General features: G+C 71.4%; 49 protein-coding genes and 1 riboswitch (2 of these 50 running past the window's edge). Of the genes, 25 read left to right on the top strand and 24 right to left on the bottom strand.

Annotated elements, in window-relative coordinates; genetic code table 11:
* The 5 genes from rhaS to IF29_RS0111055 all read left to right on the top strand — a co-directional run.
* Window positions 1–634: the 3' portion of a rhamnose ABC transporter substrate-binding protein gene (rhaS, locus tag IF29_RS0111075; protein WP_030252877.1), read on the top strand. It extends 464 nt beyond the left edge of the window; 634 of the gene's 1,098 nt are visible here — the last part of the coding sequence; the start codon falls outside the window, past its left edge; its stop codon occupies window positions 632–634.
* A gap of 137 nt (window positions 635–771) precedes the next feature.
* A complete protein-coding gene (locus tag IF29_RS0111070) occupies window positions 772–1,800 on the top strand; it encodes a LacI family DNA-binding transcriptional regulator (protein ID WP_030252876.1) in 1,029 nt (342 codons plus the stop codon).
* A gap of 130 nt (window positions 1,801–1,930) precedes the next feature.
* Window positions 1,931–4,714: an alpha-L-rhamnosidase-related protein gene (locus tag IF29_RS0111065; RefSeq protein WP_051725172.1), complete on the top strand. Its 2,784-nt coding sequence runs from the start codon at window positions 1,931–1,933 to the stop codon at window positions 4,712–4,714.
* 127 nt (window positions 4,715–4,841) lie between these two features.
* Window positions 4,842–7,436, top strand: a complete 2,595-nt coding sequence (locus IF29_RS0111060) for an alpha-L-rhamnosidase-related protein (RefSeq protein WP_051725171.1) — start codon at window positions 4,842–4,844, stop codon at window positions 7,434–7,436.
* Window positions 7,437–7,493: 57 nt separating this feature from the next.
* The gene (locus IF29_RS0111055; RefSeq protein WP_030252870.1) at window positions 7,494–11,483 is read left to right on the top strand and encodes a family 78 glycoside hydrolase catalytic domain; all 3,990 of its coding nucleotides are present in this window, start codon (window positions 7,494–7,496) and stop codon (window positions 11,481–11,483) included.
* A 14-nt stretch (window positions 11,484–11,497) separates the two neighbouring features.
* On the opposite strand, the gene IF29_RS0111050 is transcribed toward IF29_RS0111055, so the two are convergent.
* A complete protein-coding gene (locus tag IF29_RS0111050) occupies window positions 11,498–12,403 on the bottom strand; it encodes a LysR family transcriptional regulator (protein ID WP_030252868.1) in 906 nt (301 codons plus the stop codon).
* A 96-nt stretch (window positions 12,404–12,499) separates the two neighbouring features.
* Between IF29_RS0111050 and IF29_RS0111045 the strand changes: the two genes are divergently transcribed.
* From IF29_RS0111045 to IF29_RS0111030, 5 genes are all read left to right on the top strand, one after another.
* Entirely contained in the window at window positions 12,500–13,324 is an 825-nt protein-coding gene (locus IF29_RS0111045) for an oxidoreductase (protein WP_030252866.1), read from the top strand.
* Between the two features lie 91 nt (window positions 13,325–13,415).
* Complete coding sequence (locus tag IF29_RS48785; RefSeq protein WP_332262530.1) at window positions 13,416–13,820, top strand: SAM-dependent methyltransferase; 405 nt, start codon at window positions 13,416–13,418, stop codon at window positions 13,818–13,820.
* Window positions 13,739–14,275 carry an SAM-dependent methyltransferase gene (locus tag IF29_RS48780; protein ID WP_332262529.1) on the top strand — a complete coding sequence of 179 codons (537 nt, stop codon included), beginning with the start codon at window positions 13,739–13,741 and terminating at the stop codon, window positions 14,273–14,275. The genes IF29_RS48785 and IF29_RS48780 overlap by 82 nt, the downstream gene beginning before the upstream one ends.
* Window positions 14,276–14,352: 77 nt before the next feature.
* Window positions 14,353–15,495 carry a PP2C family protein-serine/threonine phosphatase gene (locus IF29_RS0111035; RefSeq protein ID WP_051725170.1) on the top strand — a complete coding sequence of 381 codons (1,143 nt, stop codon included), beginning with the start codon at window positions 14,353–14,355 and terminating at the stop codon, window positions 15,493–15,495.
* 84 nt (window positions 15,496–15,579) lie between these two features.
* Complete coding sequence (locus IF29_RS0111030; protein WP_157623686.1) at window positions 15,580–17,670, top strand: DUF7507 domain-containing protein; 2,091 nt, start codon at window positions 15,580–15,582, stop codon at window positions 17,668–17,670.
* A 55-nt stretch (window positions 17,671–17,725) separates the two neighbouring features.
* Here IF29_RS0111030 and IF29_RS0111025 read toward each other — a convergent pair whose 3' ends face one another.
* Window positions 17,726–18,487, bottom strand: coding sequence for a mechanosensitive ion channel family protein (locus IF29_RS0111025; protein ID WP_157623685.1), 762 nt, complete (start codon window positions 18,485–18,487; stop codon window positions 17,726–17,728).
* A gap of 67 nt (window positions 18,488–18,554) precedes the next feature.
* The gene (locus IF29_RS43405; protein WP_198037384.1) at window positions 18,555–18,860 is read right to left on the bottom strand and encodes an STAS domain-containing protein; all 306 of its coding nucleotides are present in this window, start codon (window positions 18,858–18,860) and stop codon (window positions 18,555–18,557) included.
* A 210-nt stretch (window positions 18,861–19,070) separates the two neighbouring features.
* Between IF29_RS43405 and IF29_RS0111015 the strand changes: the two genes are divergently transcribed.
* Complete coding sequence (locus tag IF29_RS0111015; RefSeq protein ID WP_030252859.1) at window positions 19,071–19,940, top strand: aldo/keto reductase; 870 nt, start codon at window positions 19,071–19,073, stop codon at window positions 19,938–19,940.
* A gap of 92 nt (window positions 19,941–20,032) precedes the next feature.
* Here the strand turns inward: IF29_RS0111015 and msrA are convergent, their stop codons facing one another.
* Complete coding sequence (gene msrA, locus IF29_RS0111010; RefSeq protein WP_030252858.1) at window positions 20,033–20,536, bottom strand: peptide-methionine (S)-S-oxide reductase MsrA; 504 nt, start codon at window positions 20,534–20,536, stop codon at window positions 20,033–20,035.
* A 218-nt stretch (window positions 20,537–20,754) separates the two neighbouring features.
* Here msrA and IF29_RS0111005 point away from each other — a divergent pair, with 218 nt between their 5' ends.
* On the top strand, window positions 20,755–21,576 hold the full coding sequence (locus tag IF29_RS0111005) for an SAM-dependent methyltransferase (protein ID WP_030252856.1): 822 nt from the start codon (window positions 20,755–20,757) through the stop codon (window positions 21,574–21,576).
* A gap of 114 nt (window positions 21,577–21,690) precedes the next feature.
* Window positions 21,691–21,881: riboswitch (M-box (ykoK) riboswitch) on the top strand.
* Window positions 21,882–22,165: 284 nt separating this feature from the next.
* Window positions 22,166–23,797, top strand: a complete 1,632-nt coding sequence (locus IF29_RS0111000; protein ID WP_030252854.1) for an NRAMP family divalent metal transporter — start codon at window positions 22,166–22,168, stop codon at window positions 23,795–23,797.
* Window positions 23,798–23,809: 12 nt separating this feature from the next.
* Here IF29_RS0111000 and IF29_RS0110995 read toward each other — a convergent pair whose 3' ends face one another.
* From IF29_RS0110995 to IF29_RS0110980, 4 genes are all read right to left on the bottom strand, one after another.
* Window positions 23,810–25,690 carry a transglycosylase domain-containing protein gene (locus tag IF29_RS0110995; protein WP_051725167.1) on the bottom strand — a complete coding sequence of 627 codons (1,881 nt, stop codon included), beginning with the start codon at window positions 25,688–25,690 and terminating at the stop codon, window positions 23,810–23,812.
* An 89-nt stretch (window positions 25,691–25,779) separates the two neighbouring features.
* Window positions 25,780–27,315, bottom strand: a complete 1,536-nt coding sequence (locus IF29_RS0110990; protein WP_051725166.1) for an MFS transporter — start codon at window positions 27,313–27,315, stop codon at window positions 25,780–25,782.
* Between the two features lie 172 nt (window positions 27,316–27,487).
* Entirely contained in the window at window positions 27,488–28,708 is a 1,221-nt protein-coding gene (locus IF29_RS0110985; RefSeq protein ID WP_030252849.1) for an RNA polymerase sigma factor, read from the bottom strand.
* 62 nt (window positions 28,709–28,770) lie between these two features.
* Window positions 28,771–29,112, bottom strand: a complete 342-nt coding sequence (locus IF29_RS0110980; RefSeq protein ID WP_030252847.1) for a YciI family protein — start codon at window positions 29,110–29,112, stop codon at window positions 28,771–28,773.
* Between the two features lie 271 nt (window positions 29,113–29,383).
* Between IF29_RS0110980 and IF29_RS0110975 the strand changes: the two genes are divergently transcribed.
* Window positions 29,384–30,631: an alpha/beta hydrolase family protein gene (locus IF29_RS0110975; RefSeq protein WP_030252845.1), complete on the top strand. Its 1,248-nt coding sequence runs from the start codon at window positions 29,384–29,386 to the stop codon at window positions 30,629–30,631.
* Between the two features lie 71 nt (window positions 30,632–30,702).
* On the top strand, window positions 30,703–31,476 hold the full coding sequence (locus IF29_RS0110970) for a class I SAM-dependent methyltransferase (RefSeq protein WP_030252843.1): 774 nt from the start codon (window positions 30,703–30,705) through the stop codon (window positions 31,474–31,476).
* A gap of 74 nt (window positions 31,477–31,550) precedes the next feature.
* On the opposite strand, the gene IF29_RS0110965 is transcribed toward IF29_RS0110970, so the two are convergent.
* Window positions 31,551–32,324 carry a maleylpyruvate isomerase family mycothiol-dependent enzyme gene (locus IF29_RS0110965; protein ID WP_030252837.1) on the bottom strand — a complete coding sequence of 258 codons (774 nt, stop codon included), beginning with the start codon at window positions 32,322–32,324 and terminating at the stop codon, window positions 31,551–31,553.
* A 192-nt stretch (window positions 32,325–32,516) separates the two neighbouring features.
* Here IF29_RS0110965 and IF29_RS0110960 point away from each other — a divergent pair, with 192 nt between their 5' ends.
* Together IF29_RS0110960 and IF29_RS0110955 are read left to right on the top strand one after the other, a co-directional pair.
* Window positions 32,517–32,966 (top strand): GNAT family N-acetyltransferase, encoded by a 450-nt coding sequence (locus tag IF29_RS0110960; protein WP_030252836.1) that lies wholly within the window; start codon window positions 32,517–32,519, stop codon window positions 32,964–32,966.
* Between the two features lie 116 nt (window positions 32,967–33,082).
* On the top strand, window positions 33,083–33,793 hold the full coding sequence (locus tag IF29_RS0110955; protein WP_030252834.1) for a M15 family metallopeptidase: 711 nt from the start codon (window positions 33,083–33,085) through the stop codon (window positions 33,791–33,793).
* Between the two features lie 367 nt (window positions 33,794–34,160).
* On the opposite strand, the gene IF29_RS47495 is transcribed toward IF29_RS0110955, so the two are convergent.
* The 8 genes from IF29_RS47495 to IF29_RS0110915 all read right to left on the bottom strand — a co-directional run bounded on the left by IF29_RS47495 (window position 34,161) and on the right by IF29_RS0110915 (window position 41,416).
* On the bottom strand, window positions 34,161–34,433 hold the full coding sequence (locus IF29_RS47495; RefSeq protein ID WP_232242101.1) for an HIT family protein: 273 nt from the start codon (window positions 34,431–34,433) through the stop codon (window positions 34,161–34,163).
* 130 nt (window positions 34,434–34,563) lie between these two features.
* The gene (locus tag IF29_RS0110945; protein WP_030252833.1) at window positions 34,564–35,259 is read right to left on the bottom strand and encodes a cytidylate kinase family protein; all 696 of its coding nucleotides are present in this window, start codon (window positions 35,257–35,259) and stop codon (window positions 34,564–34,566) included.
* A gap of 98 nt (window positions 35,260–35,357) precedes the next feature.
* The gene (locus IF29_RS0110940; RefSeq protein WP_157623683.1) at window positions 35,358–36,107 is read right to left on the bottom strand and encodes a methyltransferase domain-containing protein; all 750 of its coding nucleotides are present in this window, start codon (window positions 36,105–36,107) and stop codon (window positions 35,358–35,360) included.
* 568 nt (window positions 36,108–36,675) lie between these two features.
* A complete protein-coding gene (locus tag IF29_RS0110935) occupies window positions 36,676–37,473 on the bottom strand; it encodes an MIP/aquaporin family protein (protein ID WP_084713909.1) in 798 nt (265 codons plus the stop codon).
* The gene (locus tag IF29_RS0110930; protein ID WP_030252827.1) at window positions 37,470–38,204 is read right to left on the bottom strand and encodes a YoaK family protein; all 735 of its coding nucleotides are present in this window, start codon (window positions 38,202–38,204) and stop codon (window positions 37,470–37,472) included. Before IF29_RS0110930 ends, IF29_RS0110935 begins: the two co-directional genes overlap by 4 nt.
* A 106-nt stretch (window positions 38,205–38,310) precedes the next feature.
* Complete coding sequence (locus tag IF29_RS0110925) at window positions 38,311–39,225, bottom strand: LysR family transcriptional regulator (protein WP_030252825.1); 915 nt, start codon at window positions 39,223–39,225, stop codon at window positions 38,311–38,313.
* A gap of 211 nt (window positions 39,226–39,436) precedes the next feature.
* A complete protein-coding gene (locus IF29_RS0110920) occupies window positions 39,437–40,297 on the bottom strand; it encodes an NAD(+)/NADH kinase (protein ID WP_030252823.1) in 861 nt (286 codons plus the stop codon).
* A gap of 81 nt (window positions 40,298–40,378) precedes the next feature.
* Window positions 40,379–41,416, bottom strand: coding sequence for a LysR family transcriptional regulator (locus tag IF29_RS0110915; protein ID WP_051725165.1), 1,038 nt, complete (start codon window positions 41,414–41,416; stop codon window positions 40,379–40,381).
* Window positions 41,417–41,636: 220 nt separating this feature from the next.
* On the opposite strand from IF29_RS0110915, the gene IF29_RS0110910 reads away from it, so the two are divergent.
* Entirely contained in the window at window positions 41,637–42,335 is a 699-nt protein-coding gene (locus IF29_RS0110910; protein ID WP_157623682.1) for a hypothetical protein, read from the top strand.
* Between the two features lie 15 nt (window positions 42,336–42,350).
* On the opposite strand, the gene IF29_RS0110905 is transcribed toward IF29_RS0110910, so the two are convergent.
* The gene (locus IF29_RS0110905; RefSeq protein WP_037594841.1) at window positions 42,351–44,342 is read right to left on the bottom strand and encodes a glycoside hydrolase family 30 beta sandwich domain-containing protein; all 1,992 of its coding nucleotides are present in this window, start codon (window positions 44,340–44,342) and stop codon (window positions 42,351–42,353) included.
* Between the two features lie 179 nt (window positions 44,343–44,521).
* Between IF29_RS0110905 and IF29_RS0110900 the strand changes: the two genes are divergently transcribed.
* Window positions 44,522–45,529 (top strand): LacI family DNA-binding transcriptional regulator, encoded by a 1,008-nt coding sequence (locus tag IF29_RS0110900; RefSeq protein WP_030252815.1) that lies wholly within the window; start codon window positions 44,522–44,524, stop codon window positions 45,527–45,529.
* 16 nt (window positions 45,530–45,545) lie between these two features.
* Here the strand turns inward: IF29_RS0110900 and IF29_RS0110895 are convergent, their stop codons facing one another.
* From IF29_RS0110895 to map, 3 genes are all read right to left on the bottom strand, one after another.
* A complete protein-coding gene (locus IF29_RS0110895) occupies window positions 45,546–46,712 on the bottom strand; it encodes a GDSL-type esterase/lipase family protein (RefSeq protein WP_030252814.1) in 1,167 nt (388 codons plus the stop codon).
* A gap of 60 nt (window positions 46,713–46,772) precedes the next feature.
* Window positions 46,773–47,342 carry a TetR/AcrR family transcriptional regulator gene (locus tag IF29_RS0110890; protein WP_030252812.1) on the bottom strand — a complete coding sequence of 190 codons (570 nt, stop codon included), beginning with the start codon at window positions 47,340–47,342 and terminating at the stop codon, window positions 46,773–46,775.
* 85 nt (window positions 47,343–47,427) lie between these two features.
* Window positions 47,428–48,195: a type I methionyl aminopeptidase gene (gene map, locus IF29_RS0110885; RefSeq protein WP_030252810.1), complete on the bottom strand. Its 768-nt coding sequence runs from the start codon at window positions 48,193–48,195 to the stop codon at window positions 47,428–47,430.
* Between the two features lie 63 nt (window positions 48,196–48,258).
* On the opposite strand from map, the gene IF29_RS0110880 reads away from it, so the two are divergent.
* Window positions 48,259–48,534 (top strand): helix-turn-helix domain-containing protein, encoded by a 276-nt coding sequence (locus IF29_RS0110880; protein WP_030252808.1) that lies wholly within the window; start codon window positions 48,259–48,261, stop codon window positions 48,532–48,534.
* Window positions 48,535–48,566: 32 nt separating this feature from the next.
* Here IF29_RS0110880 and IF29_RS0110875 read toward each other — a convergent pair whose 3' ends face one another.
* Together IF29_RS0110875 and IF29_RS0110870 are read right to left on the bottom strand one after the other, a co-directional pair.
* A complete protein-coding gene (locus IF29_RS0110875; protein WP_030252806.1) occupies window positions 48,567–48,815 on the bottom strand; it encodes an SCO4226 family nickel-binding protein in 249 nt (82 codons plus the stop codon).
* A gap of 110 nt (window positions 48,816–48,925) precedes the next feature.
* Entirely contained in the window at window positions 48,926–50,188 is a 1,263-nt protein-coding gene (locus IF29_RS0110870; protein ID WP_198037382.1) for an ROK family transcriptional regulator, read from the bottom strand.
* Window positions 50,189–50,340: 152 nt separating this feature from the next.
* Between IF29_RS0110870 and IF29_RS0110865 the strand changes: the two genes are divergently transcribed.
* The 5 genes from IF29_RS0110865 to IF29_RS0110845 all read left to right on the top strand — a co-directional run bounded on the left by IF29_RS0110865 (window position 50,341) and on the right by IF29_RS0110845 (window position 57,404).
* Window positions 50,341–51,660 carry an ABC transporter substrate-binding protein gene (locus tag IF29_RS0110865; protein ID WP_232242100.1) on the top strand — a complete coding sequence of 440 codons (1,320 nt, stop codon included), beginning with the start codon at window positions 50,341–50,343 and terminating at the stop codon, window positions 51,658–51,660.
* Window positions 51,657–52,583 (top strand): carbohydrate ABC transporter permease, encoded by a 927-nt coding sequence (locus tag IF29_RS0110860; RefSeq protein ID WP_037594839.1) that lies wholly within the window; start codon window positions 51,657–51,659, stop codon window positions 52,581–52,583. The genes IF29_RS0110865 and IF29_RS0110860 overlap by 4 nt, the downstream gene beginning before the upstream one ends.
* Window positions 52,580–53,485 carry a carbohydrate ABC transporter permease gene (locus IF29_RS0110855; RefSeq protein ID WP_030252799.1) on the top strand — a complete coding sequence of 302 codons (906 nt, stop codon included), beginning with the start codon at window positions 52,580–52,582 and terminating at the stop codon, window positions 53,483–53,485. Before IF29_RS0110860 ends, IF29_RS0110855 begins: the two co-directional genes overlap by 4 nt.
* Before the next feature lie 11 nt (window positions 53,486–53,496).
* A complete protein-coding gene (locus IF29_RS0110850; RefSeq protein ID WP_030252797.1) occupies window positions 53,497–55,500 on the top strand; it encodes a hypothetical protein in 2,004 nt (667 codons plus the stop codon).
* 77 nt (window positions 55,501–55,577) lie between these two features.
* Entirely contained in the window at window positions 55,578–57,404 is a 1,827-nt protein-coding gene (locus IF29_RS0110845; protein WP_051725164.1) for an RICIN domain-containing protein, read from the top strand.
* A 19-nt stretch (window positions 57,405–57,423) separates the two neighbouring features.
* Here IF29_RS0110845 and IF29_RS0110840 read toward each other — a convergent pair whose 3' ends face one another.
* Window positions 57,424–57,671: the 3' portion of an NADP-dependent oxidoreductase gene (locus IF29_RS0110840; RefSeq protein ID WP_030252794.1), read on the bottom strand. 685 nt of this gene lie beyond the right edge of the window; only the last 248 of its 933 coding nucleotides appear in the window; the start codon falls outside the window, past its right edge; its stop codon occupies window positions 57,424–57,426.

Below are 57,671 nucleotides of genomic sequence, written 5' to 3'. Positions count from 1 at the left end.
CCCGGACTGCCGGCAGCTGTTCATCTCCCAGGCCAGTTCCGAGGCGCTGGGCCGCAGCGAGGTCGACCTGCTCGGCAAGCAGCTCAACTACACCGGCGACATCGCGATCCTGTCGGCCGCGCAGACCGCGACCAACCAGAACACCTGGATCGGCTTCATGAAGGACGAACTGAAGAAGCCGCAGTTCGCCAAGATGAAGCTGGTCAAGATCGCGTACGGCAACGACGACGCGCAGACCTCGTTCCAGCAGACCCAGGGCCTGCTGCAGCAGTACCCGAACCTGAAGGGGATCATCTCCCCGACCACGGTGGGCATCAAGGCCGCCGCCCAGTACCTGTCCGGCTCCCAGTACAAGGGCAAGGTCACCCTGACCGGCCTGGGCACCCCCAACGACATGCGCGCCTACGTCAAGAACGGCACGGTCCAGGGCTTCGAGCTGTGGGACCCGGCCAAGCTGGGCAGCCTGGCCGCCTACGCGGCCACCGCCCTGGCCTCCGGCCAGATCACCGGCGCGACCGGGCAGACCTTCAAGGCCGGCGACCTGGGCAGCTTCACCATCGGCGCCCAGGGTGTGGTGGTGCTCGGCGCGCCGACCGTCTTCACCGCGGCCAACATCGACCAGTTCCACTTCTGACCGGACCCGCCCGCGGCTCGGGCGCCGCCGCTCCACCGGGGCGGCGGCACCCGGGCCACGGGTGCGACCCCATACGATGAGCAGTCACCGGAGGTCGGAATCCCTCCGGTGTCGGCGTGAGGCGGCAGGACGGGCGCGTGGCACAGATGGTCGGTATCAAGGACGTGGCCCGGCAGGCCGGGGTCTCGGTGGGCACGGTGTCCAACGTGATCAACCGGCCGGACATGGTCTCCGAGGAGACCCGGTTCCGGGTCCAGGCCGTGATCGAACGCCTGGGCTACGTGCGCAGCGAGTCCGCCCGGCAGCTGCGGGCCGGCCGCAGCCGGATCATGGCGCTGCTGGTCCTGGACATGGGCAACCCCTTCTTCGTGGACGTGGCGCGCGGCGCCGAGCGGGCCGCCCGCGCGGCCGGGCTCGGAGTGATGGTCTGCAACAGCGGCCAGAGCGCCGCCGAGGAGGCCGAGTACCTCTCGCTCTTCGCCGAGCAGCGGGTGCGCGGCGTGCTGCTGACGCCCGCGGACGCCAGCGGACGCAACCTGGAGTCCTTCCGCCGCCACCACATCCCCTTCGTGCTGGTGGACCGGGTGGCGGCCGGCTCGGCAGAGTGCTCGGTCTCGGTGGACGACGTGGCCGGCGGGACCCTGGCGGTCCGTCATCTGCTGGCCGAGGGGCACCGCTCCATCGCCTACGTCAGCGGCCCCGGCCATCTGCAGCAGATCAAGGACCGCCGGCTGGGCGCGCTGGCCGCGCTGGCCGAGGCGGGCCTGCCCCCCGAGGCGCTGCAGGACCTGCCGACCGAGGGGCTGAACGTGGCGGCGGGACGGGACGCCGGTGCCAGGCTGCTCGGGCTCACCAGCCGCCCCACTGCGGTGTTCTGCGCCAACGACCTGCTGGCCCTGGGCATGCTGCAGGCGCTCTACGCGGCGGGCGTCAGCGTGCCGGGGGAGCTGGCCATCGTCGGCTACGACGACATCGAGTTCGCCGCCGCGGCGGCGGTCCCGCTCACCTCGGTCCGGCAGCCGGCCCTCACCATGGGCGCGATGGCAGCCGAACTGCTGCTGGAGGAGACCGACGACGAGGCCGGCAAGCACCGGCACCAGCGGGTGGTGCTGCAGCCTGAGCTGGTGGTGCGCAGCTCCTCGCTGAGCCAGCGGCGACCGTCCTGACCCTCGCGCGCCACGGGTCGCGTCCGATCTATTGACGCCTCACAGGGCGCTCTCATAGATTCCCTTCGTGTCATATGAATGAAACGTTTCACTCATTCTTCGTCAGTGCGCCCAGTCTGGAGAAGCACGTATGACGACGCCTCAGCGCGTTCTCCGCCGTCCGAATCGCAGACACCGCATCGCCCTCGCCGTCGCCCTGGCCGGGCTGGCCGCGGCGGCGCTGCCGACGGCCGGGGCCAGTGCCAGTGCCGCGGCCGCACCGGCCGTCCGTCCGTGGGACGCCTACAACCTCGCGCCCGCCAGCCGCACCGTCACCCCGGTGCGGGTGACCCGCACCACGGGCACCCTGAGCGGCGCCTCCGCCGTGCTGCGCGGCCGACCGGTGACGCTCACCGGGGCCGGGTCCTCGATCACGCTGGACTTCGGCAAGGAGGTCGGCGGACTGGTGAGCCTGCACTTCACCGGCGCCGCGGCCGGACAGCGGCTGGGCCTCGCCTTCAGCGAGTCCTCGCAGTACATCGGCCCCGACAGCGACGCCAGCAACGGCGGCTCCGGCAGTGACGGCGCGATCTACGCGGATGCCACGCCCGGATCGGACTGGACGGCGCCGCAGGCCTCGTTGCGCGGCGGGTTCCGCTATCTGACGCTCTTCGCCGCCACCGACGGCCCGATCTCCCTGGACCAGGTCTCACTCGCCGTCAGCTTCGCGCCCACCATGGCGAACCTGCGCGACTACGACAACTACTTCTACTCCAGCGACCCGCTGCTCAACCGTATCTGGTACGCGGGTGCCTACACCGTGCAGACCAACACCATCGCCCCCGGCACCGGCCGGGTCTGGGGCCCGCCGGCCCAGGGTTGGAACAACACCGGAACCGTCGGCACCGGAGACACCGTGCTGGTCGACGGCGCCAAGCGGGACCGCACGGTCTGGCCGGGCGACCTGGGCGTGTCCGTGCCCACCGAGTACGCCTCGCTGGGCGACCTCACTCCCACCCGCAACGCGCTGACCACGCTGTACCAGTACCAGGCAGCCTCCGGTGAACTCCCCTTCGCCGGACCGCAGGTGAACTTCTACGGCTCGGACACCTACCACCTGTGGACCCTGATCGGCACGGCCAACTACTACCAGTACTCGCACGACGGGACCTGGCTGGACAGCGAGTGGGCGAACTACCGGCGGGCGCTGGCCTTCTCGCTCGCCAAGGTGCAGCCGGACGGGCTGATGTCGGTCACCGGCACCGCCGACTGGGCCCGCAGCGACCAGGGCGGGGAGAACATCGAGGCCAACGCGCTGCTCTACCAGGCCCTCACCACCGGTGCCGCGCTCGCCGGCGCCGAAGGGGACCAGGCCGACGCCTCCGCCTGGAAGACCGCCGCCGACACCGTCAAGTCGGCCGTCAACTCACTGCTGTGGGACGACGCCGCGGGGGAGTACCGCGACAACCCGAGCAGCGCCCTGCACCCGCAGGACGGCAACTCGGCCGCCGTCTGGTTCGGGCTGGCGCCGGGCGACCGCGCCAAGCGCGTCAGCGCCTCGCTCACCACCGACTGGAACGCCTACGGCGCGACCACCCCGGAGAAGGGGTCGGAGATCGCCACCTTCCCCGGCTCCATGGAGATCCAGGCCCACCTGCAGGCCGGCGACGCCACCCGGGCCCTGGACCTGATCCGCCGCGAGTGGGGCTACATGCTCGACTCCCCGCTCGGCACCGGCAGCACCTTCTGGGAGGGCTACCTGGCGAACGGTCAGTTCGGCTACGGCGGCGCCTACATGAGCGCCTCGCACGGCTGGGCCACCGGACCCACCTCGGCGCTGACCTTCGACGTCCTGGGCATCAGCCCCCGGTCGGTCACCGGCGGCTACGCCCTGAAACCCCAGCCCGGCGACCTCGCCGACGCCCAGGGCTCCCTGAAGACCCCGCTGGGGGACATCAGGCTCGCCTGGCAGCACGACGTCGCCCGGCGCAGCTTCACCGAGCAGATCGACGCGCCGACCGCGGCGGTCGACGAGGTCGACGTGCCCACCTTCGGCGCCCCGACGCAGGTGACCGTGGACGGCAAGCGGGTCTGGAACGGCCGGACGGCACTCGGCTACGGGGCGCACCTGGAAGGCGACTACGTGGTCCTGCACGGCCTCCCCGCCCGGGCGAGCGTCCGCAGCCAGGCGGTGGCCCCGGTGCCCACCGCGATCAGCGTGGCCGCGACGTCCACGCCGACGGCCCCGCTGCGGGCCGGCCAGGCCCTGACGCTTCCGGTCACCGTCAGCGCCCAGGGCGACAGCGTCCTGCACGGACAGGTCACCGCGAAGCTGCCGACCGGGTGGACCGCCGACCCGGCGAGCTTCACCCTGGACACCCGCGACGGACCCACCGACACGGTGGTCCAACTGACCGTGCACGCACCGGACGACGCCGCCGGCGGACGGCGGTCCATCGACGTCACCGCCGCGGCCGGCCGCACCAGTGCGCAGGTCAGCACCTCGGTCCTGGTGTTCGGCAACTGGCCGCGGGGCACCACCGCCGAGGCGTCCAGCGCGCACGCCCCCAATGTCTTCAACGGACAGCAGCGCAGCTACGACGCGGCCAACGCCATCGACGGCGACCCCGCGACCTTCTGGAACGACGACACCGCCGGGCAGTTCCCGGACACGCTCACCGTCACCGCCCCCTCGCCGGTCACGCTGCACGGGGTCGGCTTCTCCTCCATCGTCGACGGCGTGCCCACCGACTTCGCCGTGCAGACCTGGGACGGCAGCTCCTGGACCACGCAGGCGCAGGTGAACGGCAACACCGAGCTGGACCGGTGGATCGCGTTCGACGCCCCGGTCACCGCTTCCCAGGTCCGACTGGTCGTCACTGCTTCGCAGACGCAGAACGGCAATTACACCCGGGTCGCCGAACTCACCCCGTAGCCCCGGAACGCCGCCGGGGCATCGGAATCCACCGAAATTCCCGCCTCTGATTTGAATCGTTATATCCCCACCACCACCCCACCCAGTCGTTCGCGACCCGCGGCCGACCGAGCTCCCGGGAGCCACCATGCCCACCCTGCGCCTCCCCGCACATGCAGCCCGCACCGCCCAGGCGATCGCCGTCGTGGCCGCCCTCACCGCCACCTTCGCCGTCTCCGGACCGGCCTCCGCGAACACCGTCGGGGGCGGCGCGCGGCCCTCGTCGTCGCCGGACTGGCAGAAGTACGTCCAGGCGCCCGGCAGCCGCTCGGTGCAGCCGGTCTCCATCGTCAGCACCACCGGGAACGTCACCCACCCGAGCGGCGCGCTCGGCAGGGGCACCGCCGTATTGACCCGCCCGGCCCCGGCGGCCAAACCCGCCTGGCCCAGCGGAACCACGGCCACCGCATCCTCGTACCACGACGGCAACCAGGGCAACGACGGCAAGCCGCGGACCTACGTCCCCGGCAACGCGGTCGACGGGAACACCGACACCTTCTGGAACGACGCCGACGCCGCCACCTACCCGGCCTGGCTCCAGATCACCAGCCCCACCGCGGTCACCCTGCCCGGCATCACCGTGCTGTCCAACAGCGACGGCGTCCCGCAGGACTTCACCGTCCAGACCTGGGACGGCTCGACCTGGACCACTCAGGCCACCGTCACCGGCAACACCGAGGTCCAACGGGCCGTCAGCTTCACCACGCCGGTCACCACCACGCAGGTGCGCATCAATGTCAGCAAGGACCAGGCCAGCTCCAAGGGCGAGTACACCCGGATCAACGAGGTCTGGCCCGGTGTGGTGGCCGACCCGCCGGCGCCGAGCATCACCCTGGACTTCGGCAAGGTCGTCGTCGGCTACCCCAGGATCAGCTTCGCCGGCGCGTCCGGCAACAACCCCGGGGTCCGGCTCGCCTTCTCGGAGACCCTGCAGTACCTGAGCGACCGCTCCGACTTCACCCGCTCCGACGTCAGCGGCGGACCGGGCACCGACCAGTACGCCGTGCCCCAGCAGGGCGGCGTCTGGACCGACAGCAAGACCTGCCTGACCGGCAGTCAGGTGTGCTCCGACGGCCTGCACGGCTTCCGTTACCTGAAGATCACCCTGGACGCCCTGCCCGCCGACGCGCCCTACACCCAGGCCAACGGCACTGTGAAGATCAACGGGGTGTCGCTGGACTTCACCCCGTTCCTGGGCACGCCCTCCAGCTACACCGGCTGGTTCGAGTCCTCCGACCAGCAGCTCAACCAGTACTGGTACGACGCCTCCTACACCAACGAGCTGGTCACCGACACCTTCCGGCCCGGCGACGTGGACCCGCGCGGGGCCGACAGCACCGGCCTGGACGGCAAGCTGGTGCTGCAGGACGGCGCCAAGCGCGACCGCGACCCCTACGTCGGCGACATCGCCGTCTCCGGCCGCACCACCTACCTCACCCACGACACCGCGGTCGCGGCCCGCAACGTGCTCGCCGACCTGGCCGACCACCAGCGCTCCGACGGCTGGATCCCGCCGGCCTCCATCAACAACTACACCCTGCCGCTGTTCGACTATCCGATGTGGTGGGTCACCAGCAGCTGGGACTACATCCTCTACACCGGGGACACCGCCTACGCGCAGACCTACTACCCCAACCTGGTCAAGGTGCTGGACAGCTGGTACCCCAGCGTCACCGACGCCAACGGCCTGCTCTCCAAGGGGCTCAACGGCACCGGCGGCTACGGCGACTACGCCTTCCTGCCGCGCACCGGCGAGGTCACCTACTACAACACCCTGTACGTCCAGGCCCTCAAGGACGCCGCCGCGCTGGCCACCTCGCTGGGCCGCACCGCCGACGCCGACCGCTGGACGCAGCGCGCACAGACCGTCAGCACCGCCGTGAACGCGCACCTGTGGGACAGCAGCACCGGCGCCTACCTGGACTCCGCCACCGGCCCGGCCCGGCACGCCCAGGACGGCAACGGACTGGCCGTGCTGGCCGGGGTCGCCGACCAGGCCCAGGCCACCTCCGCCCTGGACTACCTGGCCCGGAACACCGCGCTGCCCTACGGCAACTCCTTCATGGACAACGACACCCTGGTCCCCGACGGCACCCAGCGGGTCTACGCGTTCACCTCCTACCCCGACATCCAGGCCCGCTTCCTCAGCGGCCAGGCCGACTCCGCGATCGACGAGATCAAGCGGCTCTACGGCTGGATGGCCGGCCACGGCCCCGGCACCACCGACTGGGAGGGCATCGGCGCCGGCGGATCCCTCTACGAGGGCGCCTACACCTCGGCCGCCCACGGCTGGTCCACCGGTGTCGTCCCGGCGCTCACCAACGACCTGCTCGGCGCCACCCCCACCGGCCCCGGCTTCGGCACCTGGAGCGTCCAGCCGCACCCCGGCACCGTCACCTGGGCCCGCGGCCAGCTGCCCACCCCGCACGGCCCGCTGCAGGTCAGCTGGGTCCGCGGCAGCGGAGCCCAGCAGTTCTCGCTCACCCTCACCGCCCCCAAGGGGACCTCGGGCGACGTCGCGGTGCCGGTCACCGGGAGCGCCGTGGTCCGGATCGACGGCCGCACCGTCTGGAACGGCACCGGGGCCACCGGTACGGACGCCACGCTCCAGAACGGCTACCTCACCCTGCACGGAGTGCAGCCCGGCACCCACACCGTCACCGTCACCCGCACCGGCAAGTAGCCGCGCGACCCGAACGGACGTGCCGTCAGACAGCCGAGGACAAGGAGAACCACCTCCGTGACATGGCCCGCAATCCGCAGCGGCCGGCGTCCGCGCCGGACCACGACCGCCGCGATCGTCACCACGATCATCGCCGCGGTGCTGTCCGTACCCACCGCGATGCCCGCACTCGCCTCCGCCGCCACCCAGCACCCGCCGGGCGCCACCGGCAGCGCCCAGGCCCCGACCGACCTCAAGGTCGACGGCCAGGGCCCCGGACTGCCGGTCGGTGAGGCCCGGCCGACCCTCTCCTGGGTCCTGCACGACAGCGCACGGGCGCAGAGCCAGACCGGCTACCAGATCCGCGTGGGCACCGGCTCGACGCGCCTGTGGGACTCGGGCCGGACCGCCTCGCAGAACTCCACCGACGTCGCCTACGCAGGACCCGCCCTGGCCGCCGACCGCAGCTACACCTGGTCGGTGCGGACCTGGAACCGCCAGGGCCAGGCCTCGCCCTGGTCGGCGCCGGCAGCCTTCGACACCGGGCTGCTCGACGCCGCGGACTGGTCGGCCTGGTGGCTGCAGGCCGGCGACGGAGCCCTGGTCCGCGGCGACTTCACGGTCACCGCGCCGGTCGCCCGGGCCCGCCTGTACTTCGCCGCCCAGGGGCTGGTGGAGCCGCACCTGAACGGCGCGCGGGTCGAACCGTCCGAGGTCCTCGACTCCTCCGTCACCGACTACTCCTCCAGGGTCCTGTACCGGGACCTCGACGTCACCTCCCTGCTGCACCAGGGAGCCAACGCGCTGGCCTTCATGGCGGGCAAGGGACAGTTCAGCGGCCAACCCACCTTCGTGGCCCAACTGGACCTGACCTACAGCGACGGAACCAAGGCCACCTTCGGCACCGGACCCGGCTGGCGGACCACCGCAGGACCGGTGACCGGGGACGACTTCTACTACGGGGAGACCTACGACGCCCGCAAGGCCGTCACCGGCTGGGACACCGCGGGACTGGACGACAGCGCCTGGCCCCTGGCGCACGCGGTCGCACCGGCCTCGCACCCGCTGAGCCTGGCCCAGGGCAGGCCGGTCACCGCACTGGACACCACCAGCTGCTGCGGCTGGTCGCCGGCCGCACTCACCGACGGCGTCGACGGCTCCACCGACACCTCCCAGGGCTACCACTCGGCCATCGAGTCCACCGCCGACACCACCAAGTGGGTGCAGACGGACCTCGGCACGGACCAGGACGTCCGGCAGATCCGGCTGTTCCCCGCCCGGCCGACCAACGACCCGGCAGGCGACTTCCCCGCCGCCGGATTCCCGGTGCGCTACCTGGTCCAGGTCAGCGACGACCCGACCTTCGCCACCGCGACCACGGTCGCCGACCGCACCGGCGCCGACCAGCCGTCGCCCGGTACCGCACCGGTGGTCCTCGACACCCGGGCCACCGGCCGCTACGTCCGGGTCACCGCCACCAGGCTGCGCTGCATCGGCAGCAGCTGCACCTTCCGGCTGGCCGAACTCGGCGTCTACGGCGCCCGTCCGGCGGTCGGCTACTCCGCGCTCACCCGGCTGCAGGCCGACACCACCCCGCCCACCGAGATCGTCAAGACCCTCACCCCGGTGCAGGAGACCCGGCCCGCGGCAGGCCAACGGGTGTACGACTTCGGCCAGAACATCACCGGCTGGGTGACCGTCACCGCGACCCAGCCCGCCGGAACCACGGTGGACATCAAGAAGGGCGAGATCCTCGACCCGACCGGCCAGGTGACCACCTCCAACATCAGCTTCTCCGCGGGCGACCCGCCACGGCAGACCGACCACTACACCTTCGCCGGTTCCGGCGCCGAGACCTACGCACCGCGGTTCAACTACTCCGGGTTCCGCTACGCCGAACTGACCGGCCTCCCGGACGGTGCCGCCGTCACCGTCACCGCCCAGGAAGTGCACACCGACGTGGCCACCACCGGCACCTTCACCTCGTCCGACGCGCTGCTGAACTCCATCCAGGGCGCGGTGGCCCAGACCCAGCTCAACGACCTGCAGTCGATCCCGCTGGACTGCCCCACCCGCGAGAAGCACGGCTGGCTCGGCGACGCCGCGGACTCCGACGTGGAGGCCATGGCCAACTACGACATGCAGTCCTTCTACGCCAAGTGGCTGGGCGACGTGGTCACCAGCCTCAACCCCGACGGCAGCATCCCCTCGGTCGCCCCCACCAACGGCAGCACCGGCTGGGCCACCGACCCGGCCTGGGGCACGGCCTACCCGCAGATCATCTGGGACACGTACACCCAGTACGGCAGCAAGCAGCCCATCACCGCCAACTACCAGCACGTGAAGGCGTGGGTCGACTACCTGGGCACCATCAGCGACGCCGACCACATCGTGGTCAACGCGCCGACCTCCTGGGGCGACGACTGGGTCGCCACCGTCAGCACCCCGCACGACTACTTCCAGACCGGCTTCTACTACCTGGACGCACAACTGCTCGCCAGGATGGCGGCCGTCGTCGGCAACCGGGCCGACGCGGCCGAGTACGGCGCCCTGGCCACCCGGATCGCCGCCGGCTTCACCAAGCGCTTCTTCGACCCCGCCACCGGCGTGTACGGCACCGGCACCCAGCTCTCCTACGCGATGCCGCTGGTGCTGGGCATCGTCCCGGCCGGCCGCGAGCAGGCCACCGCGGACCGCCTGGTGCAGGACATCGCCGCCCACGACGACCACCTCACCACCGGGTTCGTCGGCACCACCCTGGTGTTCCAGGCCCTCGGCGCCTACGGGCGCAACGACGTCGCGCTGGCGGTGGCCGAGCGCACCGACTACCCCAGCTTCGGCTACATGCTCAGCCAGGGCCCGGGCACGATCTGGGAGAAGTGGGTCGACTCCTCCGCGCCGGACGGGACCTCCTCCAAGGACCACATCGGACTGGGCGGCTCCATCGGCCAGTGGTTCTACCAGCAGCTGGCCGGGATCCAGCCCGGCAGCACCGGATCGGGGTACAGCAGCCTCACCCTCGCCCCCGGCGTCGTCGGTGACCTGACCTCCGCCTCGGCCCAGCAGCGGACGGCACGCGGAACCGTCGTCAGTTCCTGGCAGCGCGAGGGCTCCACGCTGACCTACCACGCGGTGGTACCCGTCGGCAGCACGGCGACCATCCGGCTGCCGCTGCTCGGCGGCGCGCAGTCCACGGTCAGCGAGGGCGACCGGACCGTGTACGCGGCTGGGCACCGCGCCCAGGCCGATCCCGGTCTGGCCGTCGGCCGGGCGGACGACCAGCAGCTCACCCTCACCGCGGGCTCCGGCGACTACACCTTCACGGTGACCCCGCCGCGGACCACCGTCACCCGCCTGGCGGTCACGGCGAGCCAGCCGGCGCCGATCACCGCGGGTACCGGCGGCGACGTCACCGCCGTGGTCGAGGGCCGCTCCACCGGCACCGGCCCGGTATCGGTCAGCGCCACCGTGCCCGCCGGCTGGACGGCCACGGCGACACCGGCGCAGATTCCGCTCACCCCGGCCACCACCGAGGTCCGCAGCACGCTGCGGATCACCGTCCCAGCCGACGTCGCCGGCGGGGTCTACCCGGTGACGGTGAAGGTCCGTACGCCCGACGGGACCGTCGCGACGGCCCCGGTGCACCTGCAGGTCTTCGGCCGCTGGCCGGCCGGAACCAGCGCGAGCGCGTCCAGTGAGCACGCACCCAACGTCGTCAACGGCGCGACCCGCACCTACCTCGCCTCCAACGCGATCGACGGCGACCTGACGACCTTCTGGAACGACGACACCCAGGGCCAGTTCCCCGACACCCTGACGGTCACCGCTCCCACCCCCGTGCCGTTGCACGGAGTGGGGTTCGCCTCGAACCCGGACGGCGTCCCGACCGCCTTCACCGTCCAGACCTGGGACGGCTCGCAGTGGGTGACCCAGGCCGACGTGTCCGGCAACACGGCCCTGTACCGCTGGATCCCCTTCGCCGGGGAGGTGACGACCACTCAGGTACGCGTCGTGGTGACCTCCGACCAGGACGGTGCCTTCACCCGGGTCGCCGAGCTGACTCCCTGATCGGTCGGCGAGGTTCAGGCGGCGGGCGGGCGGCAGCCCGCCGCCTGGGCGGCCCGGGCGAAGGCGTGCACCAGCGGACGGGTGTCGTCGGCGCGCCAGGCCAGCGCGAACCGCGACGGCGACAGCCCGCGGACCGGACGGGTGACCACACCGCCCCGGGTCAGCAGCGGGGCGTTCCCGGCGCCCAGCAGGCACACGCCCTGCCCGCCCACCAGCGCCTCGTAGGTCTCGTCGACCCCGCTGATCTCGGCGCCGACCAGCGGCTCCCGGCCGCCGCGCTGGTCCACGGCCAGCCAGTAGTCGCGCAGCACCCCGGCACTGCCCGGCAGCGCCAGGAACGGCTCGTCCAGCAGCTCGGCGAACTCCACCACCTCGCACCCGGCCAGCCGGTGCGTCTCCGGCAGCGCCACCAGCCGCGGCTCCTCGGCCACCACCAGCCAGCGCAGCCGCCGCGCCTCGGGCTGCGGCAGCCACAGGAACGCCACGTCGCTGGAGCCGTCGACCAGCCCCGCGCTGGGGTCGGCCCAGTCGACCTGACGGAGCACCAGCTGCGCGTCCGGGTACTCGGCGGTGAGGCGGGAGCGGATCGCCGGCAGCATCCCGCCGCGCCCCGGGCCGGTGCTCATCCCGACCACCAGCCGGCCGTCCAGGGCGGCCCGGGCCGCAGCCACCGCGTGCACGGCCTGCTCCCACTGCTCCAGCACCCGCCGGGCGTGCGGCAGCAGCGCCGCGCCGACGGCGGTCAGCCGCACCTCGCGACGGTCCCGCTCGAACAGCGGCGCGCCCAGGGTCCGCTCCAGCATCCGGATCTGCTTGCTCAGCGCCGGCTGCGAGACGAACAGCGCCTCGGCCGCCCGGGTGAAGTGCAACTCCTGTGCCACCGCGACGAAGTAGCGGAGATCCCGGCTGTGCACATCCATAGCCCATGGTTATCACGGAAGGTCTTGGACGCGCGAGACCCGACCGGAGCAGGCTGGGGACCAACAGAGCGAACACCACGGACCCACGGAGTAGCGATGAGCAAGGTATGGCTGATCACCGGCGCCAACAGCGGCTTCGGCCGGGCGCTCACCGAGGCGGCGGTGGCGGCGGGCGATGTCGTGGTCGCCGCGGCCCGGCGCACCGAGACGCTGGCCGACCTGGTGGCGGCGCACCCCGACCAGGTCGAGGCGGTCCGGCTGGACGTCACCGACCTGGCCGCCGTCGACGCGGTGGTCGCGGATGTGACCGCCCGTCACGGCCGGATCGACGTGCTCGTCAACAACGCGGGCCGGACCCATGTCGGGGCGGCCGAGGAGACCACCGACGCGGAACTGCGCGCGCTGTTCGAGGTGCACGTGTTCGGCCCCGCGGCCCTGGTGCGGGCGGTGCTCCCGTCCATGCGGCAGCGCCGCTCCGGGGCGATCGTGCAGCTCAGCAGCATGGGCGGGCAGATGTCCTTCGCCGGGTTCTCCGCCTACAGCGCCACCAAGTTCGCCCTGGAGGGCTTCTCCGAGGCGCTGCTGGACGAGGTCGCACCGCTGGGCATCAAGGTGCTGGTGGTCGAGCCCGGGGCGTTCCGCACCGGCCTGATGGGCAACCGCAGCGTCAGCGCGGAGATCGACGACTACGCCGCCACCGTCGGCCCGACCCGCGCCATGGCCGCGGCCGGGGACGGCGCCCAGCCCGGCGACCCGGCCAAGGCGGCCGCCGCGATCCTGACGGCCCTCGCCGCCGAGAACACCCCGCTGCACCTGCCGCTGGGCAACGACGGCGTCGACGCGGTCCTCGGCCACCTCGACGCCGTCCGCGCCGAGGTGACGGCCTGGGAGAAGACCGCCCGGGACACCGCCTTCGACTGAGCGGGCGCGGCGTCAACTCTGAGCTGCGGCTTGGCGGATGCGGTATCGTCGCGGACGCCGGGGCGGGTGCGTACAGCAGCAGGAGGGGTTCGTGACGGAGGATAGGACCTGGATGCAGGGGACCGACGAGCGGGCGCCGTCGGCGGATCTGCACCCCGAGGTCGCGCACCCCGCCCGGGTCTACGACGTGTGGCTGGGCGGCAAGGACAACTTCGCCTCGGACCGCGCCGTCGCCGAGCAGCTGGCGACGATGACCCCGCACGTGGTGAACGCGGCGCGGGCGAACCGGGCCTTCCTGGGCCGCGCGGTGCGCACCGTGTCGGCCCTGGGCGTCAGCCAGTTCCTGGACATAGGCACCGGCATCCCCGCCGCCGGGAACACCCTCCCCCAGACTCCGTCCGGGGGTGCCCCCTGGTGGCCCAGCGGGCCGACGCCTCCGCCCGGGTCGCCTACGTCGACAACGACCCGATCGTGCTCACCCACGCCCGGGCGCTGATGAGCGGGTCCGGCCACGGGGCGACCACGGTGACCCAGGCCGACCTGCGCGACCCCGAGGCGATCCTCGCCGCGCCCGGCGTCCGCGACCTGCTCGACTTCAGCCGCCCGGTGGCGCTGATGCTGGTCGCGGTGCTGCACTTCATCGGTGGCGACCAGGACCCGCAGGGCATCGTCAAGCGCCTGCTGGAGGCCCTCCCCGGCGGCAGCTACCTGATCCTGACCCACGGCACCGGGGACACCCTGCCGCAGGACCTGGCGCAGCGCGCCGAGCAGTCCTACGACCAGGCCGCGGCCCATCTGCACCTGCGGCCGCGCCAGGAGGTCGAGCGGTTCTTCGGGGGCGGGGAACTGCTGGAGCCGGGCCTCGTGCTCGCGCCGTTCTGGCGTCCGGACGGGCCGCTGGCCGCGGACGCCGAGCGGCTGGGCATCTACGCAGGCGTCGCCCGCTACTGAGCCCTGACCGGCCCCGATCCCCGGCGCCGCGCGGCCTCCGGCGTGCGGGGTGGCCGCAACGGCGGTATGCAGGGGGGATGGACGCGCCGGAGTGGTTCGTGGGGTGGCGCTCGTGGCGGTCGCGAGCGGGCCTGGTGGCGATCGCGCTGGCGGTGATGGCGGTGATCGCCCTCGCGGACGTGCTGTCGCCGCCCGACGTCCACCTGGGGCCGCTGCTGGTGGTCGCGCCGGCGTTCACCGCCTCGTTCGGCGGCCCGCGGCTGACCGGGTTCATCGGACTGCTAGCCGTGCTCACTCTGGTGTGCATCGGGCTGGCCCGGGGGGTGCTGGGCACCGAGAACCTGATCGTCCAGATCGGCTCCATGGTCGCGCTCTCGGCGCTGCTGACGGTCTTCTGCCGGCTGCGGGAGCACCACCTCGGCGAGCTCTCCCGGGCCCGGTACGTCTCCGAGGCGACCCAGCGGGTGCTGCTGCCGCCGATCCCGGAGACGGCCGGCCCGCTGCGCATCGCGTCCTGGTACCACGCCGCCGAGGCGGGCACCAGGATCGGCGGGGACCTCTTCGCGCTGGCCCGCACGGCCACCGGCACCCGCCTGATCATCGGCGACGTCCGCGGCAAGGGACTGACCACGCTGGACGCCACCGCGATGCTGCTGGGGGCCTTCCGGGCGGCGGCCCACCGCGAGGCCCCGCTCCCGGAGCTGGTCTCCTACCTGGAAGGCAGCGTCTGCTGGGGCCTGGGACAGTTCACCGAGGCCGAGGGAGACGTCGGCGAGCGCTTCATCACCGCTGTCGTCGTCGACATCCCCGACGACGAGCAGGTGGTCCACCTGATCAACTGCGGGCACCCGCCCCCGCTGCTGCTGGGCCGGGAACACCCCACCCAGCTGGTCGACGACCAGTCCTCCCCGCCGCTGGGCCTGGGCGCCCTGGCGAACACCCCCTACGAGATCGCCACCTTCCGCTTCGGACCGGGCGAGCTGCTGCTGCTCTACACGGACGGGCTGATCGAGTCCCGGGACCGGACGGGGGCCTTCTACCCGTTGCCGGAACGCGCCGAACGGTGGAGCGCCGCAGCGCCACGGCTCTTCCTGGACGCGCTCCGGCGGGATCTGGAAGCCCATCTCGACGGGCCGCCGGAGGACGACATCGCCCTGATCGCCCTGCGGCGAGCCGGCAGCACCCCAGGGAACAACCCCGGCCCCGGCTCGAACAGCTGACCGCGGGGCCGTCGGAGTGGAGCTCTCTGCGTGTCCACGGCCGGGGCGGCAGTCTGCGGGCATTTAGTGACGTAGCGTCAGAAAGTGACCATCCAGACCCGTCGGACCCGGTGCGGCAGCCGTGCGTCAGTGCTGAGCGCCACCGTCGCCGGCCTCGCCCTCGTCGCCCTCTGCGGCTCCGCAACCGTGCCGGCCAGTGCTTCCCCCTGGGCGGAGCGGCACCGGGCCGGCGGCTCGGTGCTGCTCAACGAGACCTTCCAGGGCTCCTCCATCGCCGACCCGGGCTTCATGCCGCTGGACACCGTGTGCCTGACCGGCGCCGCCACGACGCCGCCGGCGGGGGAGTCCACGACCGGGCCGTGCACCGCCGCCGACCAGACCGCCCCGAACGTGCCGACCCCCGGCGTCACCCCCGGCTGGCTCCAGCTCACCGACGGCGGCTACTACCGCGTCGGCGGCCTGCTCTACAACCGGCCGCTGCCCGGCAACGGCGGCCTGCAGGTGGTCTTCGACCAGTACCAGTACGGCGGCAACGGGGCCGACGGCATCGGCTTCTTCCTGGTGGACGGCGCCGTGGACCTCACCGAGGCGGGCGCGGACGGTGGCTCGCTGGGATACGCGCAGCGCAACCTGGAACCCGGGGTGCACGGCGGCTACCTGGGCATCGGCCTGGACGCCTACGGCAACTTCGCCAACGACGGCGAGAACCGCGGCAGGAACTGCCCCGCCGCCTCGAAGTCCCCGGTGATCAGCGACTACCAGGTCACCGACTCGGTGACGCTCCGTGGACCGGGCGAGGACCTCGACGGCTACTGCTTCCTGGCCTCGACGATGACCGCGGACGCCTCCAAGCCCTCGGGCTTCGTCACCACCCTGCCCGGCAGCCTCAGGTCCAGCGCCACGGTTCCCGACGGGGCTGCGCGGCGGGTCCGACTGACCGTCAGCCCCGATCCCCGGCCGCTGGTCACCGTGGACATCGACTTCAACGACGGCAACGGCTACCAGCGGGTGCTGTCCTACCAGATGAAGGACGACGCACCCAAGACCTACAAGTTCGGCTTCTCCGGCTCGACCGGAGGTCTGATCGACACCCATCTGATCCGCAACGTCGTCGCGTCCTCGGTCGACCCGCTGAGCACCCTGAACCTGGTCAAGACCGTGGCCACCGACCTGCGCGGGCAGCGCGGGGCGACCCGCAAGGTGGGCGACACCGTCAGCTACAACTTCCTGGTCACCAACACCGGCAGCACCGAGCTGGACGGGGTGACCATCAGCGACCCGAAGATCATCGACGCCACCTGTCCGCGCTCCACGCTGGGCCCCATGGGCAGCCCGACCGCGTCCATGGTGTGCACCGGCACCCATGTGATCACCGTCGACGACTCCTTCACCGGCGTGTTCACCAACACCGCCACCGCCGACGCGACCAACCCGGGCGGTTCGAACGTGGTCTCCAACGAGTCCTCCGCCTCGGTGGACGTGGTGCGGCTGACCCCTGAGCTGGAGATCACCAAGACGGCCGAGCCGCAGCGGACCGAGCCGGGCGGCACGGTGCACTACACGGTCAGGATCAGCAACGTCGGCAGCATCCCGGTAAGCCCAGCCGACTTCACCGACGACCTGAGCGGGGTGCTGGACGACGCCGACTACAACGGCGACGCCACGGCGACGACCGGCACCGTCACGCCGGTGAAGAAGACGCTGTACTGGAGCGGGGACCTGGCGGCCGGCGCCGAGGCCACGGTCCGGTACTCGGTGACGGTCCACGACCCGGACCGCGGTGACGGGGTGCTGCACAACGCCGTCACCGGCAGCATCCCCGGCACCAGCTGCGCCGCCTCCACCCGCGCCGCCACCACCCGCGCCCTGCTGCCCTGCACCGTCGACGTCCCGGTCGACCGGCCCACACCGATGCCCTCGCCCACGGTCACGATGGGCGAGCCCGGCGCCCCGACGCCCGCCCCCACCCGCACCGAGGCAGAACCGGCCCCGATGGCCCCGCGACCGCTCGGACCGGTGCACGCGCACCTGGCGCCGACCGGTATCGGGACGCTGCTGATGCTCCCGGGCGGTCTGGCGGTCCTGGCGGCCGGAGCGCTGCTGCTGCTCCACAGCCGCCGGGACCGTGGCCCCAGCAACCCGGACAGGACCGATCCGGGCCCGGCGGACGAGTAGCCCGGGTCCGGGCGCGCCGCACCCCACCCCGTGGGGCGGCGCGCCCGGCCGGCGGTCAGCCGGGTTGCCCCGGCGCCGGAGGAACCGGACCCGCGGTGGGAGCAGCCGGGGACGTGACCGGTGGTGCGGCCGGCAGCGCCGTGGCGCCGCCCATTCCGGGCGCGATGGCGGCGCTCAGGACCGCGTTGTTGGGCAGCAGGACCGGCCCTTCGGGGGTGCGGAGCTGCACGAAGAGCAGGGTCATGTCGGTGACATGGCCCTGGATCCGGCCGCCGAGGGCGCCGGACTGGATCGTCACGTCCTGGCCGACGTGGAACGGGCGCGCGGTCAGCAGCACCAGTCCCGCGAAGATGTTGCCCAGCACCGGCTGGGCCGCGATGCCGACGATGACCCCGGTCAGCGCCCCGCCCAGGATCAGCCGGCTCCACGGCACGTGCAGCAGGCTTAGTGCACCGAGGACCACCAGCGCGTAGCCGGTCAGCAGGCACAGCATCCGCAGCGTGGTCACCCGCGAGTCCCCGAAACTCTGCGGCACCAGCGCGACCAGGTCCTGGGTGGCCCCGCGGACCGCGATCAGGGCGAAGACCAGGAAGACCAGCGCACTGGCCGCGGCAATGGTGCGGTCCGCCAGCGAGTGGTGCGAGGACTGGTCGCCGAGCACGCCCCCGTAGTACGTGGACACGGCCAGCCCGGCCAGCGCCATGGTGGTGGTCACGACGGCCTTGCGGGTGCGGATCACGCCGCGTCCACGGGGCCTGCGGCCGCCGGCCCGGCCGTGGTCCTCCTCGGAGGACGTGGCCTCATCTGGTGTTTTCACGCTCCGTATTGTGCAGCCCGGGGACTGCGCTGCGGAACATCCGCCACGGTTGCCGCCGCGCTCGCCGCTACGCTGCCGTCAGCAGCCGGGACAGGCCGGTGGCCTTCAGCACCCGCAGCAGCAGCGGCCGTGCCTGGACCAGGCGCAACGGGACGCCGAAGTCGGCGGCCAGGTGCTGCGCCCGGATGAAGACGGTCAGCCCGCCGCACTCGCAGGAGTCCACCAGGGCGACGTCGACGTCGATGCGCCGCACCAGGGGGTCGACCAGCAGCGGTTCGAGGGCCTGGTCGAGCAGCGCGTCGGTGCTCCGGTCGACGCACCCGGAGAGCAGGATCTCCGCAGTGCCGGAGTCCTCCCGCACGAGCACGGCCACGGCTGAACGGTCGCCCATGAGTCCCCCGATCCCGCAACGCTACTGGGGAGCAAGGTAGTTGAATCAGCCACGGCTCGTACACGACATCCCCATGATCCCTTCCGTATCGTGTCTCCGCCGTTACCCGCGCCGGGGGGAATCCGGGGGAATAGCGTCCCGGTGATCCAGGTTGGCCCACTCCAGAGCACCCCACCTTCAGGAGGACCCAGCATGCCTGGCATCACCGACCAGCCGGTTCGCGCTTCCGGAAGCTATCTCCTCGGCGGCGACCTGCCCGTCGCCCGGCTGGGGTACGGCACCATGCAGCTGACCGGCCCCGGCGTCTGGGGGGACCCCGCCGACCCGGCCGAGGCACTGCGGGTGCTGCGCCGCGCGGTCGAGCTGGGCGTCACCTTCATCGACACCGCCGACGCCTACGGGCCGTTCACGGCCGACCTGCTGCTGAAGCAGGCGCTGCACCCCTACCAGGACGATCTGGTCATCGCGACCAAGGCCGGATTCACCCGGCAGGGCCCGGGCCGCTGGACCGCGGTGGGCCGCCCCGAGTACCTGCGCCAGCAGGTGGAGCTCAGCCTGCGCAACCTGGGCCTGGAGCGGATCGACCTGCTGCAGCTGCACCGGATCGACCCCAAGGTCCCGCTCGCGGAGCAGATCGGCGAACTGGCCGCGCTGCAGGCCGAGGGCAAGATCCGGCACATCGGGCTGAGCGAGGTCTCGGTGGCGGAGATCAAGGAGGCCGGCCGGACGGCGCCGATCGTCTCGGTGCAGAACCGCTTCAACCTGGCCGACCGGGCCTCCGAGGACGTCCTGGACTACGCGGAGGCCAACGGCGTCGCGTTCATCCCCTGGTTCCCGCTGGCCACCGGCGGCCTGCTGGGCCCGGACAGCCCGCTCGCCCGCATTGCCGCCGATCGCGGCGCCACCCCGGCCCAGCTGGCGCTGGCCTGGCTGCTGCGCCGCTCCCCGGCCGTCCTGCCCATCCCCGGCACCTCGTCCGTGGCGCACCTGGAGGAGAACGTCCTGGGGGCGACGCTGGAGCTGACCGACGCCGAGTTCGACGCCCTCGCCGCCGCCGTCTGAGCCCGCTCAGCCCATATGGCAGTAGGGGTGAAGGCCTCGTCGACAGGGCGAGGCCTTCACCCCCAGCGTAGGCCTGCGGCCTACTGCGGCGGCTACCGGCGCGGCAGCTTCCAGCCCGGCCGCGGGAAGTGGCAGGTGTAGCCGTTGGGGTAGCGCTCCAGGTAGTCCTGGTGCTCCGGCTCGGCCTCCCAGAAGTCCCCCAGCGGCTCGACCTCGGTGACGACCTTGCCCGGCCACAGGCCGCTCGCCTCGACGTCGGCGATGGTGTCCAGGGCGACCCGGTGCTGCTCCTCGTCGGCGTAGAAGATGGCCGACCGGTAGCTTGCGCCGATGTCGTTGCCCTGCCGGTCCACCGTGGTCGGGTCGTGGATCTGGAAGAAGAACTCCAGGATGTCGCGGTAGCTGGTCCGCTCGGGGTCGAACTGGATCTCGATCGACTCGGCGTGCGACCCGTGGTTGCGGTAGGTGGCGTTGGGGGTGTCCCCGCCGGAGTACCCCACCCGGGTCTCGGTCACGCCCGGCTGCTTGCGGATCAGGTCCTGCATGCCCCAGAAGCAACCACCGGCCAGAACGGCCTTCTGCGTGTTGCCAGCCATGGCTTCTCCCTCTGTGTCCTCGGTGCCGGTCAACCCCCTGACCGGCCGGCCCGCGGCGGTCGCCACGGGCGGTCGTCTCCAACTGTCGCCGGGGCGGTGCCCGCGGTCAAACCTGGACCCGGACCACCCGGCGGACGGGCCTCCGGTTACCCTGCAAATGATCACCGGACGGGCGTTCGAGCGAGTAGGGTGTGCCCGTGGCTGACAAGTTGGGCTGGATGAAGCCCGGGGACGACGACACACCTTCGGTCGAGCTGCGCACGGACGTGCCCCACCCCGCCCGGATCTACGACTTCCTGCTCGGCGGCAAGGACAACTTCCCGGTGGACCGCGAGGCCTCCCTGGAGATCGCCGCCGTCTGGCCGAACCTCCCCGCCTCGATGCGGGCCAACCGCAGCTTCATGCAGCGGGTGACCCGGTACCTCGCCGAGGAGCAGGGCATCCGCCAGTTCCTGGACATCGGCACAGGCCTGCCCACCTCGCCCAACCTGCACGAGGTCGCCCAGTCCGTGGACCCCGCCGCGCGGGTCGTCTACGTCGACAACGACCCGATGGTGCTGGTGCACGCCCGCGCCCTGCTCACCAGCGCGCCCGAGGGCAGGACCACCTACATCGACGCGGACCTGCACGATCCGCAGGCCATCCTGAACGCCCCGAACCTGCGCGCCACCCTGGACCTGGACCGCCCGGTCGCACTGAGCCTGATCGCGGTGCTGCAGTTCGTCACCGACGAGGACGAGGCGCACGCCATCATCGACGGGCTGATGAAGCACCTGGCGCCCGGCAGCTTCCTGGCGCTGTCCACGGTCACCGCCGACAGCGCCCCCGAGGAGGTGACCCGGGGCATCGACGCCTACGCGGCCCGGGGCATCCCGGAGCGGATCCGCGACCGGGCCGAGGTCGAGCTGCTCTTCGGCGATCTGGAACTGGTGGACCCGGGCGTCTGCCTGGTGCACCGCTGGCACCCCGACGCGCAGTCGGCGGCCGTCCCCGACGAGCATGTGCACATGCACGGCGGCGTCGCCCGCAAACGCGGCTGAACCGCACCCCCTGGGCCGCGCAACCGCTGGTGAGAAGCGGGTAAGGGCACGGCCCCGGTCGCGAAAACCGGTCGGGCGCCGCTGCCCGGAGGGCTAAGGTGGGAAACGATCGATGAGACACCTCGTTCGGTGAGGCGTCTCCACGGACACAGGCCACTGATCCCACCCGTCGAGAGACGCTCCGGATCAGGACACCTCTTCCCGACCTAAGGGTTGAGGCCAAGTGGCTGCGCAGACGGGCCGGTTGACACAGGCGCCCGCGCTACGCCGTGGGGTGCCAAAGCTCTGACGAGTTGGGGTGTGCCGGTGGTCCGTGCCTGGATCCCGGCGTTCCCCCTGCCGCACGGCGCCAAGGAGCGCCACGACCGGAGGGAGGCGAGCGACATGGACAGCAGCTGCAGTAGTCCGGGCCACAAACGGCCCCAGCACCCATGCCCGAGCCCGTCTTCCTCCGGCATGCGGTAACCAGCCCCCGCTCCGTGCGACCCGCACGGCGACCGGTCGACCCCGCCCACCCGGGCCCCGGGCCGGACCGCGGCTGCCGCATGCCCTCCACACGGCCCCCACCGGGGCCAGGGAGGGGTCCACCATGACCACCACCGCCGACACCACCACCCGCGCCGCCGTCCTGGACGATGCGCACCTGGGCGACATCCAGGGCGCCCTGGGCACCATCCGGCTGGACGACCACGGCGCCCGCCGCGGCCTGTCCGCCAAGGTCAAGACCCTGCTGGCGATCGCCGGCCCCGGACTGATCGTCATGGTCGGCGACAACGACGCCGGAGCCTTCGCCACCTACGGCCAGGCCGGCCAGGACTACGGCACCCACCTGCTGTGGACCCTGCTCCTGCTGGTCCCGGTGCTCTACGTCAACCAGGAGATGGTGCTGCGGCTCGGCGCGGTCACCGGCGTCGGACACGCCCGGCTGATCCTGGAGCGCTTCGGCCGGTTCTGGGGCGCCTTCTCGGTGATCGACCTGTTCGTCCTCAACGCGCTGACCCTGGTCACCGAGTTCATCGGGATCACCCTGGCCGCCGGGTACCTGGGGCTGCCCAAGGCTGCCTCGGTGCTGCTCGCCGCGGCGATCATCGTCGCCTCGGCCTTCACCGGCTCCTTCCGCCGGTTCGAGCGGATCGCGATGGCTCTGTGCGCCGGATCGCTGCTGCTGGTCCCGATCTCCTTCATGGTCCACCCGGCCGCCTCCCAGCTGGCGCACGACCTGGTGGTGCCCGGCCTGCCGGGCGGCAGCGGCCAGCTGGCCACGGTGATGCTGCTGATCATCGGCATCGTGGGCACCACCGTGGCGCCCTGGCAGCTGTTCTTCCAGCAGTCCTACGTCATCGACAAGCGGATCACCCCGCGCTTCATGCGCTACGAGAAGGCGGACCTGGTCCTGGGCATCGTCGTGGTGATCGTCGGAGCCACCGCGCTGATGGGCGCCTGCGCCGCCGCCTTCGCCCACACCGGCGCCGCGGGCGGGTTCACCGACACCGCGGGCGTCGCCCACGGCATCGCCGCCCACGCGGGCCGGGTCGCCGGGGTGCTGTTCGCGATCGCGCTGCTGGACGCCTCGATCATCGGCGCCTTCGCCGTCTCGCTGTCCACCGCCTACGCCATCGGCGACGTCTTCGGCATCAAGCACTCGCTGCACCGCGGGGTCAAGGGTGCCAAGGGCTTCTACGCCGTCTACGCGGCCCTGGTCGCCCTGGCCGCCACCATCGTGCTGATCCCCGGCTCCCCGCTGGGGCTGCTCACCGAGGGCGTGCAGACCCTGGCCGGGGTGCTGCTGCCGTCCGCCTCGGTGTTCCTGCTGCTGCTCTGCAACGACCGGGAGGTCCTCGGTCCGTGGGTGAACGGCGCCAGGACCAACGCCTTCACCGCCGCGGTGGTCGGAGTCCTGGTCACCCTGTCGGTGATCCTGACCGCCTCGGTGCTGTTCCCGCGCATCACCGCGAACGCGATCCTGGACATCATGGTCGGCTGCGGCGCGGCGGGCCTGCTCGCCGCCGGCTACGCCCTCGCCCGCCGCCGCACTGCCGCGACGGCGGACCCCGTGGACCGGACCGGCCGCGACTCCTGGCGGATGCCGCCGCGGGAGACCCTCACCAGGCCGGTGATGGCCACCGGCCGCAAGATCGGCATGGGTGCGCTGCGTGCCTACCTCGCGGTGGCGATGGTGCTGGTCATCATCAAGATCGTCGAGGTCGCGCTCGGAAGCTGACGACCCCTCACGTCAGGGACCGTTCGAGGAGGACCCCGGCAGAGGCACCGTGTGGAAGGAGCGGCGGCCGTCGGTGAAGCCGTCGGCCGCGCCGGTGCCGTCCTCGACCACGCCCTTGAGCATGGTGGTGATGGCGTCGGCGGTGCTCTGCTGCATCACCGGGTGGCAGTTGGCGGAGGGCACCGGCAGGCTCTTGTGGTTCACGTCGGTGACCGCGGTGATCGCGGTGGGGGAGCAGTAGACGCCCCGGGCGGCGAAGGTGGCGTACACGTCGGCCATCTCCAGCGGGGTCAGGCTGTTGGTGCCCAGGGTCAGCGACTGCACCTGGGCGATGGGGGCCAGGGTGGTGGTACCGGGGGAGTAGGTGGCCTGGCTGGTGATGCCCAGCTTGGCCATCATCTGGACGACGTTGCAGAGCCCGGCGTCCTTCTCCAGCGGCACGAAGTAGGTGTTGACCGACTTGGCCATGGCCTCGGGCATGGCGAACGGACCGACCAGGGAGGGGGAGTCGTTCTGGTTCGGCGGGTTGTCGGACTCGGGGAGCCGGTTGCCCTGACAGTCCTTCATGGCCGGGTAGGGCTCCTGGTACGGGGCGGGGTAGGTCTGGTCCATGCCGATGCCGTTCTCCAGCGCGGCGGCCGCGGTGATCGGCTTGACGGTCGAGCCGGTCGGGAAACCGCCGCCCCCGCCCATGGAGCGGTCCACGTTGTAGTTCAGCGTGGTGACCGCGGGGCTGTTGCCGTCGCCGTAGGGGCGGCTCTGGCCCATGGCGACGATGGCGCCGGTGCCCGGCTGGACGATGGTCATCGCGGTGGCGGCCTTGTCGCCGGGGTCGACGTGGGAGCTGACCGAGTTCTCCAGGGCCCGTTGGGCCCTGGGGTCCAGCGTGGTGTGGATGCTGAGGCCGCCGCGGTCCCACAGCGCCTGCCGGGCCTCGACGGTCCTGCCGAAGGCCGGGTCGGCGAGGAAGAGGTGTTCGACGTAGTCGCAGAAGAACTGCTCGCCGTTGCCGGCGGTGATGCAGCCCTCCCTGGGGCGACTCACCTTGAGCCCCAGCGGCGCGGCCTTCGCCTGTACGGCCTGCACCGCGGTGATCGACCCGTACTTGGCCATCGCGGCCAGCACCACATTGCGGCGGACCAGGGCGGCCTGCGCGTCGATCAGCGGGTCGTAGCCGCTGGGGGACTGCACGATGCCGGCCAGCAGCGCGGCCTGGGGGAGGGTCAACCGGTCGGCGTGGACGCTGAAGTAGCGCTCGGCGGCGGACTCGATGCCGTAGGCCTGCTCACCGAAGAAGGCGATGTTGAGGTAGTCGGTGAGGATCTGGTCCTTGCTGAGGGTCTCCTCCAGCTTGATGGCGACCTTCAGCTCGGAGATCTTCCGCGCCACGGTCTGCGCCTGCGCCTCGCGGACCTTGGCCGGGTCGTTGCCGGCCAGCTCCACGTTCATGTTCTTCACCAGCTGCTGGGTCAGCGTCGATCCGCCCTGCGAGGTGCCGGAGGAGGCGTTCTTGGTGAGCGCGCGCAGGGTGCCCTTGAGGTCGATCGCGCCGTGCTGGTAGAAGCGGTTGTCCTCGATGTCGACCAGCGCCTGCCGCATCACCGGGGCGATCCGGGCGAAGGGCACCACGACCCGGTCCCGGGCGTAGACCCTGGCGATCACCCCGCCGTCGGCGTCGTAGACGGTGGACGCCTGGGAGAGGGTGGGGGCGGCGTTGTACTCCGCCGGAAGGTTGTTGAAGTCGGTCACCAGCGACTTGGCCCCGAACCCCAGCGCACCGACCGCGGGCAGGGAGAGCCCGGCGACCAGTGTGCCCGCCAGCACACTCGCACAGACCATCGCCACGCCCAGTCCGAACCTGCGGATGACACCGTGCAGACGCTTCCCCGCCATGCTTCCCCGATACCCGGTCCGCCCGGGCCCGGCCCCTTTCCTTACCGCTCTCACACGGTTCCGGGCCGGATCCGGCCGGAACCGACGGCCTAGCGCGAGCCGGCCGGCTCCTTGTTGCGCGGGCCTCCGGGGCCCGAGGTGTCGGACGCCGGACCGGAGATCTCCTCCAGCGAGCGGCCCTCGGCGTCCACGCCGAGGAAGACCTCGACCACGGCGCCGATCAGCATCACCGCGGCTCCGATGAGGTAGCCGATGAACAGCTTGAAGTGGTCGTGGCCGTCGCCGATCAGCTGCCCGTAGAGCCAGGGGCCGAAGGCGCCGAAGGACTGGGCGATGACGAAGAAGACGGCGATGGCCTTGGCCCTGACCTCCACCGGGAAGATCTCACTGACGGTCAGGTAGGCGGCGCTGGCGCCGGCCGAGGCGAAGAAGAAGATGACGCACCAGCACACCGTCTGGGTGACCGCGTTCAGCAGCCCCGCGTTGAACAGGAAGGCGCTGACGGCCAGCAGGAACCCGGAGAGGAAGTAGGTCCCCGAGATCATCTTTCGGCGGCCGACGGTGTCGAAGAGCCGTCCGATGGTCAGCGGGCCGATCAGGTTGCCCAGCGCGAAGAAGATGAAGTAGTAGGCGGTGTCACCGCTGGCCACGCCGTAGATCTTGGTGAGCACCAGTGCGTAGGTGAAGAAGATGGCGTTGTAGAGGAACGACTGAGTGATCATCAGCGACGCTCCCAGCACGGAGCGGCCGGGATAGCGGGAGAACAGGGTCCGGGCCAGGGTGACGAAGCCGATCTGGTCCGCGGCGGCGACCTGGACCGCCCTGGACCCGTCGACCGGTGGCAGCGACCGCCCGGAGGATTCGACTTCGTGCTCGATCTCGGTCACCGCCTGCTCCGCCTCGTCGACCCGCCCGTGCATCAGCAGCCAGCGCGGACTCTCCGGCAGGTTCTTCCGGACGAACAGGATGACGAAGCCGAGGACCGGGCCGGACAGGAAGGCCACCCGCCAGGCGTAGCTGCTGGGCAGGTTATTGACGACGGTGAGGGTGATGATCGTGGCGATCAGGGCTCCGCCCCAGTAGGTGCCGTTGATCGCGATGTCCACCCGCCCCCGGTACCGGGCCGGGATGAGCTCGTCGATGGCCGAGTTGATGGCGGCGTACTCGCCGCCGATGCCCATGCCCGCGATGAACCGGGTGGCGTTGAGCCAGATGACCCAGCCCTGGCTGTGGCCGGCCGTGCAGGCGGTGAGGGCGCCGCCGAGCAGGTAGACACCCAGGGTGATCATGAAGAGGTTGCGCCGCCCCCACTTGTCCGACAACCATCCGAAGAACAGCGCCCCGGCGACCTCACCCAGCAGGTACACGGTGCCGACCGAGAAGCTCACCGACGCCGAGGACAGGTTCAGCGTGTCCGGCTGGGTCAGGATGCTGGTGACATTGCTGGCGATGGTGATCTCCAGGCCGTCCAGCACCCAGGCCACACCCAGGGCGATCACCAGCCTGGTGTGGAAGGGGGACCAACCCAGCCGGTCCAACCGGGCCGGGACCAGGCTGCGGATGCCCCGTCCGGAGTCCGGAGCGGCATGGTCCCCCGGAATGGCGGAGTCCGAGGAGTGGGTCATCAGGCACCTCCGATGGCGCGTCCTTCGCCGAGCGCCGGCGTCGGCGCGGGGCCCGGAACCGGCCCGCACCGGCACTGCGCGCTGCGGGCGGCAGCGCCCGCACCAGCGCATCTGCCCGGTTGCTCAGCAGGCTAACGTCGCCCTTATCTCCCCGCAGAACCTGACGAGCCGCTCAGCCGGACTGCAGCCGGCCCCGCAGGAACCGCCGCTCCGCCTCGGTGGGGGCCAGCTCCAGGGCCGCGCGGTAGCTCGCGTCGGCCTCCGCAGCCCGGCCGAGACGGCGCAGCAGGTCCGCGCGGGTGGCGTGGAGCAGGTAGTACCGGTTCAGCCGCCCGGTCCCGGCGATCGCCTCGACCAGTGGCAGCGCCGCCTGCGGGCCCTCGGCCATGCTGACCGCGACGGCGCGGTTGAGGTCCACGACCGGGCCCGGTGCGACGGCCGCGAGCTCGGTGTAGAGCCCGACGATCTGCGGCCAGTCGGTCTGCTCCGCAGTCGGGGCGGTGGCATGGCAGGCCGCGACGGCAGCCTGGATCTGGAACGGTCCGGCCCGGCGCCGCCGCAGCGCCCGTTCGAGGACCGCGCTGCCCTCGGCGATCAGCTCTTGGTCCCACAACGAGCGGTCCTGCTCCGACAGGGTGACCAGCTCGCCGTCGGCGTCGGTCCGGGCCGGCCGGCGGGCGTCGTGCAGCAGCATCAGCGCCAGCATCCCCTGCGCCTCGGGCTCGTCCGGCATCAGCGCCGTCAGCACCCGCGCCAGCCGGACCGCCTCCTGGCACAGCCGGTGCTTCCGAGGGTCCCCGTAGCCCTCGTTGAAGAGCAGGTAGAGCACATGGAGCACGGCCGGGAGGCGATCGGGCAGCAGGTGCCCGGGCGGCACCCGGAACGGGATGGCCGCGTGCGCGATCTTCTGCTTGGCCCGGAACAGGCGCTGGCCCATGGTGCGCTCCGGCAGCAGGAACGCCCGCGCGATCTCGGCGGTGGTCATCCCGGCCAGGCTGCGCAGCGTCAGCGCCACCTGGGCGTCCAGGTTCAGCGACGGATGGCAGCAGGTGAACATCAATTCGAGCCGCTCGTCCGGGATCTCGTGGTCGCTCGCGTACGGCTGCGGTTCAGGTTGCATCGCGGCGACCTCCCGTAGCTTCGCCGCCTCCGTGGTCGCCCGGCGGATCCGGTCGATGGCACGGTTGCGCGCGGTGGTGGTGAGCCAGGCCAGCGGCTGGTCCGGGACGCCGGTCTCGGGCCACTTCACCAGCGCACGGGCGAAGGCGTCCTGGGCGCACTCCTCGGCCAGGTCCCAGTTGCCGCCGGTGAACCGGATCATGGTGGCCACGATCCGGCTCCAGCCGTCGGCGTAGATCCCGGCGATCCGGTCCTCCACCTGCCGCTCCGTCATGGGTCTCGCGCTACCTGGTTCCTGTTCCGTGCTCCCGGGGGGCTGCCGCGCTCCGCCTAGTCCTAATCCTCGTCGTCGAGCCAGAACGGGCGGAGCTCGATCATCCCGTGCCAGGCCATCGGATGCTTGGACGCGACCTCGATGGCCTCGTCGAGATCGGCGCACTCCAGCACGTCGAAGCCGGCGATCTGGTCCTTGGTCTCGGCGTAGGGCCCGTCGGTCAGCAGCACCTCCCGGTTGCGGACCCGCACGGTCGTGGCGTCGTCGGCCGGGCGGGTGCGGTTGCCCAGCAGCCGGATCCCCTTGCCGTCCATCTCGGCGACCCAGTCCTCGACGTCCGGCGCGCCCTCGTCCTGTCCGGGCTTGAAGTCGGGGTCGGTGCAGACCAGCATCAGGTACTTCATGGCAGTGCTCCCATCGTGGTGTCGGCAAGTGACCACAGCAGTGGCCGTGGTCCCTTCATCATCTCCGTGCGACTGACGAACGGCGGGAGCGTTCTACTACCACTGTGCCGAAGATTTTTTCCGGCGGCGCCGAGAACGGTGCGGCGGGCGGTGCCGGGGGTATGCCCCACCCCCGAGTCGGGGACCAGCACCATGGGGCCGGTCTGCCCCCGCTGGAACAGTTGGGTCGTGTCAGCACCTTTCCGGATTCCGGCGAGAGGGAGAACAGACCATGCACGCCATCAGCCCGCGCAGCCGCACCCTGGTCGCCGCGGCGGCCCTCACATTGACCGTCGCCTGCGCGGCCCCGGCGGCAGCTGCGACCGTGGCTGCGGGGTCGACGTCGACCAGCGCGGTGCAGCAGTGGACGCAGCGCGGCACCGTCGTGGCGGTGACGCCGATGTCCCGACTGACGCCGGCCCAGGCCTCCGCGTACGTCACGACCATGGGCTTCGCGACGGGTGCCGCCCGCGACGGTGTCGACCTCTACCGGATCACCTACCGGACCGTCACCCCGCAGGGAGGCCCGACGACCGCCACCGGACTGCTGGCGCTTCCCGTCGACGGGAGGCACAGCGCCCTGCCCACCGTCGAGTACACCCACGGCACCATGCCCTCCCGGGAGGACGCGCCCTCGGTCTCCGACGGGCCCGACCGCGCCGTCACGGTGATGTTCGCAGGTCAGGGCTTCGCCGCGGTCGCCCCCGACTACCTGGGCTTGGGCCTGGGGCCGGGCGCCCACCCGTACATGGACCTCGGCTCGGAGACCTCCGCCTCGGTCGACCTGCTGCTCGCGGCGCGCACCGTCGCGGCCGAGCATGGCCGACGACTGGACGGACGACTGCTGGCCACCGGCTTCTCCCAGGGCGGCGCCGCCGCGATCGGCCTGGCCCATGCGGTGCAGCAAGGCGCGGTGCCAGGCTTCCGACTCACCGGGCTGGCGCCCGTCAGCGGACCCTACGACCTCCGCGGCCAGGAGATCCCGGCAGCCTTCGACGGCCGGCTCGACCCGCCCATCGCCACGTTCTATCTGGCCTACCTGATCACCGCCTGGAACCGGCTGACCCCTCTCTACCAGACGCCGTCCGAGGCCTTCCGCGCTCCCTACGACCGCACCGTGCCGCAGCTCTTCGACGGCGACCACACCGACGACCAGGTCACCGCAGGCCTGCCGGCCGATCCGACGCACCTGCTCACCCCGGGTTTCATCGCGAAGCTGCACCACCCCACCGGCTCCTTCGCCGCGATGCTGAGCAAGGCCGACGCAGTCTGCGACTGGACCCCGAACGTCCCGGTCCACCTCTTCGCCGCCGACGGCGACCGCGACGTGGCCTACGGCAACGCAGTCGCCTGCACGGACGCCCTGCGCGACCACGGAGCGCACGTCTCACTCACCGACGTCGGCCCCGTGGTCCACACCCAGTCCGCCCTGCTGAGCTACCCGCAGATCCTGAACTGGTTCGAGAGGCTGGCGGCCTGACGGAAGCGCAACGCGCACGGGTCCATGGTTGGGCCAGGAACCGAACGGGTGCGACCTACGTCTCCCGCACCATGACTTCTGACGACCAGCAAGAGCACGCGAGCCAGTCCGGAGCTGTCTCGCCGACTGCTGTGACTGTGGATCCGCCGCAGGTCAACGACTACGACAGCATCGCTGAGGCGTACTCGGCCGAGAACGAGACCAGCCTCGTCAATGCCTACTACGAGCGGCCGGCGATGCTGGCCCTCGCCGGGGACGTGGCCGGTCGGCGGATCCTCGACGCCGGCTGCGGTTCCGGGCCGCTGTCCGAGGCGCTGCGCGACCGTGGCGCCGTCGTGAGCGGCTTCGACGCGAGTGCCGGGATGCTGGAGCTGGCCCGGCGGCGGCTCGGTGACGGTGCGGACCTGCAGGTGGCCGAACTGGGCAGTCCCCTGTCCTACCCTGACGACACGTTCGACGACGTCGTCGCGTCCCTGGTGCTGCACTACCTGGAGGACTGGGGGCCGGCGCTGACCGAGTTGCGACGCGTACTGAAGCCCGGCGGTCGCCTGATCATGTCCGTCGACCACCCCTTCGCCATCCACGGCTTGGAGTTCCTGGCCGGGAACAAGAGCAACTACTTCGCGACCTACGACCGGATCGAGGAGTGGACCATGGGCGGCCAAACCGCCCAACTGCGCTTCTGGAACAGGCCGCTGCACGCCATGACCGATGCCTTCACTGAAGCGGGGTTCCGGATCACGGTCATCAGCGAGCCGGAATCCGTCCCGGCCGCTCGTGACCTGTTCCCCGAGGTCAAGCCACGCTTCCTGAGCTTCCTGTTCTTCGTCCTGCAAGCGGAGTAGCACGGGAGCGGGCGCGGAGCCCGACGGTCACCGGCTGGCGCCGATGCCGTCCTGAGACTCCGCGCCCTGTTGTCCTACTCGTTCGGGTCCCACTCTGCGAGCTGCTCCATCGGCTCGGTGTTGCCGGTGGTCTCCACGCTGTCGAGCGGGGCGCGCTCGTAGAAGTAGAGGACCATATCGCTCGCAGTGCCTCGCATCCCCATGTCGCCGGGCTCCGCGTCGGCGGCGAGGTCGTCGCAGTGGACGCCGTCGGCGTTGAGGGTCAGGCGCCAGGAGCGGCCCTCGGTCGCGTGCAGGTCGATGGTCGCCGGCTTGAACGGCCACGGGACGGTCGTCGCCGAGACGGTGGTCAGGAACTCGTCGACGCCCTCGACCGCGACGTCCGTCGGCAGCGGCTGTGCGGCCCCCAGGGTGAGCTGGACGTCGTAGGTGTGGACGGCGATCTCCTGGATCTGGTGCCGGGCCACGGCTCCGCTGGTCTGCGGGGCCTGCGAGCGGCCCCACCAGGTCCAGCAGCCGCGGTCCGGGCCGGCCTCGCGCATCGCGTCGAGCATGAGCTCGGTCGACTCGGCGAGCCAGGCGTCCAGGGCCTCGCGGTCGCGGGGCGCGGTCGGGGCACCCTTCGGGTCCGTCCTCGCTGGGGGCTCAGCGCCCGGGCCAGCCGCGACGATCGCGGCCTGCCGCCGGCGTCCGTCGCCGAGGTGCTGCGCCAGGTCGCGCAGCGTCCAGTCCGGGCAGGTCGGAACCTGGACGTCAAGGTCGGGCGCGGACGCGATGGCAGCGCGGAACGCAGCGGAACGGTCTTCGATCAGCCGCAGGACCTCAGGGAACTCCAAGATATTTTGCACGTCGGTTGTGTATCACGGCACTCCGGCCCCCCGATAGCGAATTTGTCGCACGAACGAACCGAGGGCCGGGCGGAGCGACGGCGCCGAAGCCGTCACGAAACTCCACGCACTGCTCGCCAACGGCGCCTTCCCGAGCCGCTGCGCCTGCGTGACATGCTGGCGCTACCCCTCGGCCGAGTGAAAGGGCCTTACGTGCGGCTGACCATTGAGCGAGCGACCGAGGGCGATGCGGAGACCATCGCTCTCATGCTCGGGGAGATCGAACGCTACTACGGCGGCGCCTACGCGGTTCCCGATGTGAAGCAGGTACGGCATGCGCTGTTCGGCCCGCAGCCCACCGCCATCGTGCTGCTTGCCCGCGACGGTGTGCAGGTCGTCGGACTGGCCTCGGTGTGCTTCCTTTGGCCCGCTGCAGGGGCGGACACCAGCCTCTATCTCAAAGAGTTGTATGTGAGGGAGACGTACCGACTACGCGGCGTCGCTCGCAAATTGATGATTGCCGTGCACTGCGAAGCGCGTTCCGCAGGCTGCTCACGCGTCGAGTGGACCGCTGACCGCGGCAACCCAGCAGCTGTGGCCCTGTATGCCGCACTCGGCGTGGAACCCCACGAAGGCAAGATCTTCTACAGATCGCAGATGTGACTGGTCGAGACTGTTGTCATGGCGATCGAACCGTTTGATGCCGCGGGCGGCTCGGGACCATACCTTCTTAGAGCAGGCCGTGCCGGCAGCCCTCTGATCCGCGAGATGATCACTTCATGAGTGAGATCATATTGATGTCTGACGCCCGGGTCGCAGCCGTGCCTGTTCAGGAGTGTGGCGAACGGCTTGTTGACGTTCGCGGAGGCAGCGCTCTGCTGGTCGACGAACGGAAGCAGCAGGACTCCGCCGGCGCTTTCACCTATCTTCGAGCAGGAGTCCTCGACCGGCTGGTCAAAGCGCAGGAACTGCTTCCCGGGGGCATGCAGTTGCTCTTCGTGGAGGGCTATCGGCCGCCCTCCCTGCAACGTCACTACTTCGACAAATACTCTGCTCGACTGCGTACCGATCATCCGGAGTGGTCCGCCGAGCAAGTCCGCTCAGCAGCAAGCCGCTTCGTGTCTCCTCCCGAGATCGCGCCGCACAGTGCCGGGGCCGCCGTTGACCTGACGCTGGCAGATGACGAGGGTCACGAACTCGACATGGGAACTCGTATGAACGCGACCCCGGAGGAGAGCGCGGGCGCCTGCTATACGCAGGCCGACAACATCAGTGGCGAGGCTCGCTCCCATCGGGACATCCTAGGCGCGGCTCTCACAGCTGTTGGCATGGTCAACTACCCCACCGAGTGGTGGCATTGGTCCTATGGCGACCGCTACTGGGCCCTGCAGTCCGGGGCGAAGGTCGCCCACTACGGAGCCAAGGACCTCGATCGGCCGCACGTTGCAACGAGGTGGCCTTCGCCGGAAGCTCAGCCGTGGCAGGCATGAGATAACGGTCGCTCCGGCCGACGCGAACATGGCCCTCGGCGACTTCGGCCCGCTGGTCCCGTGCGGCGGTCGGTGGATCCTCGGCTGAGAGGAGCGACTATGGGGTGTGGGTTCCGGTATGTCGAGGAATCTAGGTGGCGGGGCTCAACCTGGGTTGTGCATGCCCCGGGCAAGGACCACTTCGCGCAAGCGTGCAGCCATCGAGGCCATCTGGTCCGGTGGCAGCGTGAGTATTCCGTTCTCCGACAGCAGAGCGTGAAACTGCTGCTCTGGGTAGGGGGTGCCAGACGGTAACGCGGCGATATGCCAGTGCAGATGTGCGTTGCCCTGCTGGCTGCCGAGCGAGTATAGGTACGTGCGCTCGGGCTCAAAAGACAGCCTCGACGGCGAGGGTGATCTGCCGCACGAACAGCAAGAGCCGAATGTAGGCGGCCTCGTCCAGGTCCCGCACGACATGCTCGACATGAACCTTCGGTGCCACGAGAACCTTGCCCGGCAACGTCGGCCAGCGATCCAGAAAGGCTATGTGCTCCGCGTCCTCGAAGACCACCTCGTGCGGATAGTCCGGGTTCCCGGCCAGGAGCGCACAGACGAAGCAGGGGCCGCTCTGTGCACGCTCCGCGTACGTCTCAAGATCCATCGGCTGTCGCTCCGTCAACATCTCGCCTCTCTGCGGGGGATGAACCAGTCTGCCGCAGCCCGGAGATCGGCCGGAGGCTGGCGTGATCGAGACGGGAACACCGGTATCCGAGGTGCGGGACGAGGAACTGTCAAAGCCTGTGTGTCGATGCGTGGGGTCGGACTTCCCAGGTCGGTCGTTGGAGCTGGTCGTTGTACACGATGATGTCGGCGTGGTCGGTAGGGTGGGCTGTGGTGAAGTAGAGCTGTTGGGAGGGGATGTAGCGGTGGCGCCAGGACCGTTCGATGTCTGCGGTAGAGCTGGCCAGCGCTGCGCCTCGGTGGCGGGCGCGGTCTATCGTCTGCTCGAAGGGGACGGACACGAAAATGCGCAGGTCCCACCGGTCGATGAGTTCTGGGCGTAGGAGGAAGACGCCGTCGAAGAGCAGCACGGCGTCTGCCGGGGCGGTCGTGGCCGGCAGGGATGACGGGGTGTCGGTGTCGGCGTCGTAGACCGCGGTTTGGAACCTTCGGTCTCCGCCCGGGCCCAGTGGGTCGAGTAGGACCCGGCACAGCGCGGCGTGGTCGTGGGCGTCGAAGTAGCAGCCCTCGGCCGAGTACTGGCCGCGTCGGTAGCGCTGGGCACGGGGGACGAGGAAGTCGTCGATGCTCGCGCGGATGACGTCGCGGTCCTGCGCGCGCAGGACGACGGCAAGCTCATCGGCCAGCGTGGTCTTGCCGGAGGCGGGCGCCCCGTCGATGGCGACCCGCAACGGGTGAGGCGTCGTGACGGACCTGATCGCCTCGGTCAGCCGACTGATGAGCTCGCCGCGGGTGCCCTGGTCCATTGCTGCCTCTCTCACGGTTACGCTGCGGCCGCCGACCCTCGTTCGACGGAGCGACATCCGCTTGATGCCCCGTCAGGGTCACGACCCGGCCCGAAGGGTCATGTCCCCTTCGCGAAGACCAGCACCTCCGTGGAGGCGACGCCCATGGGGGCCAGGAAGCTGGCCTCCAGGGTGCAGTTGAGGGTTGCGAAGAGGTCCACGCACGTCTGGCGAGGCAGGGCGGCCGGGTAGGAGTCGTGTCCCGAACCGCCATCCGTCGCCCAGGCGTGCACCGCCGCGGGGTCCAGGCAGGTTTCCGTCATCACGTCGAAGACGATCCGACCGCCGGGGCGCGTGACGCGTGCCATCTCGTAGAAGTAGCGGGAGGCGCAGAGGAAGGTCACGGTGTTGAAGACCTTGTGGGCCTGGACCAGGTCGACGCTGGCGTCGGAGGTCGGGGCGAGACTGCTTCCCGCGGTCGGTCGGGCGACCACGCCGAAGGTGGTCACCAGGTAGTCGGCCCAGGGCCCTGCGGTCTCGTAGATCTCGTAGCGGTCCGGCGAACACTCCTTCAGCGTCTTCTCCAGATACCGTCCGGACCCGGGGCCGATCTCCAGCACCGTTTGCGGGTCGGTGGCGAAGACACCGAGATCGCGTAGTTTGTCGATGGTGGACTGGGTCGCCCCGGGCGTCCCGTTCATCACCGCGTCGATGTGGTCGCCGACGGACAAGCCGGCTGCCCGGGCGGCCCGCATCGTTGCCTCGAACGGGATGAAGTCGTCGACGCCACCCAGGTTGTTGGCGCTGCGCACGATGTCGAATCCAGTACGCCCCAACACCCGCTTGAGCCCAGACTTCAATACCGGCATTCTCGTGCCTGCTGTCCTCATTAAACATGCCCCCCAGTCGTTTCTGCGCTGGGGGTCAGCATAGGATCCGCGGGTGCCGCAGCGCAGGGGGGACGGCAAATTCGCTACGGAGTTACGGTAGGCCGGTTTGCGGCGCGTGGGCTCACACCCGATGCATACCGTTTCGCTATGGAGGTAGGTCGATCCTTGGCGGTCTGCGCGGGACTGTCGCAGGTGAGCGGGTGCAGGCACATCAGATATACAGCCGACTCTCAGGAACTCTCCTGGAGGTTCCGGGTCTTGGCTGAATATGTTCTGACTATCTGTCAATATCCGCCCTGGTTCCCTCACTTTCGGAACCAAGGTGAGCGCGGATGCAGTTGTGCGATCAGGTGGTGGCCTGTGCGGCTGCTGGGGCTACCGGCTTTGGCTGGAGTGTTTTGATTCCGGCCGCTGGGCCCTTTCCGGGCTGAGGTATGGCTCGTATGGTGCATGTCATTGGAGCCATTAGATCGTGGTCATGACATTCCAGGCAGCCGTGGTTGCAGGCATATTCCAGCGAACGTCTCGGCGGTGTTGAGGCCCCAGGTCAGGACGCCGAGGAAGGGGACGTCGACGGCCGTCCTGCGCCGACGGCCGCCGTTCGTGGCGGGGTGGCGGTCGGGCTCGGAAGGTCTGCTCTCGGGCGGCGCTGGGCTCGTCGGACTGCTGTGGCGGCGGCCAGGGATCCGATCGCAGGGGCGAGGAGGTAGACCGGGAGCAGGGCGGTGTGGCCGGACAGGAGGGCGGGGCCGAACTCACGGGCCGGGTTGGCGACGCCGCCGGAGCGGGTGCCGAAGGCGATGATCTGAGAGGTGATCAGGGCGCCCACGGCCCAAGGGGTGTAGCGGCCGAAGCGACGGCTGGAGATGCCGATGCCCGCGACGGCGACGATGACGAACATGGTGCCGGCCTCCACCGCGGCGATAGCCGCCCAGGACCACCCGGGAGCGGGCGCCACCGCGGCGTAGTCCGTGGCCCGGCCGGCGATCGCCGGCCCCCAGGCCAGCCGGGCGGCCGCGGTGCCGAGGACGGAGCCGAGCAACTGCGCGGTGATGAACGGGAGGACGTCGCGCCCCGGGGTCCTGCCGTAGCGCCACATCGCGAGGCTGATGGCGGGGTTGAGGTGGCCGCCGGTCGCTCTGCCCCACGGCGAGAGCATGAAGGCGGTGACGGTGTAGCCGGCGATCGGCGCGACCGCGAGCAGCCTTCGCTGCGGGGTGTTCCACCAGCCGCCGGAGCCGCTGTCGATGGTGCCCATCAGCCATCGGGTCGCGGTGACCGCGATGAAGAGCATGATCGCGGTCATGACGAGTTCCAGGGCTGCCGCCCGGCGGTGCGTGCTCACAGCGGGTCGGTCCAGGGGGCGTCGGAGCGGGCCAGGACGTGTGTGGCGGCGGTCGCGCCCAGGAGCAGCAGGGAGGCGAGCAGCAACGGCAGGGCCGGGTTGCCGTGCAGGACGGCGACGGCGCCGACCAGGCCGCCGATGAACATCGCCAGTGCGGACAGGGTGCGGCGGCCGACCTTGCCGCCCTTGCCGCCGGCGGCTCGGCTGTCGGAGGCGATGCCGGTGATGGTGAGGGTCAGGACGGTCGTGGTGAGGTCAGGGACCGCGAGCGCGCGGGAGGCCGCGTTCTGGACGCCCATGCCCAGTCCGAGCAGGGCGATCAGCGCATAGCGGGCATCCCCGTCGTACGGGCTGCCGGTGCTCTGGGCGACGGCGTAGGCGGCCAGCACGAGGACGCTCTCCAGGATCAGCGCCATGTGCAGCAGCTGCCCGCGGTGGGCCCGCGTCCGGTGCGCGATCCGGCCGCCGAGCAGCGCGCCGACGGCGAAGGCCGCGAGCGCCGCGAGCGAGGCGGCCAGGGAGAAGCCGGCGGCGCCGGCGATGGCGAAGCCGGAGAAGACGACGTTGCCGGTCATGTTGGCGACGAAGACATGCCCCAGGACGAGGTAGCTGAAGGCGTCGACGAGGCCGGTGACCACCGTCAGCGCGAGCATCACCGGCGGGAGCGGGCCGTGCCGGTCCTCCCGGTCGGGGACCACGGTGGTCCACGCGTCCCGCAGTACGACAAGCATGGCGGCGCTCCTGTTCTCCTGGGTGATCACCTCCAGGTTGGAGCGACTCGTACGTTCTGTCCAACATATGGATGCGGACTCAGCGAGCTGTTTCAGCGATCGATCGTCATACGGTATGCCGTTCGACGACGTCGAGGAAGGCCGCGGCGGCGGGCGCCAGCCGCTTGCTGTCGTAGACCACCGAGACGTGGTGCACCGCTGCCGGGTCCGCCAGGCGCAGGATGCGGGCACCGATCGGCAGGGTGCCGTCCGGGAGGAGGGACCCGTGGCCGCGCACGGAGGAGTGCGGGACGACGGTGATGCCGACACCCCGCGCGGCCAGCCGGATCATGTCGTGGACCTGGCCGACCTCGAAGTGCCGCTGCGGCGTCAGTCGCTCCCGGGCGAAGGCCGCCTCGACCTGGCGGCGCAGTCCGCTGCCCTGGGAGAACTGGATCAGCTGGTCGTCCGTCGGGAGGTCGGAGGGCTCGATCAGGTCGCGGTCGGCCAGGGCGTGGTCCTGCGGCACGATCACCACCAGGGGGTCGCTGCCCAGCGACCGGTGGTCCAGGCCCTCCGGTATGTCGCCGGGACCGAGTCCGACCACGGCCACGTCGAGGCCGCCGGACAGGACCGCGGCGGCCATCTCGGAACTGGGCGCGTTCAGCACGTGGAAGTCGATGGCGGGGTGCCGGGCGTGGTAGTCGGCCATCACCTCGACCATGTCGACCGAGCAGGCGAGCGTCTGCACCAGGCCCAGGCGCAGCCGGCCGCGGCGCAGGCCCGCGAGCGCGTCCAGGGCGGCCTGCGCGTTGTCCACGTCGGCGAGGATGCGCCGGGCCAGCGGTTCCAGCAGTTCGCCGGCGGCCGTCAGCCGGACCGAGCGGCTGGTACGGCTGAACAGGGCGGCCCCGACCTCCTTCTCAAGCCGGGCGATCTGCTGGCTGAGCGCGGACTGCGCGACGTAGCAGTCGGCCGCGGCCTGGGTGAAGTTGCGCGTCTCGGCGACGGGCAGGAAGTACTTCAGATGCCGCAGATCCATCTGTCACGCCGATCGATTCGAGTGGAACCATGTGTTGGATCGATCCACTGTCGCAAATCTGGCGGATTCTGCGCGAGCCGAGCGCACGCACCGGCGTGCGGCAGGCCCGGGCCGTCGTCGAGGCCGCCGCCGAATCCGGGGAGCAGCGCAGCCGGCGTGGGCGCCGTGGGGACTTCGTGCCGGTGCGTCGCCGATGCCGGGCGTGCCGGGGTCAGTTGGGTTCCGCGGAGCCGGAGAGCTGGAGCTTGCGCTGGGCGCGCTGGTAGAAGGTGGTCTGGCCGAGGCGGACGATGCGGGCCGCGGCGGGGAGCATGTTCAGCTCGACGACGTCGCCCGGGCAGACCTGGCCGACCAGGCGGCCGTCGGCCTCGATGGCGAGGTCGCCGCTGTTGGGCAGGATCTCCAGGGTCAGCCGCTCGCCGCTGGAGAGGAACAGCGAGCGGTTGAAGGCCGAGTGCGGCGCCACCGGGGTGACCAGCAGTCCCTCGGCGTTGGGGGAGACGATCGGTCCGCCGGCGGAGAAGCTGTACGCGGTCGAGCCGGTGGGGGTGGCCACCACGATCGCATCGGCGCTGTAGCGGACGAAGGGCTGGTCCTGGACCCGCACCGCGACCGCGGCCGACTTGTGGCCGGGGGACCGGATCAGGACCACGTCGTTGAGCGCGGTCTCCTGGCGGGAACCGAAGGTCACCTGGACGGCCGAGCGGCCCTCCACGGTAAAGCGGTGCTGGTCGATCGCGTCGAGTGCGGCCGGGACGTCCGGGATGTCGATCTCGGCGAGGAACCCCAGGCGTCCGACGTTGACCCCGAGGACCGGGGCGCGGCCGCCGACGGCCAGGCGCATCGCCCGCAGCATGGTGCCGTCCCCGCCCAGGCTGACCACCAGGTCGGCCGACGCGTTCATCTCGTCGGCCAGCACCGGCAGGGCCTCGCAGCCGATCCGTGCCACCTCGTCCGCGAGCCCCAGGACCTTGGAGTCCCGGCCCCGGCTCCAGCGGACGATGGTGTCCACGATCGCGGTGTCGGTCCGCTCGGGGTGGAGTACCAGGCCCACCGCGCTGATCAGTCCCATGGGAGCTCCTCGAGGTCGGTCCGTGCGGTCCGTGGCCGTGACGCTCTCAGTCAGGCACAGCCGGTCAGCACGGGCAAGACCCTAACCCGGCATTCGGGCGCTCCCCGTCCCGCCGCGCCGGGGAGCGCCGGGGGAGGGGGCGGCCGGGTCGGTGGGGTCGGCGGGGTCGCGCAGCGGACGGACGACGATGTCACCCATGCCCTGGTCGGCCAGGGTGATCGCCTCGGCGTGGTCGCGGGTCGCCTGCTGCAGTGCGGCCGCGGCCGATGACGCCGCTGCCGAGGAGGAGCCGTGGCCGGTGCGGTAGAGCGTCCTGGTGATCTGGCTGCCGGTGACGGGCAGCGTGGTGACCGTCACCTGGGCCAGATGCGCGGCGAGGTACGCGGGCAGGATCGCGGCGCCGACCGCGCCGGCCAGCAGGGCCTGGACGGTGCCCAGGTGCTCGGCGCGGTGCTCGACCGACGGGGTGACGCCGTGGGTGCTCGCGAACCGGGCGAAGGCGCGACCGCGTGCGGAGTCCGCGGGGGCGCCGATCCAGGGGCGGCCGGAGAGTTCGGCCGCGGTGGCCGGTACCTCCCAGCCGGCCGGGACGACCACGCGGTAGGTGTCCTCGCTGAGCACCTGCGCACGTACGGCGGGCGGCAGCGGCAGGGCGGTGTCCCGGTCGTCGGTGATGACCAGGACGTCCAACTCGCCCAGGCGCAGCTGTCGCAGGCCGTCCTCCAGCCCGGCCTCGGCGAACCTCGGCTCGACCCCGGGATGCCACTGTGCGAGCAGCGCCAGCGAACGGGCCGCGATCCTGGACAGCACCCAGGGGGTGGCCCCGATCGCCACCGGCCCCTGCACGACATGGTGGTTGGCCGCGCTCAACTGCTGGGCGGCGAGGGTGAGTTCCTGGTCGATGCGGGCACCGGTGGCGGCCAGCAGCCGTCCGCCGGCGGTGAGTTCCAGGCGCGGGCCGGAGCGGTCCACCAGGGGGAGTCCCACCTCCCGTTCCAGGGCGGCCAGTTGCTGGGACACCGCCGAGCGGGTGTGGCCCAGTCGGCGGGCCGCTGACGCCAGTCCGCCGCTCTCTGCGATGGCGTGCAGGACCAGCAGCCGCCGTGGATCGAGGTCCATCCGTGCGGCCCCTTCTGTCGTCCGGGGCGTCATCGTGCCACAGGGCGTTCGGCCGTGGCCAGCTGTGCTGTCGGGAGGGGTAAGCAGAGCTGTCCGGAGGGACTGTCCTGCCGGGGCCCGGCTGCCAGACTGGCCGTCATCCCCAGGGCTTCGGCAGCCGGCCGCCCTGGTTCCCGCATGCCCGAAGCCGGGCTGAAGCCCGTACCCGAGGAGGCCGTTCATGGCACGACTTGCACCTCTGCGCGTCCGGAAGCCGGTCGCCGGCGCAGTCGTAGTGCTGCTGGCCGGCGCGCTGGTGTCGGCCTGCGGGGGATCCACCACCCCGCAGGCCGAGCCCGGTACGGCCGGCGTGGCGGCGGCCGGGGACACGGCGGCCGGCGCTGCCACGGGCACGTCGTACGTGCTCAGCGCCCCAGCGGTGGCCGGTGGCTACCCGCAGGGGCAGCCCTCGGCCCAACTGGTGCAGCAGGTGGACGGCGACCTCAAGCAGACGGCTCAGCGGCTGGGGGTGTCCGGTACGCCGGTGCACGCCTACTACGACGACCGCGCGGACGGGGCCTGGATCTTCTACAACGGCGTCACCGGCGCCGGCTTCGACCCCGACCACCTGCACGACCTCCTGGACCAGCCCCCCGCCACCAAGGACGACGGCGCCGGCGACCTGCTCAGCACCAGTGCCGTCGACGCCGACCCCGGGCCGCACGGTGGCCGCGCGGTCTGCAACACCGTCCTGGTCCAGAACGCCATGCTGTCCACGGCCGCCACCACCTGCTCCTGGTTCACCACGACCACCGCGGCCGGCATCACCGTGGTCATCAAGGGGGACGGCACCAACACCAAGGTCGGATTCACCGCGGCCGACGTGGCCCCGATCATGCGGGCGATCAGGGCCGACGTCGAGCAGTCGAAGAGCCGGTGACCTGCGGGAGCGGCGTCAGCGGCGGTCGGCGCCGGTGTAGGCACGCACATCGGCGACGCTCCACCAGCTGCCGCTGGCGGCCGTCAGAGTGAGGCGCACATAGCGGGTGCCGCGGCCGCCGACGTCGACGGTGGTGAACTGCCCGCTGCCCTGGCCGTCGGGGACCTCCGTGGTCCAGTGCACGCCGTCGGTGCTGGTGGCCGCGGTGTAGCCGCGCGGGTAGTCGCCGGTGGAGGCGCCGGTGTCGAAGACGACCTGCTGCGGGTGGAGCACCTTGCCGAGGTCGACCTGGAGGTACTGGCCGGGGGCCTGGGCGGCGCCGGAGGAGAAGCGGGTGCTGGCGTCGTCGTCGACCGCATCGGCCGCCGGGTCGGTGCTGCTGCTGGTGCTGGCGGTGGCGGTCCATCCGGTCGGGTCGAGCTGCTGCGCTCCGTGTCCGGCGGCGGAGCCGGGGGTGCGCCAGACGAAGGTGGCCAGCGCTCCGCCGGGCAGCGTGTAGCTGAGGTTGCGGTCGCCCTCGCGGATGGCGAAGGTCTGCGGGTTGTCGTTCTCGTTGTGGGCCACCAGGACGGTGCTGCCGTCGGGGTTCCGGAAGGCGACGTCCTCGACCTGGCCGTTCCATCCGGTGGTGCCGAAGGAGGTGCTGGCGATCCGGACCGCGCCGGGCTGGACGAAGCGGGCCAGGTGGCCCAGGGTGTAGTACTCGGCGTTGCGGGTGACGGTGCCGTCGGCACCGACGGTCAGCACCCCGGTGCAGCCGGTGCAGCCGCCGGTGTGCGGGCCGCCTGCGGGATCGAGGGCGATGTTCCAGTTGATGACGGTCTTGGCCCAGTTGCGGGTGGCGCCGATGACCAGGTTGCGGGCGTGCCACTTGAGGGTGTCGGAGAAGGTGTCGGCCGGGTTGGCGGACTGGCTGCCGGAGCACTCGGTGAAGTAGATGTCCTTGGTGGGGAACTGCCGGTGCAGCGCGGTCATCGCGCTGGGGTCGCCGTAGTAGCAGTGGTAGGCGGTGCCGGAGATGTACTGGGCGGCGGGGGAGTTCAGCAGCTGCTGGGGGTAGTCGTCGATGTCGGCGGTCTCGTCGGGCGGGGTGGCGGCCGCGTCGTTGGGGTGCTCGGTCCAGTTGTGGTCGTAGCCCAGGATCGTGGTGTCCAGGTGGGCGGCGCGGAGCATCGGGCCGAGCTGCTCGATGACCTTGGCCTCCTGCCAGGACGGCATGTCGGTGCCGGGGTAGCCGGACGGGGTGCGGTTCTGCGGCTCGTTCTGCACCGTGATGGTGTCCACCCGCACGCCGTTGGCCCGGTAGGCCTGAATGAACTTCACCAGGTAGGCGGCGTAGGCGCGGTAGACCCTGGGGTCGTCGATCAGCCGTCCGCCGGTGAGCGAGCCGCCGGTCTTCATCCAGGCGGGCGGGCTCCACGGGGTCGCCAGGATCTGCAGGTGCGGGTTGAGCTGCTCGGCCTGGCGCAGCAGCGGCAGGATCTGGGTCTGGTCGTGGGCGATGCTGAAGTGGCTGAGCGAGTAGTCGGTGCTCCCGGCCGGGACGTCGTCGTAGGTGTAGGCCGGTCCGGTGGTGAAGTCCGAGGCGCCGACGGGCTGGCGCAGGTAGTCCAGGCCGTCCCCCGAGGTGGGGCTGAAGAGCGAGCGCATGGCGGCGGTTCGGGCCTGCGGGTTCAGGGCGGACAGGACCGAGGCGGAGGAGTCGGTGATGGCCGCGCCGAAGCCGGACATGGTCTGGAAGGTGCGGCTGGGGTCGACCACGACGGTGGGGGCGGTGCTGGGCGTGGTGGTGAAGCCGACGGTGCCGGCGTCGGTCATGGTGTCGGTGCCGTCCGGGGTGGTGATCCACACCTGCGCCGATCCGGAGCCGGCGCCCGTGCCGGAGACCGATCCCGCCGCGTGGTGGCGGACGGAGGCTGCCTGGGCCGGGGCCAGCCCGGATCCGACGACGGCCGCAGCCGCGAGCGTGCAGACTGCGGCGAGCAGGGCTTTGCGTGGTGGACGCATGGGACCTCTCCAGGGACGAAGCGGAACGCGGCTTTGAAACGAAATGAAACAAATGTCATTCCGGCGAAACACACGTAAGCGCTCGGGCTCGGACCCTGTCAAGGGAGTTGTCATGGTTCCGCAACTACGGCCGCGGGGCTGCGGTATGCTCCGGCGCATGAAACAAAACCGGGTGACGCATGGCTAGGCCCCGGGCGAAGCACGTCACGGTACGGGCCATCGCAGCGGAGGCCGGGGTGTCCATCGCCACCGTCTCGCGCGTGATCAACGGCCATGCGACGGTTTCCCCGCAGACCCAGGAACTGGTCCGGCGCGCCATGGACCGGCTCAAGCCGGCGCCCCCCGCCGCGCGCCCCGGAGCGGTGTACGTGCGCTGCCCCTATGTGCTGACGGACTACTTCGGTGTCATCGTCACCTCGATCGCCGACACCCTGGCGCTGCACGGCCGCGACCTGGTGCTCGGGGCCGGCGAGTCCGCGCAGAGCGCCCATGTGCTGACCTCGCTGCCGCACAACCCCGCCATCGCGGGCGCGGTGCTGATCCTGCCGCCCGAGCCGGACCAGGAGCTGCAGGACCTGCGGGCGGCCGGCTTCCCCTTCGTGGTGGTAGATCCGCGTACCGAGCTGCCGGGCGAGATCGCCTCGGTCTCGGCGGCCAACGCCGCCGGCGCCCGCAGTGTCACCGCGCACCTGACCGCGCTGGGGCACCGGCGCATCGGCGTCATCGGTGGGCCGGGCAACTGGCTGGCCGGCAAGGCCAGGCTGCTCGGACACACCTCGGCGATGGCCGAGGCCGGCAGTCTGACCACCTCCGACCTGCTCCGCAGCGCGGAGCCCACCACGGAGAACGGCTACCGGGCGGCCCGGGAGCTGCTGTCCCTGGCGGACCGTCCGACCGCCCTGATCGGCTTCAACGACAAGGTCGCGGTGGGCATCCTGCGCGCCGCGCACGAGCTGGGACTGCGGGTGCCGCAGGACCTGTCGGTCGCCGGCTTCGACGACAGCGACCTGAGCCGCAGCACCCAGCCCAGGCTCACCACCGTGCGCCAACCCCTGGAGGAGATGGGCCGGATAGCGGTCTCGCTGCTGACCCGGCATCTGGACGGGCACACCGTGGACACCCTGCACATCGAACTGGCCACCCAGCTCGTGGTCCGCGAGTCCACCGGCCCGGTGCCGACGCGCTGACGCCGGGTCAGCCGGGTCAGCCGGCGCTGCCGAGGCCGAGTTCGGCGAAGCGCTCGCCCATCCGGCGGTGGGTGGCCGCGTCCGGGTGCAGCTGGTCGGGGAGCGGCAGCTCCGCGCTGTCCGCCTCGCCGTAGAGCTCGCGGCCGTCGAGGTGGCGCAGGTTGGGGTCGGCGGCGGACCGCTGCCGGACGATGCGGGACAGCTCCTCGCGGATGGCCGTGAGGGTCAGCTTTCCGGCCGCGCGTTCGGCGGGGTCGCCGGTGGCGGTGAACCGCAGCTGTCCGGTGGCGAGCGCAGCCAGGTCGAAGGTGGTGGGCCCCGGGGTGTCCTCGTGGATGGGGCAGAGGATGGGGGAGACGACCAGCAGCGGCGTGGTCGGGTGGCCCTCGCGGACGGTGTCCAGGAAGCCGTGCACCGCGGGGGTGAAGGCGCGCATCCGCATCAGGTCGGTGTTGACCAGGTTGATGCCGATCTTGAGGCTGATCAGGTCGGCCGGGGTGTCCCTGATGCTGCGGGCGGCGAACGGGTCGAGCAGGGCGCTGCCGCCCAGCCCGAGGTTGACCAGCTCCACCCCGGCGCGGGCGGCGGCGATCGCGGGCCAGGTGGTGCTGGGGCTCGCGGCGTCCGAGCCGTGGCTGATGGAACTGCCGTGGTGCAGCCACACCTTGCGGCCGCGGTCCGGCACCGGTGCGACCGCCGCGTCGGTGCGCAGCGAGACCAGTTCGGTGGTCTCGTTGTGCGGCAGCCAGATCTCGACGTCCTTGTCCTGGTCGGACAGGCCGGTGAAGCGGACGGTGGCGACCGGGCCGGGGCGGTGGTCGGCGGTGCCGGTGGCCATGTCGATGGTGAGCGTGTTGCCGCCGTGCGCGACGGCCTGGCCGGCCAGGTGTCCGTCGACGACCAGGTCGTAGACGCCGTCCGGGCGGGGCGGCGCGCCGGCGTAGCTGCGCTTGGTGGGCAGCGTGTCGAGCTCGACCACGGTGGCACGGGTGCGCAGCACCAGGCGCACCCCGGAGGGCTGGGCCTCGGCCATGGCCAGCTGCGGGTCGGTGTTCTGGGCGCGGGCCCAGGCCGGCAGCCGGTGCGGCAGCAGGCCGTGCCCGGTGCGCTCCAGGTCCAGCGCGCCGCGCAGCAGGTCGGCGGTGATGGGTGTGGTGGTCAGGTCGTGCTGAGGGTGCGTCATGTCTCCGCCTGGCGATGGGGATGTTCGAGGAGGATCGGGTGGTCGGGGCGGCCGGTCGGGTCAGGGCGCGGGCCAGTTGCGCAGCAGGGCGTCCAGCGCGTCCAGGGACCGCGACCAGCTCTCCTGACTGTCGGGCGCGCTGTGGCTGAAGCCGCCCGCCAGCTCCAGGGCCACATAGCCGTGGAAGGCGCTGCCCAGCAGCCGTACGGCGTGGGTCTGCTCGGGCTCGGCCAGGTCGTAGCCGCGCAGCACGGCCCGGGTCAGCTGGGAGAGCCTGACACCGGCGGAGGCGGCGGCCGCCTGCGGGTAGAGCCGGTACTGGGCTGCCGCGTAGCGGCCGGGGTGCTCGCGGGCGTAGTCGCGGAAGGTGTTCCCGAGCGCGGCCAGGGCGTCCCTGCCGGCCCGGCCGGCCATGGCCTCGGCGGCCCGGTCGGCCAGCTGCTCCAGGGCGAGCAGGGCGATTCCGGTCCTGAGGTCGTGCGAGTTCTTCAGGTGCGAGTAGAGGCTGGCGACCTTGACGTCGAACCGTCTGGCCAGCGCCGAGAGCGTCGCCTGGTCGAAGCCGACCTCGTCGGCCAGCTCCGCCCCCGCGTCGATCAGGCGCTGGGTGCTGAGTCCTGCGCGTGCCATGGTGTGCCCTGCCTCCCGGTTTCCTGCATCGACCATACATTTGCCTAATGCTTATAGGCAAATGGACGATCGAGTTAGGTTGCGGTCACGGCAGGGTGAGGATGCGGGGGCCGTCCTCGGTGACGGCGATGGTGTGTTCGAAGTGGGCGGCCCGGCTGCCGTCGACGGTGCGCAGGGTCCAGCCGTCGGGGTCGGTGCGGTAGGCGTTCTGTCCGCCGGCCATGAGCATGGGCTCGATGGCGATGGTGAGCCCGTGGCGCAGCGGGTAGCCGCGGCCGGGGCGGCCGTGGTTGGGGACGTGCGGATCCTCGTGCATCCGGCGGCCGATGCCGTGGCCGCCGAAGTCGGTCGGCATTCCGCAGCGGGCCCTGCGGGCGACGCTGCTGATGGCGTGGGAGATGTCGCCGATGCGGTGGCCGACGGTGGCCGCGGCGATGCCGGCGTCCAGGGCCTGCTTGGTGGCGGCGATCAGTTCCAGGTCGGCGGGGCGGGGCGTGCCGACGGTGAAGCTGACGGCGGCGTCGCCGGTCCAGCCGTCGAGTTCGGCCCCGCAGTCGATGCTGACCAGGTCGCCGTCGCGGAGCCGGTAGTCGCCGGGGATGCCGTGGTCGACGGCGTCGTTGACGGAGGCGCAGATCACGGCGGGGAAGGGGGTGGGCGCGAAGGGCGGCCGGTAGCCGAGGAAGGGTGAGCGTGCCCCGGCCGCCGCGAGTACGGCGCGGGCGGCCTCGTCCAGCTCGCGCAGCCGGACGCCGACGGCTGCCGTTCCGCGGACCGCCGCGAGCGTGTTGGCCACGACGCGTCCGGCCTCGCGCATGGTCTCCAGCGCGTTGTCGGTCTTGATCTCCACCATGGATCGGAAGCTCCCTGCGATGCGGTGATGCCCAATACTTATACCGGTATTAGTATCACGGGCATGGTGAGAACTCCTTTGACCCCGGAAGAGCGGCAGCGGGGCGAGCGCTTCGGCGCCCTGCTCCGTCAGGCCCGCGGCGAGCGCAGCATGGTGGACGTGGCGGCGGCGGCCGGGCTGTCCGCGGAGACGCTGCGGAAGATCGAGACCGGCCGGGCGCCGACCCCCGCCTTCTTCACCATCGCCGCGCTGGCCTGGGCCCTGAACGTCTCCCTGGACGAACTGGCCGCCGCCTGCGCCGCGGATGCCGACGGCGAGGGGGCGGCCTTGTCGGCCTGACGGTCGCCGGCCGGGTCCGCCGGCCTCAGATCTCAGACCGTGAGCGGGACCGGATGGACCTCGTCGGCCTTGTGCCCGGCGCGCTCATGGACGCGTTGCACCGCGTCGACGGACGGGGCCTCGGACAGGCAGTACACCGTGCCCGAGTCCGGGTCCGCCCAGGCCTGCTTGAAGTGGACGTTCTCGCTCGCTTCGATGGCGAGGTCGGCCTGGTGGGCCGATGCGAGCTGCTCCGCGGTGATCCCGGTCATGCCGTGGTGGACATCGATGAACGTGGCCATGGTCTACACATCTCCGTCGGCTCGGTGCGGTCCGCCCGGAGCGCAGCGGTCCCGCCGCCTGTCCGGTCGGCTCCTTCCAGGATGAACCCGCTGCGAACCGGACGCCAAGGTCAGGCGGTGCCGCTGGGGTCCTGGTAGACGGCGTCCAGGGCCAGGTAGGCGCCGCCGCGGGCGGGTGCGGTGAAGCCCAGGGTCGAGGGCAGCACCTCGCAGCCGCCGCACTCCGGGGCCATCACCCGGCGGGCGACGCCTTCGCGGACGCTGGGCAGCAGGTAGTCGGCGAAGACCGCGAAGTAGCCGCCGAGCACCACCGCGCGCGGGTTGAGGACGTCGACCAGCAGGGCGACGCCCAGCGCCAGGTCGTCGGCGATCAGGGCGAGCGCCTGCAGCGTGCGCGGGTCGCCGTCGTCGGCGCGGCGGCGCAGGTCGGCCAGCCGGGACTCGACGTCCAGGGACGGGTCGTGGACCGGGTCGTCCGGGTCGGAGGCGTGCCGCAGCAGGGCGCCCAGGCCGACCATGGTCTCCCAGCAGCCGAACCGGCCGCAGGCGCAGGGGTGGCCGCCCGGGGCCAGCGGCATGTGGCCGATCTCGCCCGCGAACCCGCGTGCTCCGCGCATCAGTTGGCCGCCGCTGATGATGCCTCCGCCGACGCCGGTCTCGCCGGTGACGTAGATCAGGTCGTGGATGTCGGCGGCCGAGGCGACCAGGTACTCGGCGATCGCGCCCAGCTTGGCGTCGTTCTCCAGCCGCAGCGGCGGCGCGGACCGGCCCAGCCGGTCGCGCAGCGCGTCCAGCGCCGCGACGTCGCGCCAGCCGATGTTGCTGGCGAAGGTCACCCGGCCGGCGGTGATGTCGACGTTCCCGGGCGCGGCCAGGGCCGCGCCCACCACCCGGGCGCCGGCCGCCTGGACCGCGGCCTCGGCCTCGCGGACCAGGGCCGCCGCGCTGTCCAGGACGGACTCAGGGCCGGCGGTGCGCACGTCGACGGCGATCCGCCGCTGGAAGGCCACCTCGCCGCGCAGGTCGAGCGCGACCACGGCGAGGTAGTCGACGTTGATCTCGACGCCGACCCCGCAGATGGTCCGCCCGTCGATCTCGACGGCCTGGCTGGGGCGGCCGACCGAGCCGTCGCGCTCGGAGGCCCCCTCCCGCACCAGGCCCAGCTCGACCAGTTCGGAGATCAGGCCGGTGATGGTGGGCCGGGGCAGTCCGGTGTCCGAGGCGATCCTGGCGCGTGAGCGCGGGCCCGAGTCCCGTAGCAGCCGCAGCACCAGGCCGAGGTTGGTGCGCCGGATCGAGGCCCGGTCGCTCGGCTTGGACGGGCCGGCCATCGCGACCTCGTGCGCCGCGCCCCCACGCAGGTCTGCCTTCACGCTCACTCCCTACCCGCCGTCGTCCGGCACTGAAAGTTCTGCCGCGGTGTTGACTTCCGCCGCCTTAGTTATGATCCTACTTTAATTAATCGGGCTGTTCGCAAGTCCTCGCACGCCAAGTTATTCGATCGCTACCTCGTAGGAGACTTCAGGTGAGACGTCGTCAGATACGCGCCGTGGCACTGTGCGCCGCCCTCGCATCCATGGCCGTGGTGAGCGGATGCAGCTCCAGCGGCAGCACGGGCAGCTCACAGAGCCCGTCCAGCGCCGGCGGCACGGTCAAGCTCGACTTCTGGGGCTGGGCCCCCGGGTACGAGCAGTCGGTCGCCCTGTTCAACAAGAGCCACCCGGGCATCCAGGTCACCTTCGACAAGACGCCCTCGGGCTCCAAGGGCGGCTACACCAAGATGCTGACGGCCGCTCAGGCCGGCAACGCACCGTGCCTGGGCATGGTCGGCTACGAGACCATGCCCAGCTTCGCCGCCGCCGGGGCGATGATGGACGTCACCCAGTACCTGGCCCCGGCCAGGAGCCAGTTCGCCGCCTGGACCTGGAACCAGGTGACCATCGGCGGCAAGACCTACGGCGCCCCGGTCGACACCGCCCCGATGGGCCTGCTCTACCGCAAGGACCTGTTCGCCAAGTACGGCATCAGCAAGCCCCCGGTCACCTGGGCCGAGTACGCCGCCGACGCGGCCAAGGTGCACGCCGCCGACCCCAGCGTCTACCTGGGCGACTTCGGCAACGACGCCTACAACTACGCGGGCCTGGCCTGGCAGGCCGGCGCACCGTGGTTCGGCACCAGCGGCGGCCAGTGGCAGGTGAGCCTGAACAGCCCCGCCAACCAGAAGGTCGCGGGCTACTGGCAGGGCCTGCTGGACAAGAAGCTGCTCAAGACCGACCCCAGCTACGACCCCACCCTCTACAAGGACATGGCCGCCGGCAAGATCCTCTCCGACGTCAACGCGGTCTGGGACACGCCCATCCTGGCCTCCAGCGTCAAGGGCACCTCCGGCAAGTGGGCGGTCGCCCCGATGCCGGTCTGGGACGCCGCCAACCCCGTCTACGGCAACGACGGCGGCTCGGCCACGGTCGTGCTCAAGGGCTGCGCGCACCCCAAGGAGGCCGCCGAGTTCGCCACCTGGATGAGCACCGACCCGTCCAGCGTCAGCAACCTGATCAAGGTGACCGGGATCTACCCCGCCGCCACCTCGGGCCTGTCCAACCCGGCCCTGTCCGCGCCGGACCCCTTCTACGGCGGCCAGGTGGTCTTCGACGTCTTCAAGGCCGAGACCCCGCACATCGACACCTCCTGGGTGTGGGGCCCGACCATGACGCAGACCTCGACCGACCTGGGCGACGGGCTCGGCACCAGCGCCGCCGGCAGCACCCGGATGCCGGACGTGCTGACCACGGTGCAGAACAAGACCGTCGCGCAGCTGAAGCAGCAGGGGATGAGCGTCTCCGGATGAGCACCGCCGCCACCACGCACAGCACGCCCACCACGCACCACGCGCGGCGGCGGGCCCGGACCGCCGCCGCGTTCCTGCTGCCCTTCGCCCTGCTGTTCGCCGTCGCCTACCTGGCCCCCATCGGCTACACCCTCTACCAGAGCCTGTTCAAGATGCACCGCGACGGGCTCGGCCTGTCCGCCCCCACCAAGGTCTTCGCCGGACTCGGCAACTACTCCGACGCGCTGCACGACCCGGTCTTCCGCAGCTCGCTGCTGCGGGTGCTGCTGATCGGCGTGGTGCAGGTGCCGGTGATGCTGGGCCTGGCCCTCGGGCTGGCCCTGCTGCTGGACGCCAAGGGCACGTTGTTCAAGCGCTTCTTCCGGCTGGCCTTCTTCCTGCCCTACGCCCTGCCCGGGGTGGTCGGCGCGCTGATGTGGTCCTACCTGGTCGCCCCCGGCCTCAGCCCGATCACCTCGGCCGCTCATGCGCTCGGCCTGCACCTGGACCTGACCTCAGGGCCCATGCTGGCCCCGACCATCGGCAACATGCTCACCTGGGGCTGGACCGGCTACAACATGCTGATCATCTACTCCGCACTGCAGGCCATCCCGCCCGAACTGGCCGAGGCGGCCCGGATGGACGGCTGCTCCGCACTGGGCATCGCCTGGCACGTCAAGATCCCCATCGTGCGCCCGGCGCTGGTGCTGACCACGGTGTTCTCCATCATCGGCACCGCCCAGCTCTACAACGAGCCGGCCGTGCTGCAGCACGTCGCCCCCAACCTCAGCAGCAACTACACCCCGATCTTCGCCGCCTACAACGCGGTCAACGACAACAACTTCGGCTACGCGGCCACCGAGTCGGTCATCCTCGCAGCCCTCGCCTTCGTGCTCTCCTTCGGCTTCCTGAAGCTGGTCGGGCGACGGGGGGCGGCGCTGTGACGACGCTCCAGTCCACCAGGACCGCACCGACCCGGCCGGCCACCCCGGCGCGCAGGCCAGCGCCAGCGCACCCCTCGCGCTGGCTCACCCTCGGCGTGCTCGGCATCGTCTCGGTCTACTTCCTGGCCCCGGTGTGGTGGCTGCTGGTCTCCACCACCAAGAGCAACTCGGCGCTCTTCAGCGGCAACGGCTTCTGGTTCAGCGGCCGCTTCGCCCTGCTGTCCAACCTGCACGACGTGTTCACCCGGCAGGGCGCGATCTACCCGCGCTGGCTGCTCAACACCGCCCTGTACGCGGTCGGCGGCGCCGCGGTCAGCACCCTGGTCTCCGCGCTGGCCGGCTACGCGCTGGCCAAGTACGCCTTCCGGGGCCGCGAGACTGTCTTCAACATCGTGCTCGCCGCCGTCCTGGTGCCGCAGCCGCTGCTGGCCGTGCCGCTCTACCTGCTGTTCTCGCCGGTGCACCTGGTCAACACCTACTGGGGCGTGCTGATCCCCAGCATGGTCAGCCCCTTCGGGGTCTACCTGGCCCGGATCTACGCCGCGGCCTCCGTCCCGGACGAGCTGATCGAGGCCGGGCGGGTCGACGGCGCCGGCGAGGTCCGCATCTTCGCCACCATCGGCCTGCGGCTGATGTCCCCGGCGCTGGTCACCGTGTTCCTGTTCCAGTTCGTCGGCATCTGGTCCAACTACCTGCTGCCCGCGCTGATGCTGGCCGACGACAAGCTGCAGCCGGTCACCGTCGGCCTGGTCGGCTGGCAGGCCCAGCGCGGTATCGGCGACGCGGTGCCGTTCAGCATCGTGATCACCGCGGCCGCCGTGTCGGTGGTCCCACTGATCGTCATGTTCCTTTCACTGCAACGGTTCTGGCGCTCCGGCCTGTCCGCCGGCAGCGTCAAATGAAGGGGAGCTGGATGCGCGCGCGCTACCACCTCAGATTCCAGATCCACCCCGACCCCGACCCGGCCCGCACCGCCGCCGACGCCACCGAGCTCGCCAAGGCCTGCGCGCAGGCCGAGGTGGACGAAGTGGTGCTGCTCACCGGCGCCGAGGAGTCCTTCGCCGGACACCTCACCGGCAGCGCCGAGGACCTCTGGTTCGAGACGGCCCGACTGGCCAAGGACACCCTGGAGGCGGCCGGACTGGAGGTCAGCCTCAACCCCTGGGTCACCGTGGGCCACGCCGACCGGGGCCGCAGCGGCGCACTGGGACGGCTCGGCTTCGCCCCGATGGTCTCCCCGTACGGGGAGGTGTCCACCGCGCAGGCGTCCTTCGCCTGCCCCCGCTGGCGCGCCTGGATCGTCGCGCACTACGGGCGCTTCGCCGAGCTGGGCTTCCGGGTGCTCTGGCTGGAGGACGACTTCCGCTACCACAACCACGCACCGCTGCACTGGGGCGGCGGCTTCGAACCGCTGATGCTGGAGCGCTTCACCGCCCTGACCGGCTGGCACGGCACCCCGCAGGAGTTGACGGCGGCACTGACCGCCCCCGGCCGCCCGCACCCCTGGCGCGCGGTCCTGCAACAGGTCTGGCGCGAAGCCCAGTTGGAGGTGGCCGCCGCGGTCGCCGCCGAGGTCGACCGGCGCTCGCAGGGCCGCTCGCGGCTGGGCCTGATGAGCTCGGGCCTGGACGCGGCCTCGGTCGAGGGCCGCGACTGGGCGCAGCTCTACGGCGCGCTCGCCATCGGCGGCCGGGCCGCGCAGCGGCCGCACTTCGCCCCCTACACCGACACCCCGGCCCGCGAGCTGAGCCGGCAGGTCTGGTCCCTGGAACTGCAGCGTGCGCTGCGCCCCGGCTTCGTCGACAGCGAACCGGAGATCGAGAACTGGCCGCACACCGCCTGGTCCAAGTCCGACACCCAGACCTGGTCCGAGATGGCCGCCGCACAGCTGGCCGGCTCGGACGCGCTGCTGCTCAACGTGCACCCCATGCACGGCCGCCGGGTCACCCGCTTCCCCCAGGTCACCGAACTGCTGCGCCGCTCCCGCCCTGCCCTGGACTGGCTGGCCGCCCGCTACCACCGGGACCAGACGACCATCGGGGTCGGACTGCCCTTCGCCCAGGACGCCGCCGCGCACGTCCGCACCCGGGGCAGCGGCCCGCAGGCCCTGGACGAACTGGCCGTCGACCCGGGACCGGCGGCCGACCTGCTGCTGCGCTACGGCGTCCCGGTCACCGCCGACCCGCAGGCCCCGGTGCAGGCCCTGTTCGGCCAGTCGGCCTGGGCCCTCCCGGACCAGGAGATCCGCCGCCTGCTCGGCGGCGGCCTGCTGCTGGACGGCACGGCGGCCTCGGTGCTCTTTGAACGCGGCTTCGGACCGCTGCTCGGACTGGACGGCGTCGAACTGATGCCGCGTGAGCAGCCGGACCCGAGCGGGCCCTACGCCGAGGAGCAGGTGCTGGACACCGGCGCCGTGCTCAGCGTCAACATGCAGCCGACCCTGGCCCGGCTGGAACCCGGCCCGGACACCGAGAGCTGGACCGAGATCCGGACCCCGCAGGGTCTGCGCTGGGGCTCCGGCCGCACCGCCTTCCGCAACCGCCTGGGCGGCCGGGTGGCCGTCCTCGCGGCCACCGACCCGGCCCAGCTGCCCTACGACGACAGCGGACAGCAGCTGCTGCACCGCGCGGTGCGGTTCCTGGAGGGCGACCGGCCGCAGTTGCCGCTGGTCACCGGCGGACCGCACCTGATCCCGCACGCCTCGCACCGCGACGGGACCACCCGCCTGGCGATCGCCAACGGCAGCGCCGACCCGGCCCGGCCGCACATCGCCGTGCCGGCGGCCCCCACCGAACCACACGCCACCCTGCTCCGCCCGCTGGCGGTACCCCGGCCCGCCGGGACCGTCACCGACGCGGACGGCCTGCACCTGGAGACGGACCTGCCGCACCGGGGGTGGCTGGTCCTCGAATGGTGAGCCACCGCACCGAACCACCACACCCTGCACTCCCACACCCGGCACTCCCACACCCTGCACAACCTGACGGAGGAACCATGTCCGCTCCCCACCGGAAGTCCGCCCCGGCGATCGGCGCCGTCGCCCTGGCGCTGGCCGGCGCCGGCCTGTTCGCCACCCCCGCATCGGCGACCCCGCCGACCACCGGATACACCGTCACCATCGGCTCCATCGGCAGCTACGCCTACCCGACCGACACCCCCGCCGCGCCCTACCTGGACAAGAACGGCACCTTCTACTTCCAGCAGTCCGCCTCGCTCTACGGCAGCACCGACCCCCGCTACTGGGACTTCTTCACCGGCACGAACTTCGACACCGCCACCCGGTCCAGCGCGATCAGCGACGCGGTGAACCCGGCCAACCCCGTCGACAAGAACAACGACACCACCTACCGCTGCAACAACAGCCCCACCGGGAAGACCGCGACCGCGGCCCCGGCCGGCTCCGGCTACTCCCAGAAGAACTACTGCGACCTGATGGGCGTGTGGGTCGACCCCGACACCGGCAACTGGTACGGCCTGGTGCACAACGAGTTCACCCCCGAGCCCTTCGGCGCCAACTCCTTCTCGCACTACGACGCCATCGACTACGCCGTCTCCACCGACCAGGGCAAGGTGTGGACCATCACCGGCCACGCCATCACCAGCCCCTACAGCACCGCCCGCGGCGACACCACCGCCTTCCCCAACGGCACCTTCGACTACGGCGACGGCGACCCGCGGCTGTACGTCGACTCGGTGTCGGGCTACTTCTACGTCTACTACGGATCGCGGATCGTCCCCAAGGCCGGCACCCCCGGAAGCACCGACAGCCTGGCCCACGTCGCCCGCGCGCCGATCTCCGGCAAGATGGCGACCGGCACCTGGCAGAAGTGGTACAACGGCTCCTGGTCGCAGCCCGGCGTGGGCGGCCTGGAGAGCAACATGGTCCCGGCGACCACGGCCGACCCCAGCGGCTACACCCCGGTCGGCAACGACTACAACCCGGCCAACGCCGGCACCGTCGACCAGCAGATCGCGGCGAACCAGTTGCCGTCCAAGTCCCCGCTGCTGGTCATGAACATCACCTACGACGCCTACCTCGGCCTGTACATCGGCGAACCCGAGACCGTGCAGCAGTCCGGCACCGAACCGCAGCAGTACTACGCCACCGACGACCTCTCCACCCAGAAGTGGCACCTGATCGGCGACTCCGGCAGCTACACCTCCGGCTCCTGGTACCGCTGGTTCCTCGACAGCGCCAACCTGACCAGCTCCACCATCGTCGGCAAGTCCTTCCGCTCCTACTGCGCCATCGCCTGCGCCGGCTCGGACGGCGAGTACGCCAACACCACCATCGACTCGGCCACACCCGCCGCGCCGCTGTTCGACCCGGCGAAGAGCTACCGGATCAGCAGCGGGGGCGGCCGGGTGCTCGCCCTGGCCGGCAAGGGCGCCGCCACCACCTCGGACGCCGCCGTGACCGGATCGGCGCTGGAGAACTGGAAGTTCAGCGCCAACGGCGACGGCTCCTACCGGATCACCAACGCCGCCACCGGCAAGGTGCTCGGCGTCGACTCCTCCGCCAAGGCCGGCCGTGCCTGGGGGGCGAAGCCGACCGTCACCGCCCTGGGCGCGGGCAACGGAACCGTCGGCCAGCAGTGGTTCATCGTCAGGAACGCCTCCCCGGCCGGAACCTACCGGCTCGTCAACCGCTACAGCGGCCTGGTGCTCGGCCTGTCCTCGAACGCCGGACGCACTGCCGAGACCACCCCCACCCGCACCTGGACCAACACCACCGGCAACCCGGTCGGCGGCACCCGCAGCGCCGCCGAGCAGACCCTGACGGTCACCCCGGTCGGCACACCGGCCCGGGCACCGAGGTGACCCAGTAGGGGGGAGCGGGTCACGGGAGGGTGAGGACGACCTTCCCGGTGACCTGGCCGGTGTCACCGAGCGCATGGCCCTTGGCGGCCTGGTCGAGCGGGAACGTCGCCTCCACCACGGCCCGCAGCCGGCCGGCCGCCACCAGGTCGGCGATCGCCCGCATCCCCTCCTGGTCCGCCTCGACCAGGAGGACCCGGACCCGGGCCCCGCGCTCGGCGGCGCGGTCCGGCAGGTCCTCGGGGACGTTGCGGACCGCGATGGAGACCA

The sequence above is a fragment of the Streptacidiphilus jeojiense genome, assembly GCF_000719095.1.
Lineage (GTDB): Bacteria > Actinomycetota > Actinomycetes > Streptomycetales > Streptomycetaceae > Streptacidiphilus > Streptacidiphilus jeojiensis.
Note: the sequence above shows the minus strand (reverse complement) of the source record. Positions and strands in the feature narration are given on the sequence as shown.

Bases quoted from the DNA above. Each gene is read 5' to 3' on its own strand.
- IF29_RS0111065 (WP_051725172.1), top strand. From the start codon at position 1,931: ATGACGACGCCTCAGCGCGTTCTCCGCCGTCCGAATCGCAGACACCGC.
- IF29_RS0111060 (WP_051725171.1), top strand. From the start codon at position 4,842: ATGCCCACCCTGCGCCTCCCCGCACATGCAGCCCGCACCGCCCAGGCG.
- IF29_RS0111050 (WP_030252868.1), bottom strand. From the start codon at position 12,403: ATGGATGTGCACAGCCGGGATCTCCGCTACTTCGTCGCGGTGGCACAG.
- IF29_RS0111045 (WP_030252866.1), top strand. From the start codon at position 12,500: ATGAGCAAGGTATGGCTGATCACCGGCGCCAACAGCGGCTTCGGCCGG.
- IF29_RS0111035 (WP_051725170.1), top strand. From the start codon at position 14,353: ATGGACGCGCCGGAGTGGTTCGTGGGGTGGCGCTCGTGGCGGTCGCGA.
- IF29_RS0111015 (WP_030252859.1), top strand. From the start codon at position 19,071: ATGCCTGGCATCACCGACCAGCCGGTTCGCGCTTCCGGAAGCTATCTC.
- msrA (WP_030252858.1), bottom strand. From the start codon at position 20,536: ATGGCTGGCAACACGCAGAAGGCCGTTCTGGCCGGTGGTTGCTTCTGG.
- IF29_RS0111005 (WP_030252856.1), top strand. From the start codon at position 20,755: ATGAAGCCCGGGGACGACGACACACCTTCGGTCGAGCTGCGCACGGAC.
- IF29_RS0111000 (WP_030252854.1), top strand. From the start codon at position 22,166: ATGACCACCACCGCCGACACCACCACCCGCGCCGCCGTCCTGGACGAT.
- IF29_RS0110995 (WP_051725167.1), bottom strand. From the start codon at position 25,690: ATGGCGGGGAAGCGTCTGCACGGTGTCATCCGCAGGTTCGGACTGGGC.
- IF29_RS0110990 (WP_051725166.1), bottom strand. From the start codon at position 27,315: ATGACCCACTCCTCGGACTCCGCCATTCCGGGGGACCATGCCGCTCCG.
- IF29_RS0110985 (WP_030252849.1), bottom strand. From the start codon at position 28,708: ATGACGGAGCGGCAGGTGGAGGACCGGATCGCCGGGATCTACGCCGAC.
- IF29_RS0110980 (WP_030252847.1), bottom strand. From the start codon at position 29,112: ATGAAGTACCTGATGCTGGTCTGCACCGACCCCGACTTCAAGCCCGGA.
- IF29_RS0110975 (WP_030252845.1), top strand. From the start codon at position 29,384: ATGCACGCCATCAGCCCGCGCAGCCGCACCCTGGTCGCCGCGGCGGCC.
- IF29_RS0110970 (WP_030252843.1), top strand. From the start codon at position 30,703: ATGACTTCTGACGACCAGCAAGAGCACGCGAGCCAGTCCGGAGCTGTC.
- IF29_RS0110955 (WP_030252834.1), top strand. From the start codon at position 33,083: ATGAGTGAGATCATATTGATGTCTGACGCCCGGGTCGCAGCCGTGCCT.
- IF29_RS47495 (WP_232242101.1), bottom strand. From the start codon at position 34,433: ATGGATCTTGAGACGTACGCGGAGCGTGCACAGAGCGGCCCCTGCTTC.
- IF29_RS0110945 (WP_030252833.1), bottom strand. From the start codon at position 35,259: ATGGACCAGGGCACCCGCGGCGAGCTCATCAGTCGGCTGACCGAGGCG.
- IF29_RS0110940 (WP_157623683.1), bottom strand. From the start codon at position 36,107: ATGCCGGTATTGAAGTCTGGGCTCAAGCGGGTGTTGGGGCGTACTGGA.
- IF29_RS0110930 (WP_030252827.1), bottom strand. From the start codon at position 38,204: ATGCTTGTCGTACTGCGGGACGCGTGGACCACCGTGGTCCCCGACCGG.
- IF29_RS0110925 (WP_030252825.1), bottom strand. From the start codon at position 39,225: ATGGATCTGCGGCATCTGAAGTACTTCCTGCCCGTCGCCGAGACGCGC.
- IF29_RS0110920 (WP_030252823.1), bottom strand. From the start codon at position 40,297: ATGGGACTGATCAGCGCGGTGGGCCTGGTACTCCACCCCGAGCGGACC.
- IF29_RS0110915 (WP_051725165.1), bottom strand. From the start codon at position 41,416: ATGGACCTCGATCCACGGCGGCTGCTGGTCCTGCACGCCATCGCAGAG.
- IF29_RS0110910 (WP_157623682.1), top strand. From the start codon at position 41,637: ATGGCACGACTTGCACCTCTGCGCGTCCGGAAGCCGGTCGCCGGCGCA.
- IF29_RS0110905 (WP_037594841.1), bottom strand. From the start codon at position 44,342: ATGCGTCCACCACGCAAAGCCCTGCTCGCCGCAGTCTGCACGCTCGCG.
- IF29_RS0110900 (WP_030252815.1), top strand. From the start codon at position 44,522: ATGGCTAGGCCCCGGGCGAAGCACGTCACGGTACGGGCCATCGCAGCG.
- IF29_RS0110895 (WP_030252814.1), bottom strand. From the start codon at position 46,712: ATGACGCACCCTCAGCACGACCTGACCACCACACCCATCACCGCCGAC.
- IF29_RS0110890 (WP_030252812.1), bottom strand. From the start codon at position 47,342: ATGGCACGCGCAGGACTCAGCACCCAGCGCCTGATCGACGCGGGGGCG.
- map (WP_030252810.1), bottom strand. From the start codon at position 48,195: ATGGTGGAGATCAAGACCGACAACGCGCTGGAGACCATGCGCGAGGCC.
- IF29_RS0110880 (WP_030252808.1), top strand. From the start codon at position 48,259: ATGGTGAGAACTCCTTTGACCCCGGAAGAGCGGCAGCGGGGCGAGCGC.
- IF29_RS0110875 (WP_030252806.1), bottom strand. From the start codon at position 48,815: ATGGCCACGTTCATCGATGTCCACCACGGCATGACCGGGATCACCGCG.
- IF29_RS0110860 (WP_037594839.1), top strand. From the start codon at position 51,657: ATGAGCACCGCCGCCACCACGCACAGCACGCCCACCACGCACCACGCG.
- IF29_RS0110850 (WP_030252797.1), top strand. From the start codon at position 53,497: ATGCGCGCGCGCTACCACCTCAGATTCCAGATCCACCCCGACCCCGAC.
- IF29_RS0110845 (WP_051725164.1), top strand. From the start codon at position 55,578: ATGTCCGCTCCCCACCGGAAGTCCGCCCCGGCGATCGGCGCCGTCGCC.